This is a genomic window from Streptomyces sp. NPDC091279, assembly GCF_044757465.1.
Classification (GTDB): domain Bacteria; phylum Actinomycetota; class Actinomycetes; order Streptomycetales; family Streptomycetaceae; genus Streptomyces.
This window is the reverse complement of record NZ_JBIVVA010000006.1, coordinates 263,039-320,554: the sequence shown is the minus strand read 5'-3', so window position 1 is coordinate 320,554 and position 57,516 is coordinate 263,039. Positions and strand designations below refer to the sequence as shown.

Genomic DNA, 57,516 nt, shown 5'->3' with positions numbered 1-57,516 from the left:
CCCGGGCCACGGCCCGGTCGATGACCCGCTGGAACTCGTTCATCTCGGGTTCGATCATGTGCTCGCGGAACGCCCTGAGCAGATCCGGGTTGCCGTGGATCGCCATGGACAGACCCCGCATCAGCGCGGAGTTCTGCTCCATCTCGCAGTCGTCGGAGCGCATCGTGAGGGCGTGCAGGTCGCCCTGGAGCGAACCGGTGTCGACGTCGCCGGTGCGGCCGGGTTTGTTGTGCCGGACCGCCTTGACGACCAGCTCGGCCTTGCCGCCCCACTGGCGGTAGAGGGTGGCCTTGCTGGACCGGGTGCGGGTGGCGACGGCGTCCATGGTGAGGGCGTCGTAGCCGACCTCCCTCAGCAGGTGGAGCACGGCCTCGTACAGCTCGGCCTCGCGCTCGGGCGTGATCCGACTGCGACGCGCCGTTGCGACCTCAGTCATGGTGACTCACCCTTCTCTTTCCTGCTGTGGGGGTGCCCGCCGGGGTTCCGTGGGGGGTGCCACGGCGGGGTACTTCCAGTGTCCTGCCGGTGGGTGACCGGCAGTGCCGTACGCGACGAATGTAGCGCAGACTCGAAAGAAACGAAACCGTTTCGTACGTGTGGGGTGAGTCACTTCCGTCAGCGGAACATAAAGAGGTCGATAACGGAGGGGATACGGACAGGGGGCGAGAAGAGATGACAGGGCCGCATAAGTTGCTGGGCCCGGCGCGCGGGAAAAGCATGGGGAGGTGAGCTATCTGCGCCTTCCCCACCTCACCGGTGACCTGCTGTGCTTCGTGGCCGAGGACGACCTCTGGCTGGCCCCCCTCGACGGTCCGGGCCGCGCCTGGCGCCTCACCGTCGACCGCACGAAGACCGGCCACCCCCGCTTCTCCCCCGACGGCCGCCACATCGCCTACGCGAGCTGGCGCACCCTGGTGCCGGAGATCAACGTCGTCCCCGTCGACGGCGGACCAGGGCGCCAGCTCACCCACTGGGGCTCCCCCGACACCCAGGTACGCGGCTGGACCCCCGAGGGCTGCATCCTCGCCGTCGCCTCGCACGGCGAACCCTTCTCCTACTTCACCTGGGCCCACAAGGTCTCCCTCGACGGCGATCCCGGCGGCCGGCTCCCCTGGGGCCCCGTCGCCGACATCCAGGTCGCCGACCTCGACGGCGAACGCCGCACCCTGCTCCTCACCGGCACCCCGCCGCACGAACCGGCCGCCTGGAAGCGCTACCGGGGCGGCGCCATGGGCCGCCTCTGGCTGCACGGCGAACGTCTCCTGCCCGACCTCGCGGGCCACCTGCACTCCCCGATGTTCGTCGGCGACCGGATCGCCTTCCTCTCCGACCACGAGGGCATCGGCAACCTCTACTCCTGCGCCCACGACGGCTCCGGTCTGCGCCGCCACACCGACCACGACGCCTTCTACGCCCGGCACGCCGCGAGCGACGGCACCCGGGTGGTCTACCAGTGCGCCGGTGACCTGTGGCTGGTCGACGATCTCGCCGCCGGCTCCGCACCCCGCCGCCTCGACATCCGCCTCGGCGGCCCCAGCCCCGGCCGCCGGACCCACCAGGTACCGGCCGCCCAGCACGTGGACGGGCTCTCCGTCGACGAGACCGGGCGGGCCAGCGCCGTCGTCGTACGCGGCAGCCTCTACTGGCTCACCCACCGCGACGGCCCCGCCCGCACCCTCAGCGACACCCCCGGGGTCCGGGTCCGGCTCCCCGAGATGCTCGGCTCCGTCGGCCAGGTCGCCTATGTCACCGACGCGGACGGCGAGGACGCCGTCGAGATCGCCCACCTCCCGCGCGCCTCGGGCGACCGGCCCCCGAGACGGCTGGCCTCCGGCGCGCTGGGCCGGGTCCTGGAGATGGTCGCCGACCCGGAGGGCGAACGCCTCGCCATCGCCGCCCACGACGGACGGCTCCTGCTCCTCGACGTCACCGAGGAGGGCGACGGCGAGGTCACCGAGGTCGTCCGCTCGGTCAACGGCCCCGTCCGCGACCTCGCGTTCTCGCCGGACGGCTGCTGGCTGACCTGGTCGCACCCCGGCATCGGCCGCTCGCTGCGCCAGATCAAGATGGCCCGCATCTCGCTCGGCATGCGCGACCGGCTCATCGTCGACGTCACCAACGGCCGTTTCGAGGACGAGAATCCGGTCTTCACGCGGGACGGCCGCTACCTCGCCTTCCTGTCCTGGCGCGGCTTCGACCCCGTCTACGACGTCCACACCGGCGACCTCTCCTTCCCGCTCGGCTGCCGCCCCTACCTGGTCCCGCTGTCGTCGGCCACCCCCTCGCCGTTCGCGCACAGCGCCGAGGGCCGCCCGCCCGCCGGGGGCCTGGTCCTCGACGACGACGGCGCCGACGGCATGGTCACCGTCGAGGTGGAGGGCCTGGAGAACCGGGTCACGCCGTTCCCGGTCACCGCCTCCAAGTACTCGGCGCTGCACCCGGTCGCGGGCGGCGGCCTGGTCTGGCTGCGCTGGCCGATCTCCGGCGCGCTCGGCGAGACGTTCGCCAACCCCGCCGACACCAGCGGGCGCCCGACCCTGGAGCACTTCAGCATCGCCAAGGCCCGCAGGTCCGCGCTGGTCGATCACCTCGACTGGTTCGCGGTCAGCGGCGACGGCAGCCGCCTCGTCGTGTCCGACGACGACGAGCCCCGCGCCGTTCCCGCCACCGAACCCGGCGACAGCGACACCACCGTCTGGATCGACCTGCGCCGCATCCTGCACCGGGTCGACCCGCCCGCCGAGTGGCGCCAGTCCTACGACGAGGCCGGCCGGATCGTCCGCGCCTACTTCTGGGACCCGGGGATGTGCGGCATCGACTGGGACGCGGTCCTCGACCAGTACCGCCCGCTGCTCGAACGCGTCGCGTCCCCCGACGAGTTCGCCGACCTGCTGCGCGAGGTGCTCGGCGAACTCGGCACCTCGCACGCCTACGTCACCCCGGCCCGCCGCAACGAGGGCCCGCCGCACTACCAGCGCCGCCAGGGTCTGCTGGGCGCCAACTTCGTGCGCCGCGAGGAGGGTTGGGCCATCGCGCGGATTCTGCCCGGCGACTCCTCCGACTCCAAGGCGCGTTCCCCGCTGGCCGGTACCGGCATCCGGGAGGGCGCCGTGCTCACCCATGTCGACGGGCGCCCGGTCGACCCGGTCACCGGCCCCTACCCGCTGCTCGCCGGGGCGGGCGGCACCACCGTGGAGCTGACGTTCACCCCGGCGGAAGGGGAGTTCGGGCCGCCCCGCCGGGTCGCGGTCGTCCCGCTCATCGACGAACGGCCGCTGCGCTACCAGGACTGGGTGGCCAAACGCCGGTCCGTGGTACGGGACCTGAGCGGCGGCCAGTGCGGCTATCTGCACATCCCGGACATGGGCGGCTCCGGCTGGGCGCAGTTCAACCGGGATCTCAGGATGGAGGTGTCACGCCCCGCGCTCATCGTCGACGTGCGCGGCAACGCGGGCGGCCACATCAGCGAACTCGTCGTCGAGAAACTGACCCGGACCATCGTCGGCTGGGACCTCACCCGCAACGCCCAGCCCGTGTCGTACGCCTCCAACGCACCCCGGGGCCCGGTCGTCGCCCTCGCCGACGAGGCCACCTCCTCCGACGGCGACATGATCGCGGCCGCCTTCAAACTCCTCAAGCTGGGCCCGGTCGTGGGGTCGCGCACCTGGGGCGGGGTCGTCGGCATGACCGGACGGCACAAGCTCGGCGACGGAACGGTGATCACCGTTCCGATGAACGCGGCCTGGTTCGACACCTACGGGTGGGGCATCGAGAACCACGGCGTCGAACCCGACCTCGACGCCCTGCGCACCCCGCTGGACTGGGCGGAGGGCCGCTACGCCCAACTCGACGACGCCGTACGCCTCGCCCTCCACCTCCTCGAACTCTCGCCCCCGGCCACACCCCCGGACTACTCCCACACCCCGGACAACTCCCGCCCCGAGCTGCCCCCGAGGACCCCGAGGACCCCGAGAAGCACAGACTGACCAACGGGCTTGCGGGCAACGGCCGTTGAGGTGCGCGAGGGCATGAGAAAGGGGGGCATGAGAAAGGGAGGGCATGAGAAAGGGGCGCCCCTCGTCAGGGGCGCCCCTTCGACTCAGGACGAGGTCAGGTCCGGTCGTCCGGGCGGCCGCGCAGGTCGTCCATGCGCTGCTGCCCGCGCTCCTTGGCCTGCCGGCCGCGCTCCGCCTCGCGCTGCGCGCGGTCCTTCATCTGGTCCCGGCCCTGGCCCTGGTCCTTGCCCTGGCCCATCTTGTCCTTGGCCTGGTCCTTGAGCTGGTTGGCCTTGTCCTGGAACTGGTCCTTGATACCCATGTGGGTTCACTCCCGTGATGATGGGGGGTTGTGGCCCTCCGTGGGGCCTCGACCAGATTCACACGGCCACTCACCCCCCGCATCTCGATCACTCACCCTGCGTGACAGCCTCCGTCCGCGCCGCTCTCGCCCGGTCGTCGGCCGCGCCGCCCGCGCCGACCAGGCCGGAGCGGACGCCGGGCAGGCGGTCGGCGAACCTGCGCATCTCGCGCTGGACGGCGGCCGTGACGATCCCCGGCAGCGCGCCGCGCACCCCCTGCATCCCGCGCAGCCACCCCTGTCCGTAGACGTGACTGGACCGCCGTTCGATGCCGGTCACGAGGCGGTCCACCGACGGGCCCAGCGGATACGTCTTGTTCGACGGCCACGGCAGCCGCTGCCGCATCTCCCGCATCACGTCGTCCCGGTCGGCGCCGCGCACCATGTCGGTGTCGGTCCAGGACAGATACCCGACGCCGACCCGCACACCGAGGTGGGCGACCTCCGCGCGCAGACAGTGCGCGTACGCCTCGACGCCCGACTTGGACGCGCAGTACGCCGTCATCATCGGGGCCGGGGTGAGCGCGGCGAGGGACGCGATCTGGAGCAAGTAGCCCCGGCTGTCGATCAGTTGGGGCAGGAACGCGCGGCCGGTCACCGCCGAGCCGACGAGGTTGACCTCGATCACCCGCCGCCAGTCCTCGGGGTCGGAGTCGACGAAGGGACCGGCGTTGGCCACCCCCGCGTTGGCGACGACGATGTCGACCCGCCCGAACCGCTCCCCGACCTCGGCCGCCACCCGCGTCATCGCCTCGTGGTCGGTGACGTCGGCGTACCAGTGGCCGTGATCGCCGTGCAGCCGGGCGCCGACCCGCTTCAGGGCGTCCGCCTCCAGACCGACCAACGCCACCCTCGCGCCCCGCGCCGACAGTTTGCGGGCGAGCACCTCCCCCACCCCACGGGCGGCGCCGGTCACCACGGCGACCTGCCCGTCGAGACGGGCCGCCCGGCTCACGCGGTCACCTCACCGGCGTCGGCGGGGGCGGCCGGGGCGGTCACCCGCGCCGGAGCGGGCCGCAGCACCTCGTACTCGGCGAGGTCCACCCGGCGGGTCGCCCGCCGGAACTCGCCCGTGGTGCCCGGCCAGACGGTGGTGTTGCGGCCCTGCGCGTCGAGGTACCAGCTGGTGCAGCCGCCGGTGTTCCACACCGTGCGCCGCATCCGTTCCTGCACCCGGCGGTTCCAGGAACGCACCGCGTGCGGGCGGGCGTCGAGGGCCACCCGGCCGCCCAGGACGTCGAGTTGGCGGACGTAGTCGGCGAGGTAGTTCAGCTGCGACTCGATCATCAGGATCATCGAGGAGTTGCCGAGCGCGGTGTTGGGCCCGATCACGGACATCCAGTTGGGGAACCCGGCCGCCGACGTCCCGCGCAGCGCCGCCGCGCCCTCGCTCCACGCCTCGGCGAGGCTTCTGCCGTCGGCGCCGATCACCCGGCCCGCGATGGGCATGTCGGTGACGTGGAACCCGGTGCCGAAGACGATCGCGTCGACCTCGGCCTCGGTGCCGTCGGCGGCCACGACGGTCGACCCGCGCACCTCGGCGAGGCCGCTGGCGACGACGTCGACGTTGGGCCGGGCGAGCGCGGGATAGTAGGTGCTGGAGAGCAGGATGCGCTTGCAGCCGATGCGGTAGGCGGGCGTCAACTTGGCCTGTTCTGCCGGGTCGTTGATGGACTTGGCCATGTTGCGCAGCGCCAACTTCTCCACCATCCCCAGCTCGTTGGGGTGCTTGGTGAACGCCTGCACCTGCAACTCCCTGATGCCCCAGAGGAGTCCGCGCCGCACGGTGGCCGTGACCGGGAGCGTGCGGTGCAGGGTGCGTTCCGCGTCGCTGATCGCCCGGTCGACGCGGGGCAGCACCCAGGGCGGGGTGCGCTGGAAGAGGGTGAGCCGTGCGACCTCGGGCTGGATCTCCGGGACGATCTGGATCGCGGAGGCGCCGGTGCCGACCATCGCGACCCGCTTGCCCCGCAGGTCGTAGTCGTGGTCCCAGCGCGCCGTGTGGAAGACCTTGCCGGGGAACGTCTCAAGCCCCGGGATGTCCGGGACCTTGGGGTCGGAGAGCGGTCCGGCGGCGGAGACGACGAGGTCGGCGGTGAGGGAGCCGCCGCTGGTCTCGATCTCCCACCGCAGCTCGGCCGGGTCCCAACTCATCTTCGTCACCTCGGTGTTGAGGCGGATGTGCGGGCGCAGCCGGAAGGTGTCGGTGACGTGTTCCAGGTAGGCGCGGATGTGTTCCTGGCCGGAGAACGTGCGGGGCCACTCCGCGTTCGGCGCGAAGGAGAACGAGTACAGGTGCGACGGAACGTCACAGGCGCACCCCGGGTAACTGTTGTCGCGCCAGGTTCCGCCGACGCTGCCCGCGCGCTCCAGGACGACGAAGTCGGTGACGCCCTCGCGGCGCAGGCGGACGGCCGCGCCGAGGCCGCCGAAGCCGGAGCCGACGATGGCGACGCGTACGTGTTCGTCTCGACGCCCCTGACCGTCGCTGTCGCCGTCGCTGTCGCCGTCCTGACGTCCCTGTTCGTGCTGGGCCATGCCAAGCCTCCACGTCGCGACTCAGACTCCGCCAGTGTTCACTGGCACCATCGGAGGGTAGAGCAGGCGGTTACGCGGGGCTAGGGGCCACGCGAGGGAATGTCGACGACGGTACGACGTAGGGTTCCCGCGTGGCGGAAAACGACCGAGCACGGCGTGAGTACCGCGCCGAGGAGTTGGCCGGGCTGGCCGGGATCACCGTGCGTACGGTGCGGTTCTACCGTGAGCGCAGGTTGCTGCCGCCTCCTCGGCGGGACGGGCGGATCGCCTGGTACGACGATCACCATCTGGCACGGCTGCGCACGATCTCCGCGCTGCTGGAACGCGGGCACACCCTCACCGGCATCGCCGAGCTGGCCGACGCGCTCGATCAGGGGCGGGGGGTTGCCGACCTCCTCGGCGTCGACGCCCCCAGCGAGGAGGAGCCGGTGCGGCTGACGCCCGAGGAACTCGCCGCCCGCTTCGACGGGGAGGTCACCCCGGAGAACCTCGCCGCCGCGATGAGGCTGGGGTACCTGGGCACCGACGGCGAGGAGATCGTGCACGTGAGCCGACGGTTGCTGGACGTGTCCTCCGCCCTGGTGCGGGAGGGCATTCCGCTGGCCGAGGTGTTGGCGGCGGCGCTGGAGACCCGCCGCCACACAGAGGCCCTGGCCGAACTCTTCTCCACCCTGATCCTCCGGCACACCTCACCCCAGACCCTGACCCGCCTACGCCCCCTAGCCCAAACCACCCTGGAAGCAGAACTGTCCTTGGCCCTGGACAAAAAACTCCGCGAACGGGGGTAGGGGGGCGGGTTGGTGGGCGTTCGCGCCGGTCTTTTCAGGGGCGCGGGGAACTGCGCGACAAGCCACCACGGGCCGCAAGCCGACCGACGACCCATTAAGGGGCGCGGGGAACTGCGCGAACGCCCGCACCAGCGCGGGGCGCGAGGCAGCCGACGGTTCCGGCAGCGCCGGGTTTTTCAGGGGCGCGGGGAACTGCGCGAGCCGTTGGTCGGGGTTCAGGCGCCGGGGGCGTAGGTGACCGTTACGGGGGCGTGGTCGGACCAGCGGGCGGCGTGGGAGGAGGCCCGTTCCACCTCCGCCTTCACCGCCCGGGCGGCCAAGCCCGCCGTGGCCATGTGATAGTCGATCCGCCACCCCGCGTCGTTGTCGAAGGCCCGCCCGCGATAGGACCACCAGGTATAGGGCCCCTCCGCGCCAGGGTTCAGAGCACGGACCACGTCCACATACGCGGCGTCGGCGAGAACCTCGTCGAGCCACGCCCGTTCCTCCGGGAGAAAGCCGGAGTTCTTGGTGTTGCCGCGCCAGTTCTTGAGGTCGGCCTGCTGATGGGCGATGTTCCAGTCACCGCAGATGACGACCTCACGCCCCTCGGCGGCGGCCCGCTCCCGCAGCCCCTTCAGATAGGCATGGAACTCGCCCATGAACCGCAGCTTCTCGTCCTGCCGTTCCGTGCCCACCTCCCCGGAGGGCAGGTAGAGGGAGGCGACCGTCACACCGGGAAGGTCCGCCTCCACATAACGACCGCTCCGGTCGAACTCCTCCGAGCCGAACCCGATCTGCACCCGGTCCGGCTCCCGGCGCGTGTAGAGGGAGACGCCGGCTCGCCCCTTCGCCTCGGCGGGGGCATGCACGACATGCCAGCCCTCGGGCTCCCGGACCGCCTCCGGCAACTGCTGCGGCTCGGCCCGCACCTCCTGAAGACAGACCACATCCGCCGAGGTCCCGCCAAGCCACTCCACAAAGCCCTTCTTCGCAGCGGCCCGCAGCCCGTTCACATTCACCGAGGTCACAGTGATCAAAACACTCTCCTTACCTACGGCGGCCCAGGTTACGGGGGCCCGCCGCAGCTGCACACGTCAACCGTCTTCCACGCGACCATCGCGACGACGACCGGGTTTGCATCAACAGCCCGAATATTCCGCAATGCATTCCTTCGCATCAAACCGCAAAGGGATCGCCCATCACACCACAGAGCCTCACAAGACCGAGCGCTCCATCGTCACCGACCTTCACATAGACGGTATAAGACCATCCACGCGACTCCGCCTCACGTCGCGTCCAGGTCAGCACTTCATCGATATCAGCCTCTGAGACCTGATACTCGTGAGAGTGATTTTGGGCCGTGTCCCAGAAATACACGCGATAAACGGCGTGATCCTGCTCCCAGTTGATATCCCTGGGGTCTACCGGATGAATATGCATGACGTCATCCTAGAACCTCGACGTCGACGACACCCCACCCCGGAGAGCTACTTGATAGTGACCGTCTGGCTACGGCCCTCGTCGAGGTCCCCGGGCTGCGGCAAGGTGATCTGGCCACTGATGACGCCCGTGTAGGAGCCCGCCTTGCGCACCTGCGTTCCGCTTTCGAGCGGCGTGTAAAACGTCGCAGCCTTCCCGTTCTTGATCACCTGGCTCTGACTGGAAGTTGCCACTATCTGCCTCGGCCCCACATGGGGCCCCCGCTCCAGCCTGCCATTCAAGTGCACGGTGACCGACGGGTAAGTGCTCTGGCAGGTAACGCGAGTCTTGAACAGAATCCGACCATCGGGCAACCCTGACGACCGGTGGGGATTCTGGGGCGTCGCGGTACAGACCGCGCCACCCGCGAGGGCAGCGAGCCTTGCGCTCTGCGGTTGAAGAGTGTCCACAGCGAACGCGGGGTTCGACATCAGTACGGTCGCGGTCAGCCCAACTACTGCCAGAGCGGTGACTGTTCGGCGCTTCACAGGAATAAGTCCTTGCGGTGAGGGGGGTATTGCTCAGATATTGAGCTATCAACAACCCTCCCCCGGGGTGAATCTTGCCAAACACGTGATTTTCCAACTACCCGTCCGTTCCGATTACCCAATCGGCCAACTCGCCTTACATGCAAGGTAGTTCACCGAGTTCACCCGGGTACGGCTGAACCCCCCGCTGAGGGTGCCCTCGTCCTGTACGCCGCCGACGACACCAAGGCGTACACCCAGCCCGCGTTTCCGGTCGGCCTCGCCCCGAACAAAGCGGCGCCGTCCGGCTTGATGCTTCAGCGGGATTACGGGCCCAAGGCTCAGGCCGGCGTCGTCACGTTCGACAACGCGGACCGATGCCAACCGCCGCGCCATCCGGGCCCCGCGCCTGATCAGAGACCCGTCTGGCCTCATGTGCCTATGAGCATCCAGGCACAATACCGGCATGCACATACGTACGGTCGGGTTCGATCATCCCGATGCTGTCAAGCTGGACGCGGAAGTCCAGGCCGAGTATCACGTCCGGTACGGCGACGGGGGTGATGCCACGGTGCTGGCTGCCGCCGACTTCGTGCCTCCGAACGGCGTCTACCTCATCGCCTACGACGAGGCCGGTGTCCCCGTCGCCACCGGCGGCTGGCGGTCCCAGGACAGCAACGGCGAGGGCAACCTCGACGGCGACGCCGAGGTGAAGCGGATGTACGTCACCGCCGGGCTGCGCGGCCGGGGTCTCGCCCGGCGCATCCTGGCCGCCCTGGAGGACGACGCCCGTGCGGCCGGACGGCTCCGGATGGTCCTGGAGACCGGCGTCAAGCAGCCGGAGGCCATCGCCCTCTACACCTCAAGCGGCTACGAGCCCTGCGAGAAGTTCGGCTATTACCGGCACCATGAGGCCAGCCGGTGCTTCGCCAAGTCCCTTGTCAGAAAGGGGACTTGAGGCCCGTCCCACCCGTCCCACCCGTCCCCGTTTTCCGGTTCCGGTTGGCTTGAGACGGGCCCCCTCCGCCCCCTCAGCCTCCCCGGCTTCCCTCCGGTACCGGGCGGAATTCTCCGTTCACGAAGAGCAGCGGGTCCGCCGTTCCCGTCGTTGCGCACTCCTCCACCGCGCCCACGATGATCGTGTGGTCGCCTGCCTCGACGAGGTGGGCCGTGCGGCAGGTGAAGTGGCCGACGGTGCCCGCCAGGCGCATGCCGCCCGACGCGGGGGCGCCCGCGGTCTCGACGGCGGTGAAGCACTCCGTTCCGGTGGGGCGGTCCGGGTCGGCGAAGCGGCGGGCCAGGGCGTGCTGGTCGGCCCCGAGGACGTTGACGACGAAGCCGCCGGTGCTCTCGATGAGGGCGGTGATCCGGGTCCCGTGCCGGAGCGAGAAGTTGACCAGCGGGGGTGTGAGGGACAGCGTGGCGAACGAGTTCACGGTCATCCCGTGCATGTCGTCGCCGCGTCCGCTGGTCACCACGGTGACGCCGGTGGGCAGTCGGCGGGCGACCGTGCGCAGTTCCTCCGGTGTCACCGACCTCTCGGGGGTCGTCCGGGTGCTCAGGGTGATCCCTCCTTCGTCTCCGGCAAGGGGTGCGCTCCGAGGAGGACCGCGCCCAGGTGGGCGATGCCCGCGCCCAGCAGGACGTAGGTGTCCGGGTCCGGCCGCTCGTCCGGGGCGCCCTCCTTCTTGTCGTTCAGATGGTCCGCGAGGGTGATCAGCGGGTCGCTGCCCTGGCAGTGGGCGATGCGGCCCACCCCCTCCAGCGCGATCCGGTCGGCGCCGAACCCGGCCTCCGCCAGGTACAGGCGCATCACATGGCGGGCGAAGTTGCTGGGCAGCACCCGGCTGCTCGCCCGCGCGAAGGGGTGCCGGGCGGTGAGGCGGGCGAAGACCTCGCGGTAGGCGTTGACCCGGGAGGTGAGCTGTTGATGGGCGGTGCCGGCGCCGGACTCCTGTTCCGGGGCGGCGTGATGGGCCATGGCCAGCATCGGCAGCCCGGCCGCCTCGCCGGAGACCAGCGCGGAGGCGGCGCCGTCGCTGGCGATCGCCATGCCGCCCGCGACGACGCGTTCACCTCCGGTGGAGAGGTCGGCGAGGTCGCCGCTCACCACCAGGACGTGCCGGGCGGTGCCGTCCCTGACGAGGGAGGCGGCGGTGCCCAGGGCGGCCATGGCGGTGGCGCAGTCCATCAGGCCGACCGTGATCACCGTCGCCCCGGTCATCCCGGTGTCCGCGAGGAACTCCGCGACATCCCGGTGCGCCACCCGGCCCGCCGGGAGCGAGTCGGTGGCCAGCAGGACGACGTCGACCGCGCTGCCCGGCACCCCGCAGCGGGCCAGGGTGCGGTGCGTGGACGCGGTCATCAGCTCGACGACCGGGCCCTCGGACCAGTGGTAGGTGACGAACCCGGCCGACGGGGAGATGAGGTCGGCGGCGGCCCCCGGTCCCGCGGTCACCTCCAGGAGGTCAGCCACCGGCTCGGCGTACTCGCCCAGTTCGTAGGCGGGCCCGCACAGACGTGGAGTGATCACCGGCCGCCCTCCCGGGAGGCCTGTCCCGCGGCCACCGTGAACAGTTCGGCCAGCCGTTCGGCGGTGACCTCGTCGTACAGGTCGGTGTCGTACTCCAGCCAGCCCGTCACGCCCTCGGCACCGGGGTGGACGGCGAGGGTGAGGTCGTAGCGGGCGACGCCCTTGTCGACGTCGGTCGTGGAGACCTCGGCGCCCTGGAGGGTGTGCGCGGTCTCCTCCAGGGCGTCGAAGACGAACACGGCGTCGAGGAGCGGGTGCGTGCCGGGCACCCGGCGGGGAACGTCGATGAGTTCCCCGGGGTGGGCGGCGTGTCGCAGCCCGGCGCGGGAGGCGTCGCGGGCCGCCCGGACGCGGGCCGCCCAGGAACCGTCGCCCGCCTCCCGCAACCGCACCGGCAGCACGTTGAGCAGATAGCCGACGGCGCTCTCGGCGCCCGGCCGGTCGCGCCCGGCGGTGAACGTGCCGAGCAGGACATCCGGGTGGCCGCCGAACTCCGCGAGCGCCGCCCAGGCGACGGCGAGCCAGCCCGCGTAGGCGGACGCCGCCGCGCCCTTGGCCAGCGTGGCGATCCCCGCCCCGACCTCGGCCGGGAGCGCGAACTCCACCCGGGCCCCGGTCCGCGTCGTCGTTCCGGTGCGGGGCCGGTCCGTCGGCAGGGGTGGGGGCGCGTCGGCCAGCTCCGCCGCCCAGTACCCGGCGGCGGCCCGGCCCGCGTCCCCGGCCACCCAGGTCTCCTGGCCCCGGGCCCACCGGCTGAACGGCGTCACGGTCGGCGCCGTCGCCCCGGCGTCGCGGCCCAGCGCCTCCAGGAGCAGCTGGAAGGACCACGCGTCGAAGACGAGGTTGTGCACGACGACGAGCAGCCACGCCTCCTTCGCCGACGCCCCGGTGGCCAGCACCACCCGGAACAGGGGGCCGTTGGCCAGGTCGAACGGCTCGTGGGCCAGGTCGCGGGCGGCGGCGTGCGCCTCCTCGGCGGTCGCGCAGTGCGCGCGGGTCACCCGGGGCGGCAGGTCCGGACGCACGACCGGGCGGATCTCGCCGTCGGCCTCGGTGAACGTGGTGCGCAGCGCCTCGTGGTCCCGGACGAATCCGGCCAGGCGTGCGGCCAGTTCGTCGAGGTCGACCTCGGCGCCGGTGAGGGCGACCACCTGGCAGACGACGTCGGCTGGACGGCCGTCGATCGCGTGGTGGGTCTCCCACAGCCTGCGCTGGCCCGGGGTGAGCCGCTCCTGCGGTTTCGCCTCGGCCAACCGGGCCTGGAGCAGGGCGCGTTGACGCGGGGAGAGGGCGGCGAGGCGGGCGGTGAGGGCGGGGGACGGTGACGGTGACGTCATGCGTAGCGCCTCCGCAGTTCGTTGAGCTGGCCGAGGCTCTCGACGACCAGGTCCTCGTCGACCCCGAAGTCGATGAGGCAGGCGATCTCGGTGACGCCCATGCCCTTGAACCGTTCCACCACGGCCATGCAGGAGTCGGGGGTGCCGAGCAGGGCGCCCTTCTCGAAGTACTTGTCGAAGGCGAACTGGACCAGCTGGTCGGCGTCGCCCTCCGACATGTCGCGGACCCCGGCGCCGGGCGCGAGGCTCTTCTTCTGGGTGTCGATGACGGTGAGGAAGGACCGCAGATACTCGCTGAACGGCTGGCGGACCGTCTCGCGCACCTCGTCGAGGTCGGTGCCGATGAAGGTGTGCAGCATGAGGGTGACCGTCACGTCGTCCCGGTCGTGGCCGTACTCCTCCAGCGTCTTGAAGTAGAGGTCGAGCTTCTCCTCCAGCTCCTCGTTGGTCATGTCGATGAGGGCGGTCAGGATGTTGCAGCCGAGCCGCCCGGCCGTCTCGAAGGTCTCCGGGCTCTTGGCGCAGGTGAGCCAGACGGGCAGTTCGGGCTGGACCGGCTGCGGGTGCAACTCCACCTCGACGTGGTTGCCGAGCCCGTCCTGGACGGTGACCGGCTCGCCCTCCCACAGTTCGCGGATGGTGGTCACCGCGTCGAAGGTCCGCTGGCGCCGGTCGGGCCAGGCGGGCGGGTTGAGGGAGAAGTCGACCGGGCTGAACCCGGTGGCCAGCGCGATGCCGACGCGCCCCTGGGACAGGTTGTCGACGACCGCCCACTCCTCGGCGACCCGGATCGGGCTGTGCAACGGCAGGATGACGCTCCCGGCCCGGATCTGGAGCCGTTGGGTCGCGGTGGCGAGGGCGGCGCCGAGCACGGACGGGTTCGGGTAGAGGCCGCCGAAGCGGTGGAAGTGCCGTTCCGGCGTCCAGATGGCGGTGAAGCCGTTGTCGTCGGCGTAGCGGGCGGCGTCGAAGACGAAGCGGTACTTCTTCTTCTCGTCGCCGGAGAAGAAGATCAGGCTGAAGTCCACGGGTCAGTGCTCCTTGTGCTGAGCGTCGGCATCGGCGTCGGACAGCAGTTGTTCGGTCAACTCCGGTTCGAGGGCGGCCAGTTCGGCGGCCAGGGCCTCGATCTCGTCGGCGGAGGTCTCCGCGAGGTCGGCCGCCGTGCCGTCCTCGGCTGCCTCGCGGTCGTCCAGGCGCTGCTGGACGAGTCCGGCCAGGGCGGCCGGGGTCGGGTCGGCGAGGACGTCGGCGAGCGGGACCTCCACGGAGAAGAACTCCCGGATGTCGGAGAGGAGTTTGACGATGAGCAGGGAGTCGCCGCCGAACTCGAAGATGTCCCCGCCGGCCGGCATCTCCTCGTCGCCGACCGCGTCCCGCACCAGCCGGGCCACCTGTTCGGCGAGGTCTCCGGCCGACTCGTCGCCGGGGCGCGGACCCGGACCGGTGCCGGTCGCGGTCGGGGCCGCGATGCGTTCGTCGCGCACCCACTGGTCGAGGCGGTGCCCGATGTCCCAGGTGGAGACGGCCACATGGGAGACGTCCCGCAGGGTGAGCAGGCGGCGGATCGCCTCCAGGCCCTCGTCGGGCTGGATCGCCTTGTCGTCCATGCTGCGGCCGATGGCGGACAGGGCCCGCTTCTCGTCCTGGTGGTGCTGCCACACGTCCCAGGCGGCGCTGATCCAGACGGTGCGGTCCAGGCCGCGGTTGGCGCGTTCGGCGGCGGCGTCCATGAAGTGGTTGGCGGCGCCGTAGGCCAGCAGCCGCAGCCCGCCGAGGACCCCGGCCAGCGAGGACAGCATCAGGCAGAAGTCGACGGCACGGTCCGCGAGGACCTCCTCCAGGGCGATCTGGCCGTGCGCCTTGGGCACGAAGTGCCACTGGCACTGTTCGACGCTGGCCCCGGTGAGGGCGCGGTCCCACTGCTCGCTGGGCAGACCGGCGGCGTGCACGACGCCGTTCAGCTCCCCGAACCGCTTTTCGACGCTCTCCACGGCGGCCCGCAGCCCCGCCACGTCGGCGACGTCGGTGTGGACGAGGAGGGTCTCGGCGCCGGCCTCCTCCAGGCGGCGCAGCCGGTTGATGCGCAACGCGGTCTCGTCGTCGGCCTCGTGACCCTCCAGCCACGCGTCCCACTGGTCGCGCTCGGGCAGCGGGTCCCGGGTGAGCAGGGCGAGCCGGGCGCCGCACTCCTGGTGCAGCCACCCCGCGATGAGGGAGCCGATCTCGCCGAGGCCGCCGGTGATGAGGTAGACGCCGCCGTCGCGCAGCCGGGAGTGGGCCTCGGTGCTCCAGTCGGCGCGCACCGGAGCGAGGTCGGCGGTCCAGCGGGTGTCGCCGCGCAGGGTGACCGCGAGGTCGGGGCGGCGTCGCCCGGCGAGTTCGCGGGCGAGGGTGCGCAGGGACCGTTCGTCGACGGGGGCGGGCAGGTCGAAGTGGCGGGCGCCGATGTTGCCGTGCTCCTGGCCGATGACGCGGGCGGCGACCGCCAACGAGACCAGTTCGACGGCCGGTTCGGGCTCGGCCGGGGTGACGGCGTAGGCGCCCGCGCTGATCAGGTCGAGGTGCAGCGGGCTGGTGACGTCGTGCTTGCTGAGCGCCTTGACGAGCGCGATCAGGCTGTACAGACCGTGCCGTTGCGCCTGTTCGAACCGCTCGATGCCGCGGGCCTCGGGCAGCGGCGCCGTCGACCAGGCGTGCACGATCCGGCCGGGCAGCCGGTCCTCGGCGAGGAGTTCACCGACCAGCAGACGGTGGTCCTCCTCCGAGTCGGCCCGCACGGTGAACGCGTCCCCGTCCCGCCCGTACGCCTCCCCCGCCCTGACGGTGAGCACCGGCCCCGCGAAGGCCTGCGCGGCGAGCCGAACGGCGGTGCCCTCGGCGTCGGTGAACAGCAGCACCGGGTCCGTGAGCGGCCGGACGTCGGCGTCGAGGGTGCCCACCGAGGGCCGCCAGACCGGTGCCGAGAACCACTCGTCCAGGTCCAGCTTGCCCGGCGTGCGACCGGCGCCGCCCGTGCCGGTCAGGGTGCCGGAGCCGGGCTCGACCCAGTACCGGGTGGCCTCGAACGGGTAGGTCGGCAGGTCGGCCTTGCGGCGGCCCCGGCCCGCGTAGTAGCCCGCCCAGTCGGGGGTCAGGCCCATCGCCCACAGCCGGCCCAGCGAGGCGGTCAGCGCGGTGAGGTCGGCGGCCGGGTCCTTGCCGCGCGCGGTGGAGGTGATGACCCCGACGCCGGTCTGCCGGTCGGGGTGGCGGCGCACGAAGGTGGCGAGGGTGTGCCCGGGGCCGACCTCGACGAAGACCTGCTCGCCCTCGCCGAGCGCGGTCGCCACGCTGTCCGCGAAGCGGACCGTGTCGCGCAGGTGGGCGCCCCAGTAGGCGGGGTCGGTGGCCTCCTCGTCGAGAATCCAGGTGCCGGTGCGGTTGGAGAGGAACGGGATCTGCGGGCGGCGCAGCGCGACCCCGGCCAGCAGTTCGGTGAGGGGGCCGACGGCGGCGTCCATCATCGCGGAGTGGAAGGCGTGCGAGGTGGACACCTTGCGGTGGGTGATGCCGGCCGCGGTGAGCGCGGTGATCGTGGCGGCCATCGCGTCCTTGGGCCCGGCGATCGTGCAGACGCCGGGTTCGTTGACGGCGGCCAGGTCGACGCCGTCGGTGAGGTGGCGGGTGACCTCCTCGGGGGTGGCCATGACGGCCCGCATCACCCCGGCGGGCAGCGCGTCGACGAGACGGCCGCGGGCGGCGATCACCTTGAGGGCGTCGGGCAGGGTGAACACCCCGGCCAGGGTGGCCGCGACGTACTCACCGACGCTGTGGCCGATGAGGGCGGAGGGGGTGATGCCCCAGGACATCCACTGCCGGGCCAGCGCGTACTCGACGGCGAACAGGGCGGGCTGGGTGAGCGCGGTGCGGTCCAGGCTGAGCCGCTCGCCCTCGTAGCCGCGCGGCCCGGGGAAGAGGGCGTCCCGGAGGTCGAGGCCGAGGTCGGGTGCGAGCAGGTCGGCGCACTCGTCGAGGGCGGCGCGGAAGACCGGCAGGTGGGCGTACCAGTCCTGGCCCATCGCCGGGTACTGGGCGCCCTGCCCGGGCAGCAGGAAGGTGACCTTGCGGTCGGCGGGGTGGCCGGAGTCCTGGAACACGAAGCGGGGGTCGGCGGTGCGCAGCGCCTCGATCGCGCTCGCCCGGTCCGGCGCGGTGACGATGGCCCGGTAGTCGAAGGTGTGCCGGGTGGTGGCCTGCGTGTAGGCGGCGTCGTCGAGCCCGGTGTCACCGGGTCCCGCGAGGTCCCCGGCGTCCGGCGGGGCCGTCTTCGCCAGCCGGTCCGCGAGGGCGTGCCGGGCCTTCTCCAGCGCGGCAGGGGACTTCGCGGAGACCGGGATCAGCACCACGGGCGGCACGGTCGCGGGCTCGGCGTACTCGACCTGCGGGGCCTCCTCCAGGACGACGTGCGCGGTGGTGCCGCCCATGCCGGTGGAGGTGACGGCGCAGCGCAGCGGCCCCTCCGTCGCCCACGGCCGCACCTCGGTGCCGACGCGGAACCGGGTGCCGTCGACCGGGCACTCGGGGTTCCACTCGGTGAAGTGCGGGGTGGGCACCAGGGTGCGGTGGTGCAGCATGAGCACGCACTTGATGAGCCCGGCGACCCCGGCGGCGGTGCTGAGATGCCCGATGTTGGCCTTGACGGAGCCGAGGGTGAGCGGGGCGGCGCCGTCGACCTGGTAGGCCTGTCCCGCGGCGGTCAGCTCGATCGGGTCGCCCATCCGGGTCGCGGTGCCGTGCGCCTCCAGGTAGCTGACGGAGGCGGGGTCCACGTCGGCGACCGAGAGGGCCTCGCTGAGCACGGCGGCCTGGCCCGAGACGCCGGGTGCGGTGTAACCGGCGCGGTCGTTGCCGTCGTTGCCCACCGCGGAACCGCGCAGCACCGCCCAGATGGTGTCCCCGTCGGCGACCGCGTCCTCCAGGCGTTTGAGAACGACGACGCCGACGCCGTTGCCGAAGACGGTCCCGTCGGCGTCCGCGTCGAAGGGGCGGACCACGCCGGTGCGGGAGGTGATGCCGTCGGTCTCCTGGACGTACCCGGCGTGCTGCGGGAAGCGCAGCGCCACCCCGCCGGCCAGCGCCACGTCGCACTCCTGCGCCAGCAGGGACTGCGCGGCGACGTGCACCGCGACCAGCGAGGTCGAGCAGGCGCTCTGCACGGCGATGCTCGGGCCGGTGATCTTCAGGTGGTAGGAGGCGCGTGTGGTCAGGTAGTTGGGGTCGTTGCCCATCAGGGTGGCCATGTCCTGCTGCATCCGGGAGAGCGAGCCGTTGAAGCCGCGCTCGCCGGTGAGGACGTTGTTCAGCAGGTAGGTGCTGGCCAGCGATCCGGCGAAGACGCCGATGCGGCCGTCGTAGACCTCCGAGTCGTGGCCGCTGTGCTCCAGGGCCGCCCAGGCGGTCTGGAGGAAGAGCCGCAGCTGCGGGTCCATGCGTTCGGCTTCCCGGGAGCTGAGGAAGAAGAACGACGCGTCGAACGTGTCGGCGTCCTCCACCACGGCCGCCCGCCGCACATAACGCGGGTGCTGGAACGTCTCCTCGGGCACCCCGGCGGCGCGCAGGGTCTCCTCGTCGAGTTCCGTGACGTGGCTGGTGCCGGCGAGCAGGTTGCGCCAGAACTCGGCGTGGTCGCGGGCGCCCGGGAGCCGGCAGTCGAGGCCCACCACGGCGATGCGCCCGGACAGCGGGTCCTGGAGCGGCTGGTCAGTCACGTGTTGCCTCCTGAGACGGTGTCATGAGCGTCGCCGGGCAGCGGGCTCGGGTACGGGCCGCGCGCGCGGCCCGGCGTCCTGCGGGGTGCGCGGGCCGCCGCGCGGCGGAGTTCGCCGCGGCTGTGGCCACGGGCGGCGCCGTCGCCCGACGCGGTTCCGGTCGCGGCGCCGGACGCCGCGATCAGCCGGACCAGCGCGCGGACCGTGGGTGCCTGGTACAGGTCGGTCATCCGCAGGCCGGGGGCGACGGTGCGGGTGAGGCGCTCGTGCACGCCCGACATGCGCAACGACGTGCCGCCCAGGTCGAAGAAGTTGTCGTCGGGGCCCGGCCGTGGCACCCCGAGCACCTCGCGCCAGGCGGCGACGACGGCCTCCTCGACGGGGGTGCCGGGTGCCGTCGGCCGGTCGGGGCCGTGGTGCGGGCCGGGGGCGGTGAGGGGGTCGGGAAGGGCGGCCCGGTCGATCTTGTGGTTCGCCGTCAACGGCAGCTCGTCCAGGACGAGATACGTCATCGGCACGGCATGGTCGGGCAGCACCCGGCGCAGCGTCGCGCGCAGGGCGGGCCCCTCCGGAACGGGGCCGTCGGCGGCCACCAGGTAGGCGGCGAGCTGCCGTTCGCCGAGCCGGTCGGTGAACGGCGCGACCACCGCCTCCCGGATCTGCGGGAGTTGCTTCAGCGCGCTCTCCACCTCGCCGGTCTCCACCCGGATGCCGGAGATCTTCACCTGGAAGTCCCGCCGCCCGACCAGCAGCAACGTCCCGTCGTCCAGGCGCCGTGCGAGGTCCCCGGTGCGATAGGTCCGCCCGTCCGGCGCCGCCCCGGGCGCGAGATGCTCGCCGACGACGACGATCTCGCCCTCGCCGGGACCCTCGACGGTGCCGCCCTCCTCGTCGACGAGGAGCACCTCGGTCTCCGTCACCGGGAAGCCCAGCGGGAACACCCCGGTCGGCGGCCGGTAGTCGAGGTCGGCGACGCGCAGCAGGGCGCACGAGCACTCGGTGGAGCCGTACGCCCCGGCGACCTGGGCCGACCCCTCGAAGTGCCGTCGGCACGCCTCCAGGTCGGCCAGGTGCAGGGTGTCCCCGCCGAGGGCCAGCATCCGCATCGCGGGCAGCCGCGTCCCCCGGCTCTCCATGGCCCGCACCAACGCCCGGAAGACGGGCAACGTCGAGTGGTAGACGGTGAGTCGCTCGGCCGCCATCCACGCAAGGAGGCCCGCGACGCCCGACGCCTTGAGGTCGACGGGGTACAGGGCGGCGCCGGTCAGCAGCGCCGAGAAGGTGTCCTGGACAGCCGAGTCCCAGCTGTAGGCGGACTGGAGCGAGAGCCGGTCGGCCGGGCCGATCCGCAGCCCGTCGGCCCAGGCCCGGGTGTGGTGCAGCACGTTGCGGTGCGGCTGCGACACGGGCTTGGGCCGGCCGGTGGACCCGGAGGTGTACAGCACGTAGGCCTCGGCGCCCGGGGCGGCGCGATCGACGTCGACGTCACCGCCGTGCGGATGCCGGGCCAGCTCGTCGTAGGGGAGCAGGGGCAGCCCCGACTCCGAGGCGAGCAGCGCCCCCAGTTCGGCGTGCTGGGCACCGGCGACCAGCGCCCGCACACCGGCGTCCCCCGCCATGAAGGCGAGCCGCTCCACGGGATACGCGGCGTCCAACGGCACATAGGCCACCCCGGCGCGCAACGCCCCGAGCAGCGCGGCCACCATCTCGGCCCCGTGCGAGAAGAGGAGCCCCACCCGGTCCCCTGGCCGCAGCCCGGCCGCCCGCACCCCGTGGGCGATCCGGGCGGACACCTCCCGCGCCTCGGCGTAGGTCCACCGGACGTCGGGGGTGACGACGGCCTCGCGCCCCGGATGCTCCCCGGCGACGGCGAGAAACCGCCCGGACAGGGTCCGTGCCACATCAGGAGGAGGGAAGGGCGAATGCCCGGCGGCGGAATCGGCAACGGCGGCGACCTCACGGGCGCTCATACGGCTCACCTCTGCCCGTAGTCGAAGATCACGGCGGGGTACGCGGGGCGCCGGCGGAGTTCGGCGTAGGCCTCGGCGGCGCGTTCCAGCGGGAGCCGGGGCAGCGCCAGCAGGTCGGGGCGGATGGCGCCGGTGGCGATGAGGTCGAGGGCGCGCCCCAGGTTCTCGGTGACGGTGCCCTCGCCCTCGGGCGCGGTGACCTCGCTGAGCCCCCGGGCGTAGGAGGGGTCCCGGTATCCGGCGCCGCAGCGGGCCGCGTACCGGATGTCCAGGTTGCCCAGCTCGACGCTGAAATCGACCCGCGCGGCGAACCGGCCCACCCCGACCAGCCGGGCTCTGCCGGGCGCGTGGTCCGCCCAACGGGCCGCGGCGGCCACGGTGTCGCCCGCCTCGCCGGTGACGCACAGGAACACGCAGCGCCCGCCCGTCGCCGGTGCCTCCGGGTCGGCGGGGAAGTCCCGCCCGATGTGGGTGTCAAGGCCGAGGGCGGCCGCCGTGCGGGTGCGGTCAGGACGCAGGTCGAGAACGGTGGTCCGGTGGCCCCGGGCGGCGGTGATCTGCGCGACCAGCAGGCCGACCATCCCGGCCCCGACGACCGCGCACTCGTCGCCGGGTCCCAGCCCGGCCCGGTCCACGGCGTGCACGGCGGTGGCCGCGAGGTTGGCCACCACGGCGTCCGCCAGCTCCATCCCGTCCGGCACCGGCCGACACAGCCGGTACGGAACGACGACGACGTCACCGTGGGTGGCCTCGCCCCAGCCCATCGCGGTCACCCGGTCCCCGACCGCGAACCCGGGTGCGTCGGGGCCGACCGCCTCGACCACCCCGGCCGAGCAGTACCCGAGCGGAAAGTCCTGTGCCGTATCGGCGAAACGGTCCAGGTAGTGCAGTTCGGTACCGGGACTGACCAGGCTGTGGGCGGCGCGAATCCGCAACTCCCCGACGCCGGGCGGCCCGGCCCGCCACTCCTCGACCCGGGGCAACGGCAGCCCCCCGGCGAGCAGCCGCCGCGACGGCAGATGAACGGCGTTGACCACCGACGTCACCGCCCCTCCCCACGCGAGCCGGAACCGGAGTCACCGGCGGACCCGGCGGTGCCGGTCGCGGGGTCGGCCGGGGCGGCGGGCGCACCCGAGGTACCCGAGGCACCCGAGGTGCCCGAGGTGCCCGAGGTGTCCCCGCTCCCCGGTGGCTCCGCCTTCCCCGAGGCGTCCGGTGCGGCGATCCAGCGCTCGTCCGGGATGATGTCCAGCTCCTCGCGGTGGCCCGGGATGGGGCCGAGGGGGATGACCTTGTCGGCGCGTTCGTAGGAGGCGCGGCGGTTGCGTTTGCGTTCCAGGCCGAGGTTGAGGCCGCGCAGTTCGACGGGTTGCACGGACAGCAGCTCGTGCTCCAGGGCCGCGGAGACCGCCTCGGTACCGGCCCGGGTGCGGACGAACACCCGCCCGTGCTTGCTGTGTTCGGTGCGGTCGACGCTCGCGGCGAAGATGTTCGGGTCGCCGTCGCTGACGCTCACGTCGGCGAGCCCGGACATCCAGTCGCCGCAGGACAGGCAGCGGTGCGTCTTGTTGCCCGCGAAGTCCCGCACCGCCTGCCAGAAGGGGACGACGTGCCGCTGACCGTCGTCGGTGCTGACGGCGATGTCACCGGGGTACTCGCCCTCCCGGTAGCGCAGCCGCACCACCGAGTCGGCGGGGACCAGCGCCCGTTTCTCGATCATCGAGCGGGTGCCCTCGGGCAGGGTGCTGGAGGAGCACGCCGGTTCCATCATGAGGACGACGTGGTCCCGGGCCCAGCGGCCCGCGTCGGTGTCCATGCCCTGGAGCTTGCGCATGGCCTGCATGTGACAGGCGACGCCGGTGAGGGCCACCTTGGCGTCGGGTTCCTCGTCCATCACCTGCCGCAACGCACAGAGGTACGGGGCGAGTTGGTAGGTCGACTGGGCGGTCTCGGTCAGTGCGGCCGGGTCCCGCACCAGCGCCGGCGCGGCCCGCCACGGCTCGTCGGGGTCACGTCCCATCGACAGGACGACGTCGACGTCGAGGGCGACCAGGGCGGTGTGCAGCAACGTCGTGAGGCTGCCGCCGCTGGCGGAGGCCTCGTAGACCGCGGGGATCAGCGAGTGCCCGGCGAGCACCTCGGAGAAGACGCCGGTCCAGCGTTCCTCGGGGGTGCGGGTGCGGCCGAAGAGGCGGTCCTCGGAGACGGGCGTCTGCGGGTCGGCGCCGGGGCAGACGTCCAGGCAGTCGGTGCAGGACCCGCAGTCGGACTCCGTCCAGGACGGTTCCGTCAGCACCGGGGCGAGCCCGTCGAAGCCGATGACATGCGGCGGGCAGGCCAACTGGCAGGCCCCGCACACCGTGCACAGGTCATTGTCCAGAACGTCCTTGGTCAACTGCTCGAAGCTCATCGCCGCCCCTCCCCGGCACCGTCGGCCGGCTGACGGTCCGCCGCCCCGAACGCCTCGGTGAGGCCGGTGACCAGGACGTGGTACTCGCTCTCGGTCAGCAGCGCGGGCGGCACGATCTTCAGGGTGGCGCCCTCGGGCCCCCCGCCGAACAGCAGCAGCCGTCCGCGCAGGGCGGCCTCCCGCACCGCGCCGGCCAGCGCCGGATCGGGCCGCCCGGCGCGGACACAGTCGACGGCGGCCAGCGCCCCGGCCGTGCGCACCCGGCTCAGCCAGGGATACGTCTTCGCCAGCCGCGCCAGATCCTCCGCGAGCCGCGCGCCCAACACCCGTGCCCGAGCGGGCAGTTCCTCCGCGACGACGGTCTCCAGAACGGCGACGGCGGCCGCGCAGCTCACCGGGCTCCCGGAGAACGTGGACGTCTGCACCCCCGCGGGCAGCGCGTCCAGCACCGCCCGCTCCCCGACGACCGCGCCGATCGGGAAGCCGTTGCCGAGCGTCTTGCCCACGAGGGTCAGATCGGGGGTCTCGGTCATCAGCTCGGCGGTGAACAGCCGTCCCGCGCGCCCGAGTCCGGTGTAGATCTCGTCCAGGACGAGCAGGGCGCCCCGGGCGTGCGCGGCCCGCGCGATGGCGTCGAGCAGGGTGGGCGGCACGATGAGGAGACCCTCGGTCACCTGGATCGGCTCCAGGACGACGGCGGCCGTTCCGCCCAGGGCGTCGGCCCGGTCCAGGGCTGCTTCGAGGCCGGCCAGGAACGCGGCGCGCTCCTCGGGGCCGACGGCGTCGCGGAGTTCGGGCAGGTCGGCGGTGACGACGGCGTCCGGGTCGAGGGCGCTGTACGCCTTGAACTCCGCCCGCCAGGTCAGGCCCAGAGCACCGGCGGTCTTGCCGTGGTAGCCGTGGGTGAAGCCGACCACCGCGCGCTTCCCGGTGGCCGCGCGGGCGATCTTCAGCGCGCTCTCGACCGCTTCCGCGCCGGTCACCGTGGGCAGCACGGCGGGCGTCCGGTAGGGGGACAACTCCCCTAACCTGCGCACCAGTTCGGCCCGCGCGTCGGAGCCGAGCTTGCAGCCGGTGTGCACGAGCTTGCCGAGCTGTACGGTGGCCGCCGCGACCACGGCGGGGTGCTGGTGGCCGAGGGTCGCCGCGCCGCTGCCCGACGTGCCGTCGAACCACGCGGTGCCGTCGGCGGTCCGTAACCAGGGCCCCTGCCCGGTGTGGAACTCGGGCCCCAGGGTCGTCCCGGTGGACCGCGCCTCCGCCACGGCCCGCTCCCGCACCGCCTTCTCGTCCGGAGCGGTCTGCTCGTCCGCTGTCTTCGCGTGGGTGCTGTTCATCGCTGTATGACCTCGGTGATCGTCGCGCCGACGGCACGCTGTACCGCGGCGAAGTCGGGGAAGGACGTGCGGTGGCAGGCACCGCCGCAGACAGTGGTGCGGCCGGGCAGGCTGGTCGCCAGGGTGGCGGCGGCCATGGCGATGCGGTGGTCCTCGTAGCTGGGCACCCGGCCGGCCGTCAGCGGGGCGCCGCCGGTGACCAGGAGCCCGTCGTCGGCGGTCTCGATCCGGGCCCCGAAGGCGGTGGCCATGCCCGCCGTGGTGGCCAGCCGGTCGGTCTCCTTGAAGCGCAGCTCCTCGGCGCAGCCGATCCAGGAACGGCCGGGCAGCGTGGCGGCGACGACCGCGAGCAGCGGCACCTCGTCGATCAGCGCGTGCAGGGTGGCGGGGTCGTCGACGCGCACTTCCTTGACGCCCCCGGTGCCGCCCCGGACGACGATCGTGCCGACGGGCTCCCCGCTGGAGCCGGTGCGCCGGTCGCGGTAGCGGATGTCGGCGCCTGCCCGGCGCAGCACGTCGAAGAAGCCGAGCCGGGTGGGGTTCAGACAGACGTCGGGCACGGTGAGTTCGCCGTCGCCCGCGAGCAGCTGCGCGGCGGCCGGGAACGCGGCGAGGGAGGGGTCGGCGGGCACGTCGATGACCGGCGGGACGGTGACGGGGCCGCCGCCGTAACGGACTTCACCGGCCGCCTCGGTCAGGTCCGCGCCGAACGCGGCGAGCATCCGCTCGGTGTGGTCGCGGGAGCGCACCGGGTGGCGCAGGGTGGCCGGGAGTCCGGCGGCGACGGCGGCGAGCAGCACGCCGGATCTCGCCTGGGCGCTGCCGACGGTGAGTTCGACGGTGCCGGGCCGGTGCACCGGGCCGCGCACCAGCACCGGGAGCAGTCCCGGCTCCCCCAAGTGGACGATGTCGGCGCCGAGTTGGGCCAACGGCTCGATGAGCCAGGACATCGGCCGGTGCCGCAGCACCTCGTCGCCGTCGACCACGGCCGGGAGCCCGAGCCCCGCGAGCACGCCGATGAGGAGCCGGGCGGCGGCGCTGGAACCGCCGGTCTCCAGGTAGGGCACGTCGTCCGGCCAGTGCGTGATGTCCGGGTGGGGGCGCCGTTCCTGGGGGACGACGGGGCCGCCCCGTTCGACCACGAGGGAGTCCGGGCCGGCGGTGATGCGGTACCCGAGGGCGCACAGGGCGGGGAGCAGCGCGCGGACCGCGCCGCCGAGGTTGGCGTTGCGGACGGTGAGGCGGGACGGGGCGCCGGGGAGCAGGGCCGCGAGCAGGGCGCGGTGGCTCACCGACTTGTCGCCGGGCACGGTGACGGAGCGGGCGGCGGCCGGGTGGGGTGACCGGCCGCCGTCCACCACGAGGTCGGCCGATTCGGTCTTCGGCCTGTCGAAAGGTGACGTCTGTGACACGCACATGCTCCGTAACGTGATCCGCTGCCTGCGGGAGAGCGGCGCGGCGGGAACGGCAGGGCCATGAGGAACGCGGGGGACGAGAAGAGACGCGGGGACGACGGGAAACGGGGCCTACGAGGAAGAGGGGGAAGAGGGGGCCTACGAGGAAGCGGGGGACGCGGACACGGCGGCGTCCGGGCACGACGAGCGACCCGCCCCGAAATGCCGGGGGCGGCTCCACCGAACGTGAACAGAAAGTGAACGATTACTGAGGTGCGGTTGCCCGGCGTTTTATCCGGTCGACGGAACCGGGGCCGGCCGTTCGATCCGTGGATCACCTCGCCGTGAGGCACTCATCGATTTCCACCTAGCGGAAAAGGTGGAGGCCTTGTCCCGGGCTGCACAGTGACGCTGATTGGTCGCAGAATTTTTCTCTCACGGGTCATGACTCCTGTCAACAGCCGACCGATGAAATGGGGTGTGCAAGCCGTTCGGCCGTCACCGTAGCGTGCGGCGTTTGCGGAGCGGAAGATCGCATTACCGGGGCATCGGAAATGACCCGGTGATCCCGTCCAGAATTCACCGGCGGAGATCGAGTCATGGTGGCTGAAAACCCCACCCGGGCGACCCGTCGACCCTGGGAGGCCCCCGACAAACGCCGAGATTTTGCCGGAATGTCCGATCGGGGCGGCCCCCTGGGCCCCCTTTTCGATCATGAAGAATCACGGCTCATTTCCGCCGATCATGGCCTCATGGATCTCATAGGTTTCTGCTATAGGGGTTATAGGGGTTCGTTGCCACCGTTGACACTGCAATCTCCACGGTGTGACAGTGGAGCTTGGTTTCCTGCCGGGGCTATGAGGAGACACGTGTCGAATCCATCGGTCGGAGATATTCTCACCCACGCCAAAGGAACGCCGGACACCCGGGCGTCGCCGTGGAGAAACCTCACCGTCATACGCGCGGCTCTGCGGGAACTCGGTCGGCCGATCTTCGGCCGGATCTTTTTATCGCCGGTCCGCAGAAAGAAACCGGTCACCGAAAGAAACCCGCCCGCGGAGAAACCCGTCCACGGAAAGGAACCGACCGGCCCCGCTCCACCGGCCGTGCTGTCCCTCGGTCGGCGACGGGGAGGCACGGCCGGAGCGGGTGCCGTGGAATCGGCCGGGTCAGTCGAAGAGGTCCTGCTCGTCCCGGAGGATCTGGTCGCGCAGGGGCTGGAAGTTGACCCAGCCGAAATCGTCGGTGCCGATGTCACGACGGGTCGCCGCCGCCGTCTCGTGGTCGATGTGCACCACCTTGCCGGCCGCCTTGGCCAGCAACTGCGCCTGGCAGGACCGCTCCAGGGTGACGAACCACCAGGCCGCCGCCTCCACCGACCGCCCCACGGTGAGCAGCCCGTGATTGCGCAGGATCACCGCCTTGTGGTCGCCCAGCGCACGGGCGATCCGGCGCCCCTCCGCCACCTCGTCGACCAGGCCGTTGTACTCCTCGTACAGACCGTGGTCCTCGTAGAACGCGCACGCGTCCTGCGTGATCGGCTCCAGTCTCTCGCCCAGCGCGGCCAGCGCCTTGCCGTACAGGGAGTGGCTGTGCGCCGCCGCGACCACCTCGGGGCGCGCGGCGTGGATCTGCGAGTGGATCGCGAACGCGGCCTCGTTGATGTCGTACCGGCCGTGCACCACCTCGCCCGCGGAGTTCACGAGCACCAGATCGCTGATCCGGATGTGCTTGAACGACATCCCGTACGGGTTCACCCAGAAGTGATCGGTGTGTTCGGGATCGCGCGCGGTGATATGGCCCGCGATTCCCTCCTCGAACCCGAACCTGCCGAAGAGGCGGAATGCGATGACCAGCCCCTCCTGTCGATGTCGCCGTTCTTCCGCGAGATCCTCGTACACCCGAGGTGTGCGCAGGGCCAGCTGCTCCCTCGGTATCGGTTTCAAATCGGCGAGACTCACTCGATCCTCCTACCGGAAGGTGATTCGGCGAAATCATCATGCCGTATACGTCCGCCGCCTGCCAGAGGGCCTCTGAAAATGATTGGCGCCGGTCAGGGCCCTGAAGGCGATCAACTGGCGTGAAATACGGTGTCGGCCCGAAATGATTCGGGATACGCTTCCGGCGCATTTTCGGGAAGGCGGCGCGCGTTTTCCACACCGCCGTTCCACGCCTGCCTATGGCCTGCCCATAGCTCTGCCCATAGACGTGCCCATAGGTCTTGTCCATAGGTCTGCCCGTACGCCTGTCCCTACGCGCCTGTCCATGCGTCTGAAATATGGGTAACGAAAAAACGAACAAGGGAGAACGCAGTGTCGCAATCGCCGCCCGCCCCGCATCTGATCCTGGTGGACGCGCCTCCCGGACCTGGAATGCCGGACATCCTCGGAGCCCTGAAAGGCGTGGCCCGCTGGAGCGTCGTCACCCTGCGCTGGGGCACGCCCGAGGACCAGGACCGGCGCGTGGAGCAGCTGGCGGCGCTCGGTCCCGTCCAGGTCATCGACCGTCCGGATCAGGCCATCGACGAGGTGCTCGCCCTCGCCGCCGGGAGCGACCCGGTGGACGGCGTGCTGGCCCTGAGCGAGCTGGTGAGCTACCACGCCGCCGTGGCCGCGGCCGCCCTCGGACTGCCGGCCAACCCGCCCGCCGCCAGCGCCCGGCTGCGCCGCAAGGACCTGCAACGCGAGGCGCTGCGCGCGGCCGGGGCGCCCTGTCCCCCGTTCGCCGTCGTCACCGACGAGGCCGAACTGCACGCCGCCGCGGAGCAGTTGACGTTCCCCGTGGTGCTGAAACCGGCCGTCGGCGTCGGCAGCCTCTGTGTGACCCGGGTGGCCGACCTGCCCGCGCTCATCGCCGCGTTCCGGCGGGCCGTCGGGATGCACGCGAGTGACCCGCGCGTCATCGGCGCACCCCGGGTGTTCGTCGTCGAGGAGGTCATCGAGGGCGCCAACTGGCACGGCGACGACCGCATGGGCACCCGGGTCAGCGTCGAGTCCCTGATCGACGACGGCACCGTGCACCACCTCGCCGTCACCGACAAGCTCCCGCTGGCGCCGCCGTTCCGCGAGGTCGGGGACGTGATGCCGTCCGGGCTGCCGCAGCCCCGGGTCGAGGAGATCCGGCGGGCCACCACCGACGCGCTGCGCGCCCTGGGCGTCACCCGGGGCGCCACCCACACCGAGCTGATGCTCACCGCCGCCGGCCCGGTCGTCATCGAGGTCAACGGCCGGATCGGCGGCGGCGTCTGCGAGTTGCTGCGCGCGGCGGCCGGCTACGACGTCGTCGCCCAGCTGGTCCGGCTCGCGCTCGGACAGTCGCCCGCCGCCCTGCCGGAGTTCCGGGGCCACGCCTTCTACTACACGCCGCAGCCGCCGCAGGGCGAGTACGAGGTCGTCGAGATCAGCGGCGAGGAGGAGATCGCCCGGCTCCCGGGGGTGCTGGAGGTGGTCCGCGCCAAGCGGCCCGGTGACCGGCTGGTCGCCGACGAGGGGACGATCGCGCATCCGTTCCGGGTGCTCGCCACCAGCGCGGACTTCAGCGACTTCTTCACCCGTCTGAAGGCGGTCGAGGACGCCATGACCCTGGAACTGGCCCCGCTGCCGGGGCCGTCCGGCGCGCGATGAGACAGTACGCGCGCCTCTTCGACCGACCGGGCCTCATGCGGGCCGAGTTCTTCTCGGTCCTGGGCCGGTTCGGCTATGTCGCGTGCGGGCTCGGCGCCCTCTTCCTGGGCACCGCCCGGCTCGGCATCGGCGTCGGCGGCCTGGGCGCGGGCGCGCTCGCGCTGGGGGTCGCGGTCGGCAGCCCGGTCGCGGGGCGGCTCAGTTCCCGTTACGGCACCTCGGCGGTCTACGCCACGATGGCCTGCGTCAGCGTGCTCGGCACCCTGCTGGCGCAGACCGGTGCGGGCGGCCGTTCCGTGCCGTCGTTCGTCGTCGGGTGCGGGGTCGTCGGCCTGACGACTCCGCCGATCGGCGCGGCCATGCGCGCCCTGTGGACCCGCTCGGGCACCCCGGACCAGCTGGGGGCGACGGCGAACTCGCTGGAGTCCGTGATCACGGAACTCCTCTTCGTCGTCGCGCCCCCGGTCACCGGCGTGCTGGCCGCCGTCCACCCCGGGCTCGCCCTGGCCGTCGCCGACGGCTGTGTGGTCGTCGGCGGGGTCGGCTTCGCGGGCACCCGGATCGTCCGCACCTGCCTGGGCCCCGACGCCGCTCCCCGGCGCCGCCGCACCGCCCGGGGGACGACGCTGCCGGTGCTGTGGCTGGTGGCCATCGGCGGGGTGACGGCGGCGGTGACCGGGGCGATGGACGTGACCGTGGTGGCGGTCCTCACCGACGCGGGCGACGCGCGGGCGGCGGGGTTCGTGCTGCTGGCGCCCGCGCTGGCGAGCGTGCTGAGCGGCATCGCCTACGGGCTGCTGCCCGCCGAAGGGGCGGCAGGGCGCCGCTTCGGCCGGCTGCTGCTCGTCTGGACCCCCCTCTTCGCGCTCGTCGCCCTCCCGTCAGATCCCTGGCTCCTCGCGGGCGCCCTCTTCCTCGCCGGTGTTCCGCTGGCCGCGATCGGGATCGAGGAGTTCCAGCTGCTCAGCCGGGTCGCCGGGTCCAGGGCCCGGTTGCAGGAGGTGTTCACCTGGGCGGGTTCCAGTGCGAACATCGGCGTCGCCTGCGGCAGCGCGCTGGGCGGCGCGGTCGCCGAACACGCGGGCAGTGCCGTCGGCGGCTGGATTCCGGCGGCCGCCGTGGCGACGGCCTGCGCCCTGTATTTCGCGGGTGCCCGTCACTTCCGCCGGGACCTGGCCCCCGCGACCGAAAGCCCGGCGAAATCAACTGTCGACACTCCTGGTCAGAGGTAGGAAATGGCCCATCCCCACATCCTGGTGCTCGCCGGGAACGCCCGCATTCTGGAGAAAGCGGCGAAGCTCGGCCTGCGCGTCACCAACTTCGAGAAACCCGGCACCTTCGACCCCCGAACCGTCCCCTCCTGCTCCCAGCTGCACCTCTTCGACTTCCAGAACATCCGGCTCGTCACCGAGCTGGCCCGCACCCTCCACGCCGCCGACCCGTTCACCCGGATCGTCACGCACAGCGAGATCGGCCAGGTCATCTCCGGCCACCTCACCACCACCCTGGGCCTGCCCGGCAACGGCCTCGACGTCACCCGCACCCTGCACAACAAACTCGCGCTGCGGGAACTCCTCAACGACAAGGGCCTCGGCCCCGTCCCCGTCGCCCGCCGCACGACCCGCGAGGACCTGGCCGCGTTCGTCGCCGCGCACGGCGGGGCGGTCGTCAAACCCCTGATGGGCTCGGGCAGCCTGGGCGTGCGCACGGTCCCCTCGGTCAACGAGGTCCCCGAGGTCTGGGAGTGGATCGACGCGCACGGCGTCGGCGAGTTCATGATCGAGGCCCTGCTCAACGGCGTCGAGCTGAGCGTCGAGACCTACTCCGACGCCGGCCGCCACACCGTCGTCGCGGTCACCGGCAAGGACACCAAGGACGGCGTGATCGAACAGGGCCACGTCGTCCCGGCGCCGCTGACCCCCCAGGACACCGCGACCGTAGGGGCGTTCACCTGCGCGGTCCTCGACGCGGTGGGCCTCGTGGACGGGGTCGCCCACACCGAGATCATGTTGACGGCAGGCGGCCCACGGGTCATCGAGTCCCACAGCAGGGCGGGCGGCGACCGCATCAGCAGGCTCGTCGAACTGGCCACCGGCATCGATCTGGAGGCCCTGCCCCTGCAACGGGCCGCCGACCCGGACTTCACCGTGCCGGTCCCGGTGCTGCGGTCGGCGGCCGCCGTCCAGTTCCTCGATGTGCCCCCGGGCCTGATCACCCAGGTCACGGGCGTCGAGGAGGCCGAAACGGCGGACGGGGTACGGGAGTTGAGTGTGCGGGCGGAGATCGGTGACGTCGTGCGGCCGGTGCAGTGGTCCGACGACCGACGCGGCCATGTCGTCGTCCAGGCGCCCACCGGCTCCGAGGCCGTGCGGCTGGCCCGGGAGGTCGCCGGGTCGATCACCGTGCGGACCACGCCGGTCGCGGAGGTGCCCGCGCCGACCATGCGGGAGGTCCTCGCCGGTGCCCATGAAGAGCTGGACCCGTTCTCATGACCGAGGCCTCCGTCACCACGGTCGAGGAACAACGCGCCCTGATCGCGGGCATGGACGCCACCATCGCCGCCCTGCTGCGTCAACGCGCGGCGGCGGCGCGCCGGTTGGGTGAGCTGCGGACCGTCATGGGGCACCCGCGCACCGAGTTGGCCTGGGAGAATGAGGCCCTGCGGCGCTACGGCGCCGAGTTGGGGCCGTTGGGTGTCCGACTGGGGCTGCTGCTCCTGGAGATGACGCGTGACACCCCGGACGGACCACCGAACGAAAGGAGCCGGAAGTGAGCACCGCACTCGAACTGCGCCAGGCGCACGTCACCGACCACCGCGCGATCGTCGAGAACGTCCAGCAGTGGTGGGGCGACTCCCGCACCCCCGAACAGGCCCGCGAACTGTCCCTCCTCCTGCCGAAGTTGTTCCTCCAGTTCTTCTCCGGCACCAGCCTGGTCCTGGAGGACGACACCGGCATCAGGGCGTTCCTCGTCGGCTTCCACTCCGCCGACAACGACACGGACGCCTACATCCACTTCGTCGGCGTCGACCCGGCCCTGCGCGGCCGGGGCCTGGCCCGCACCCTCTACACGGCCTTCTTCGAACACGCCGCCGAGTCCGGCCGCCGCGAGGTCCGCGCCATCACCTCCCCGGCCAACTCCGGCTCCATCGCCTTCCACCAGGCCATGGGCTTCACCCTCGAACCAGGCGACAAGGAGCTCAACGGCCTCCCGGTCCACCTCGACTACGACGGCCCCGGCCAGGACCGCATCTGCTTCCACCAAAAACTCCTCCCGAGGTAACCCCAAGCAGGAAGCCCCCCGGCGAGGACCCGGTGTACCTCCGGTTGGTTCCGCTCCACGTGATGGCGCTCAACACGCTGTGAGGGAAGAGCAGTTGGGCGGTTACGCCCCTCAGCCCGACACCAGCCGCAGCACCGCGCGATGGTCGGCGTCCCATCCGGCGAACTGCATGCTGAGCGCGCCCGGCCGGGACGTGGGCGGTGGCGGCGTGCCGCCGGCCTTGCAGGTGCCGGTGTTCACGCCGCTGAGGCCACCTTGGAAGAACAGAGTGGCGCCGCAGTTGCCTTTCATGACGCCGGAGGCCTGACCGCCGTCGGCGAGCGTCAGCTTGAAGTCGACGCTGTCGTCGGGCTTCACCTTGGTCAGGGAGAGGGTGCCGCCGTCCACGGCGATGTCGACGGGCCGGGAGACGGCGACCTCGCACGTGCCGTCCGCGCAGGCCGCGTACCGCGTGCCGTCGGCGGCGGTCAGCGGCGGCGCCGAAGTGACCGGCGCGCTGCGGGACATGCTGGGGCTCACGGATGCGCCGCTCCTGCTCGCGGAGGCGACGGCAGCGGACTCACCGGCGCCGGACGCGCCACGGTCGGCTGCGGAACCGCACCCGGCGACCAGCGACGTCACCAGCACAACTCCCGCCGCCAGCAGGCGAGTTCGCATGGACACCGGGAAGGAGGTGAGGGCATTCATGACAGGTCCGTCACGGGTGAGTCGGCCGGGCGGACCGAGAAGGGGCCCGCGTCCGGGTGGTCCGGACCGCGACGGCGCAGCACGAGGCGGCGGGCCACGACGAGCAGGGCGCCGAGCACGCCCGCGCCGATGACCCACGGCCGCCAGTCCGTGGCGGTGTGCCCGGAGACGGCGACGATCCTCCCCTCGCCCGGCACGGAGGTGATGCGGAGCGGCGTGAGGATGACGTCGTCCGCACTGAGCAGGTCGTTGTGGCGACGGAAGTCGTCCAGACCGCCCGTGTAGGACCGGCCGTGGGAGTCGATCAGCGCGGTGGCCTTGTCGGACCGGCGGGCCACGTACAGGGTGATCAACTCCAGCGACCCGTTGTCGTGCTTGACCAGGATGGACCGTGCGAAGAGCGTTCCGCCCTTCCCCGCGAAGTCCCGCACCGCGTGGTCGACTTTCCCGCTCGGGGAGCAGTCGGCGTCGGTGTCGCACCGGTAGGCGGAGAGCAGCGCGGTCTGCACCTGGTCGGGGGAGCCCCGGGAGGCGAAATTGGCGACCCGGTCCGCACTCGTCGCGCTGCCGCTGGCGAACATGTCGTTCTTGACGTCGGTCGATCTCGTGTACTCCTGGAACAGTTCCGAGGCCGACGTCTTCGGCGCCGACGCACCACACCCCGACGCCATCACCACCGTCACGGCGACGACCGCCGCGCACATTCCAGATCGGGCACGCATCGAACAGTTCCTCCGCAGATCTACTGAGAATGGGCACGGCTGCACGAAGTCGTCCGCTGGAACCGAGGGTGGCAGGTCGGCTCGGGAGGGGTCCCGGAGTCGCCAGGCAAGGTAGCCGTCAGGGTGGGAATCGCCATGAACTCCCTTTTGCCGCGCACGCCTTGGTAATGTGAAACGGCTCGCGTCCGCACGTTCCGGCAAGAATTCCCCCTCGCCCCGATAACAACGTGACCTGGGTGAGGGAAAGCCGTGGAACCGTCGCACCCCGGCGACCCGAGCCAGGTGGACCCCTATCGCATCCTGGCCCGGCTGGACGCAGGCGGAATGGGCGTGGTCCACCTCGGGAACACGGCCCCTCCCGCCGCCCGCCGTCCAGGTCGTGACCGGCGATGGCCCCCGGACATCGATTTCGGGATCGCCAGACCGGCGGACGCCACGACGATCACTCAGGTCGGCGCCGCCATGTCACTCTCCAAGCGCGGCAGCGCCCCCAAGCTGCCACATCTCATAGTTCCCACATTCGGCCGTGATCTCGGCCGTCGACCGAGCCGCGGTGACGAAGTCATCCACTACCGGCGAGGTGTGCGATACCGCCACCGCAAGGCACACCTGATCGGGCGCCAGATCCGGGACGGGCACATAGACGACGTCCGGATGCGAGGAGAACACGGACGCCGAACGCGCCAGGAAAGAAATGCCCCGTCCGGCCGCGACATGCTCAAGCGTCTCGTCCACCCCGCGCACCGGGTACCCGGCATTGGGGAGCGGGCGCCTGGTGGGCTGCGTGCTCGGGTCACCGTGCCAGAGCAGCAGTTCGCCGGCCAGGTCGGCCTCGGTGACCTCCTCCTTACCGGCCAACCGGTGCCCGGCGGGCAGTACCGCCACCCGCGGCTCGGTGTACAGCGGGGTGACGCGCAGCCCCGCCCCGTCGATGGGCAGCCGCACAAAGCCGACGTCGATCCGGCCGTCGAGCAGCATCGCGGCCTGCTCGTCCCCTTCGATCCGCTGCACGTCCACGACCACGTCCGGGTGCCGCTCCTCGAACGCACGGGCCGCCGGGGTGACGGCAACACCGGCCCGGAACCCGACCATCAGCCGCCGCTTGCCACCGGCGGCGGCGGACACCCGGCGGCGGAGCGCATGCGTCGAGGCGAGCAACGGACCGGCGTCGGCCAGCAGTTGCCGACCCGCGTCCGTCAGCTCCACTCCGTGGCGATCCCTGGTGAACAGCGAGGCGCCGAGATCCCGCTCAAGCGCGCGGATCTGCCGACTGAGCACCGGCTGCGCGATGTGCAGCTCATCGGCGGCCCGCCCGAAATGCAGCCGTTCGGCCACGGCGACGAAATAACGCAGTTTGCGCAGATCCAGATCCACATCCATAAAGACCCCCAGCCTGGTAATACCTCCAGGGTATCACCACAGCTCACATAGGTATTGGACGTCACTCGGACCCGATGGCAGCATAAAAACCAGGCACTCAAGGAAGCCGAAGTGAATTCGCCACAAGAATTCGACCTAGCCTCTCGTGCCGCATGACGCCATTGCATTATTACGCCGCTGCGTTATTACGCCGTTGCATTTACGGCACGAAAAGACCCTCCCCCTACCCTCACCAGGACCATCAGATGCGTGTATTCGTCACCGGCGGGACCGGCCATTCCGGTTCGTACATCATTCCCGAGCTGATCGCCGCCGGGCACGAGGTCACCGGCCTGGCCCGGTCGGACGCTGCCGCGACGGCCCTGTCCGCGCTCGGCGCGACCGTACGTCGCGGCGACCTCCAGGATCTCGACGGGCTCAAGGAGGCGGCCTCGGACTCCGACGGCGTCATCCACGTCGCCCACCGGCAGGATCTGCTGCACTCCGGCGGGCTGGACGCCGTGGCCGCCGCAGAGGTCCCGATCATGCTCGCGTACGGCGAGGCACTCGCGGGAACCGGAAAGCCGCTGGTCGCAGCGGGAAGCCGGCTCACCCGGGCAGCATCCGGGCCGGCCGGCCACCGAGGACGACCCGGCCCTCCCCGTAGGCGAGGAGCACAGGGGCACCCTGCGGGTCCGCAACGTCGTGGAAAGGACCGTTGTCGACCTCGCCGAGCAGGGGGTGCGGTCGTCGGTCGTGCGGATCGCCAACATCGCGCACAGCACGACCGATCGGGCGGGCTTCCTCCCCACGCTGATCGCGCTCGCGAAGGAAAAGGGGTTCGTCGGCTACCACGGCGACGGCGCGAACCTCTGGAACGCCGTGCACATCCGCGATGCCGCCACCTTGTTCCGCCTGGCGCTGGAGAAGGGACCGGCGGGCAGGTACTGGCACGCGGTCGGGGACGGCGGCATCCCGTTCCGCGAGATCGCCGAGGCCCTGGCAGCCCGCCTGGGCCTGCCCGCCGCGAGCGTTCCCGACGACGCCCTGATGACGCCGGGGTACTTCGGGTTCCTCACGCATATCGCCACGCAGAGCTACCCGGCGTCCCACCTCATCACCCGCCGGACCCTCGGCTGGGACCCCACCCGCCCCGGCCTGCTCGCCGACCTGGACAACGGCCACTACTTCCCCGCCCGCTGACGGCGGGAACCGGGACTTGACGAGCCCGGCAACCATCAACTTCGGCTCTTCTGAAGGACGTTGAGATCATGACGACTGTGGGATTCATCGGAAGCGGAAGCATCGGCAGGGCCCTCGCGCGACTCGCTGTCGAGTCCGGCCACCACGTGGTGCTCAGCAACTCGCGCGGTCCTGAGACGCTCGCGGACACGGCCGCGGAACTGGGGCCGCTGGCGTCCGCGGCGACGAGCGAAGAGGCCGCGAGGGCCGGTGACCTCGTCGTGGTCGCGGTGCCGGTCAGCGCCTTCCCTCACGTGCCCGCCGCGCCGCTGGCCGGGAAGACCGTCATCGACACCTGCAACTACGGCCCCGAGCGTGACGGGCACATCCCCGAACTCGACAGCACGGCCCTCACCTCCAGCGAGCTGCTTCTGCGGTACGCCCCGGACGCCCTGGTCGTGAAGGCGTTCAACACCATCTTCTTCAAGCACCTGCTGTCACTCGCCCGCCCGGCCGGGGCAACCGACCGCTCCTGCCTGCCGATCGCCGGAGACTCCGCATCGGCGAAGGCGACGGTGACGGAATTCATCGACTCCATCGGCTACGGCGTGGTGGACGCGGGAACGCTGGCCGACAGTTGGCGGCAGGCGACGGGCACGCCGGTGTGGGGAACACCGTACGGACCGTACTCGGACGAGAAGGGCCACCCGGCCGACGAGGACGCCATCCGCACAGCACTGGCCACCGCGACGCGGTAACCGTCTGAACGACGAACTGCCCTCCGCACAAGTCGAGTCGGCTCACGGGCAGCCCAGAAACGACGAAATCCCGTCCGATCGAACCGATCGGACGGGATTTCATGAACCGCTCACGAGCTAACTCGGGAACGACCATTGCGGTGGACCTGTGGGGATTTGAACCCCAGACCCCCTCGATGCGAACGAGGTGCGCTACCAGACTGCGCCACAGGCCCTTGCAACGAGTGAAACTCTAGCACCCCGATCGGCGTACCCGGAAATCCGTTCCGGGCCCTGCGGTCCAGGTGGGACGGGCCCGGCTACTCGTTGGCCGCGCGCGGCCGCTCGCCGTCCTCGTACTGGTCGAAGAGCGGTGTCCGGCCACGCTCCCGGGCCCGCCGCGCGGACGCCGCCCGGCGCGCGTCGCTGCGCCCGTCGTCGTCGGCCTTCTCCTCGTCAACGACGCCGGAGGCCCCGCCAGGCTCCTCGTCCTCGCCGGCGCACTCCTCCGGCGCGACGGCACTGGAACGAGCCGAACTCCACGCGTCCGGCGCCCCCAGATCCACGTCCTGCGTGGCACGGGGCGCCACCGGCGCGGTCACGTACGTCGGCAGGGGCACCGGCACCGGGTCCCAACTGTCGCCGTGCCCGGGCCTGCGCTGCCGTTCCCGCTGCTGATCGACCCACTCGGCGTGGTCGGTCTGCTCCACCAGCGCCCGCCGGTCCGCCGCCAGCGCGGAGAGCGAGGGGTCGGTCTCCGCCTCCGGCGCGTTCTCCGGCTCGTCGATGTCCGCCTCGACCACCGCGCGCCGACGCGGCTGCCGCTGCCGTTCCCGCAGCCGCTGCGCCGCGGCCTCGGCCTGCCGCCGGTCCATCTGGTAGGCGAACCGGCGCCGCTCCTGCGACCGCAGATGCGCGATGTAGGTACTGAGCAGAACGGCGGGCACCCCGGGCGCCCACAGGAACGCGAGGCCTCCGACGGCGGCGACGATCGCGCCGAGGGTGAAGGCGAGGAACAGCACCACGGTGGTGCGGCGACGGCGCGCGAGCACCTTCGTGCGCCGGGCGCGCGCGGCGGCGGCCTCTGCGGCGGGCGAACGCCGGGCGGGAGGAACGGGGTGCGGGGCGGCCTTGCCCCGGGGGTTGGTCGCGGGTCCGGCACCTTGGGCGGTCGCGGGGGCCGGGGCGGGCGCGTGGCTCGGAACGGGCGGGTGGCCCGGCGTGGGCTCCGGCGCGGGCGCCTGCTCGCGCGCCGGTTGTGCGCGTCCCTGCGCCGGTGCCCGTCCGTCGCCGCGCGCCTCGGCGCGCACATCGGCGCGGGCGCGCGCTCCGGCCGGGGGCATGGCGAAGGCCCGGACGTCCACCGCGTCGGTGGCGGTGCCCGGTTCGTCGGCGCCGGGCTCCCCCTCCTCGGCGGAGCGCGCCCGCAGGTCCTTGGCGTAACGGCGCTCCATGCCAGCCCGTCCGGACAGCAACCGGATGGCTGTGCTGAAGCGTTCCGTCGGACGGGCCTCGTTCAGCTCGTCCTGCCTACGGAGCCACATCGGCACCAAGTAGGCGGCCCAGGCCCCGACGATGACTGCGTAGATGAGGCCGCTGCTGCTCACGCCTCACACCGTAGAGGGGTTTGGCTGAAGCCATCCGCCAATTGAGTCGGTGTGTCGCACGATCTGGCTGATATTTCGAACTTTTTTTGTGATCGATCCGATCAGCTGCCTGCCGGGGTGGCGAAATTTAAGGACTTAAGCCGGTGCCTGGCCGACAAATTTCGAACACTTATTCAATTTATCGGTCTACGCGGGATTGCCCGGCGTGTTCCTGGACGGATTCGGGTCCGGGTAGGGGCTCGGCCCGTTGTGCTGCGCCGTGTCGCGGGCGGCGGTCCGCTGCGCACGGGACCGGTGCCAGCGGCTGAGCAGCCCCTCGGGGACCTCCTCCGCGGTGAGCGCGTAGACGAGGTGGTCGCGCCAGGCGCCGTCGATGTGGAGATAGCGGGGCCGCAGCCCCTCCTCCCGGAATCCGAGTTTCTCCACCACCCGGCGGCTGGGCCGGTTCTCGGGGCGAATGCAGACCTCGATGCGGTGCAGGCCGACGGTGCGGAAACAGTGGTCGACGACGAGCGCCACGGACGTCGGCATCACCCCGCGTCCGGCGACCGACTCGTCGACCCAGTAGCCGATGTGCCCCGAGCACATGGAGCCCCAGGTGATCCCGGCGACCGTCAACTGCCCGGCCAGGCGCCCCTGGTGCTCGATGACGAACGGCAGCATCCGGCCCGCGTGGGCCTCGGCGCGCAGGTGCCGGACCATCTGCCGGTAGGTCGGCCGGTGGGCGATCGGGCCGCTGGGGGTGGGCGGCGGGATGGTCGCCTCCCAGGGGCGCAGCCAGTCACGGTTGCGCCGGTTGACCTCGCGCCAGGGGCGCTGGTCACGGAGCTTTATCGGCCGCAGGACGAGGTCGCCGTCGGCGAGGACGACCGGCCAGGACGGGGTGTTCAGCTCGCACCCCCCTGGGCGGCACCGGGTCTCGGGTGGTCGGCGCCGCGCAGCTGGTCGACGGCGTGCGGCAACAGGGGCTCCAGGACGGTGAGTCCGTCCCGCACCCCGCCGGTGGACCCTGGCAGGTTGACGACGAGCGTGGCGCCCGCGACACCGGCCAGGCCCCGGGAGAGGGCGGCGGTGGGCGCCTTCTCGCGGCCGAACGCCCGGATGGCCTCGGCGATGCCGGGGACCTCGTAGTCGAGGACGCGGCGGGTCGCCTGCGGGGTGCGGTCGGTGGGCGAGACGCCGGTGCCGCCGGTGGTGACGACGACGTCGTACCCGGCCTCGACGGCGGCGCGCAGCGCGGTCTCGACGGGGTCGCCGTCGGGGACGACCCGGGGTCCGTCGACGGCGAACCCGAGCGCTTCGAGGCTCGCGGCGATCAGCGGGCCGCCCCGGTCCTCGTAGACGCCTGCGGCGGCGCGGTTGGAGGCGGTGACGACCAGCGCGCGGGGCGGCGACGCGGTCATGTCCGGCTCCAGTGGCCGGACCTGCCGCCCGTCTTCTCCTCCACGCGCACGTCCGTGATGACCGCTCCCTTGTCGACCGCCTTGACCATGTCGATCACGGTGAGCGCGGCGACGGAGACGGCGGTGAGGGCCTCCATCTCGACGCCCGTGCGATCCGTGGTCCGTACGGTGGCGAGGATCTCCACGGCGTCGTCCGCGACCGACAGATCCAGTGTCACACCGGCCACTGACAACGGGTGGCAGAGCGGGATCAGGTCCGGGGTGCGTTTGGCGCCCATGATGCCCGCGATGCGCGCGGTGGCGAGCGCGTCGCCCTTGGGGAGCCCTTCGCCGCGCAGCAGTTCGATCACCCGGGGGGAGACGAGCACCCGGCCGCTGGCACGGGCGGTGCGCGCGGTCACGTCCTTCCCGGATACGTCGACCATGCGGGCGGCGCCCGCCTCGTCGAGGTGGGTCAGTCGGTCCTGCGTGCTCATGGCGTGTGGCGCTCCCGGTCCGGGCGTGTTGTGCGCGACACGGTACCGCCAACTCGGCGCGGGCACCGGATCAGGACCGGCCGACGCTCACCCCGCGCGCGTGGCCTCAGCCGAGCAGGACGACCTCGACGTCGGTGCCGGGGTCCACGGACTCGACGTCCTCGGGAACGACGATCAGCGCGTCGGCCTGCGCGAGGGCGGCGACCAGGTGCGATCCGGCGCCGCCGACCGGGCGTACGCGGCCGTCGGCGTAGCTGCCGCGCAGGAACTGGCGGCGCCCCTTCGGGGAGGTCAGCGCCTTCTCGGCGTCGAGGGTGGCGCGGACGGTCGGGCGGTGGACGTCGTCGAGGCCCATCAGGGTGCGGATCGCGGGGCGGACGAACAGCTCGAAGGAGACGTAGGAGGAGACGGGGTTGCCGGGCAGGGCGAGCAGCGGGGTGTGGTCGGGGCCGATGGAGCCGAAGCCCTGGGGCTTGCCGGGCTGCATGGCCAGGCGCCGGAAGTCGATGCCGCTGCCCGCCTCGTCCGCGTCGCCGACGTAGGCGAGCGCTTCCTTGACGACGTCGTAGGCGCCGACGCTGACGCCGCCGGTGGTCACCATGAGGTCGGCGCGGACGAGTTGGTCCTCGATGGTGGAGCGGAGCGTCTCGGCGTCGTCGGGGACGGCGCCGACCCGGTAGGCGATGGCGCCGGCGTCGCGGGCGCACGCGGTGAGGGCGAAGCTGTTGGAGTCGTAGATCTGTCCGTCGCCGAGTCGCTCGTCGGGCGGGACGAGTTCGCTGCCGGTGGACAGGACGACCACGCGCGGGCGGGGACGCACGCGTACCGTGCCGCGCCCGATCGCGGCGAGCAGGGCGATCTGCGGCGGGCCCAGGACCGTTCCGGCGTCGAGGGCGCGGTCGCCGGAACGGGTGTCGCTGCCCTTCGCGCGGATGTGCGCGCGTGCCTCGGCCGCCCGGTAGACGTGCACCGTCTCGTCGTCGCCCAGGGGGCTCTGGCCGTGTGCGCGCATCCCGTCGACGGGGCCTTCGCCGAGCCCGCCGTCGGTCCATTCGACGGGGACGACGGTCTCGGCGCCGGGCGGCAGCGGGGCGCCGGTCATGATGCGGGCGGCCTGTCCGGCGCCGACCCGCACCAGGGCGGCCTGTCCTGCGGCGATGTCGGCGACGACGTCCAGGACGGCCGGGAACTCCTCGCTCGCGCCCGCGATGTCCGCGACCCGTACCGCGTAGCCGTCCATGGAACTGTTGTCGAACGGCGGCAGCGAGACCGGCACCGTGACGTCCTCGACGAGGACGCAGCCCTGGGCGTCGAGGAGGTTCAGCTCGATGGGTTCGAGGGGGCGCACGGTGGCGAGGATGTCCGCCAGGTGCTCCTCGACCGACCACAGGTGGTCAGGGCCCGCGATGCGGGGCGCGGCGCTGGTCAAGGTCGTTCCATCTCCTCGGCGACGTAGTGGCGGAGCCAGGTCCGGAAGTCCGGGCCCAGGTCCTCACGTTCGCATGCGAGTCTGACAATGGCCCGCAGATAGTCGCCTCGGTCGCCGGTGTCATAGCGGCGGCCCTGGAAGACGACGCCGTGCACGGGGCCGCCGATCTTCTCGTCCTGGGCGAGCTGCTGGAGGGCGTCGGTGAGCTGGATCTCGCCGCCTCGGCCGGGCTCGGTGGTGCGCAGTATGTCGAAGATGTGCGGGTCGAGGACGTAGCGTCCGATGACCGCGTAGTGGGAGGGGGCGTCGGCCGGTTCGGGCTTCTCGACCAGGCCGGTGACCTTGACGACGTCGCCGTCGCCGGTGGTCTCGACGGCGGCGCAGCCGTAGAGGTGGATCTGTTCCGGCGCGACCTCCATGAGGGCGATCACGCTGCCGCCGTGCTGTTCCTGGACCTCGACCATGCGGGCGAGCAGCGGGTCGCGGGGGTCGATGAGGTCGTCGCCGAGCAGGACGGCGAAGGGCTCGTCGCCGACGTGCGGGGCGGCGCACAGCACGGCGTGGCCGAGGCCGCGCGGGTCGCCCTGGCGGACGTAGTGCATGGTGGCGAGGTCGCTGGACTCCTGGACCTTGGCGAGCCGCGCGCGGTCGCCCTTCTTCTGAAGGGCGGACTCCAGTTCGTAGTTGCGGTCGAAGTGGTCCTCAAGAGGGCGCTTGTTGCGCCCTGTGATCATGAGAACGTCGTCGAGACCGGCGGAGACGGCCTCCTCGACCACGTACTGGATCGCCGGCTTGTCGACGACCGGCAGCATCTCCTTGGGAGTGGCTTTGGTGGCCGGCAGGAACCGGGTGCCGAGGCCGGCCGCGGGAATGACAGCCTTGCTGATCCTGGGGTGCGACTGAGTCATGTCCGCAACCCTATCCGGTGCCTTGTTACGGAATCTGAGGGTCCGGTTACTTTGCTCGCATATGCGTGCATAAGGAAGGAAGCGGTGAGAGCGGTGCCCCAGAACGTTCCTGCGGACGAGCCTGACAAGCGTGTGTTGCGGCGAGGACTCCTCACGGTGAGAAGCGGGTTGACGGCCGATGACGTGCGGGCGGCGGCGGGCGAGCTGGCCCGGCGGGCGCTGGCGCTGCCCGAGCTGGAGCGGGCGCGCACGGTCGCCGCGTACGTCTCGGTCGGCACCGAACCGGGCACCCTCCCCCTCCTCGACGCCCTGCGCGCGCGGGGCGTCGCGGTGCTGCTGCCCGCGCTGCTGGCCGACAACGACCTGGACTGGGGCCGGTACACGGGCGAGGGCTCCCTCGCGCGCGTGCGGCACGGCGGGCGGATGTCCCTCTTCGAGCCCTCCGGCGACCGCCTGGGCCCGGACGCCGTGACGGCCGCCGACGTCGTCCTGCTGCCCGGTCTCGCGGTCGACGGGCGCGGGATGCGCCTGGGGCGCGGCGGCGGCTCCTACGACCGCGTCCTGGCCCGTCTGGAGGCGGCGGGAGCGCATCCCGCGCTCGTGGTCCTGCTGTACGGCTCCGAGGTCGTCGGGCACGTCCCGGCCGAGCCGCACGACCGTCCGGTGCAGGCGGCGGTGACCCCGGAGGGCGTGCACCGCTTCCCGGCACCCCCGGAGAGCTGAAAATGCCCTCCACGCACGCGTGGAGGGCTTTTTCACGAACCGGAGGTCACCGCGGTCAGGGCTTGAGGACCAGGGTGTCGCTCGTGCTCTTGTCGACGGCCTTGTCGGAGAAGGACCACGGCAGCAGTTCGCCGTCGGCCCACTTGTCGGTCTGGTCCGTGTAGTGGGCGCTGAAGGCGTGCCCGGAGGCACCGGTGAGGCTGATCCACTTCGACTTGTCGAGGTCGCCGAGGTTGACGACCATGCGCATCGACGGCACCCAGACCACTCCGTAGCCGCCGGCCGCGTTCCAGCCGGTGGCGTTGACGGTGCCCTCGCCGCCGCCGAGCTTCCAGGGGCCGCGGTTGAGGACGTACTTGAGGATGCTCGGGCCGTCGGTGCCGAGGGTCTGGTTCTTCAGGAACAGGCGGTGCAGCCGGCCCCAGCTCCAGGTGTCGATGTCCTTGCCGAGCTTGGCCGTCAGCTCCCAGCGGGCGTCGATCATGGCGCGCACGAACAGCTGGTCGCGGTTGTCGGCCTTGGGTCGGTTGCCGTTGGCCGGGGTCTTCCACCAGTCGCTGTTCTCGTCGTCCATGAGGTTGCGCACGACCTCGAACCAGCGGTCGCCGCCGTCCGGCTGGGCCTGGTCGGCGTCGCGCTGACCGCACTCCCTGACCTTCTCGGGGGCGTCGACGGGCCCGGTCGTGTTGACCGGGTCGACCCACAGGCACTGCCCCTTGACCCGCAGCTCCTTGGGCAGCTTGTTACCGAAGGCGAGCTTGACGATGTTGCGCCAGACGGCGTTGAAGTAGGCGGCCGCCGCCGAGTCGGCGTCCTGGGTGTAGTCCCAGCCCTCCAGGAGGTCCTGCGCCTGGCGGACGTCCTTGTCCTTGACGTCGAGCTTCAGCAGCTTGGGCACGAGCAGCTTGGCGATCTCGCTGCTGTTGTCGAGCTGCATCTGGCGCATGTCGTCGGTGGAGATCTTGCCGCCGCCCTTGATCTTCGACTCGATCAGGTCGGTGATGCGCTGGCTGCGGGTGCCGTAACCCCAGTCCGTGGTGAGCGTGTACGGGTACTTGTCCGGGTCGACGACGGCCTGGTTGGCGGTGACGATGTAGCCGCGCGCGGGGTCGTACTCGTAGGGCAGTGCGTCCTGGGCGATGTAGCCGGTCCAGCGGTACTTGGGGTCCCAGCCGGGCGCCGGGATCGAGCCGTCGTCGCCCGCCGCGCGCGTGGGGATCTTTCCGGGCAGCGTGTAGCCGATGTGGTTCTTGTCGTCGGCGTAGACGAGGTTCTGCGACGGCACGTCGAACTTGGCGGCGGCGGCCCGGAAGCTGGTCCAGTCCGACGCCTTGTCGAGGGCGAAGACGGCGTCCATGGTGGTGCCCGGCTGGAGCGCGGTCCAGCGCAGCGCGATGCCGTAGCCGTCGCCGCGGTCGGGCGCGGAGGTGCCGACGGTGGCCTTCTTGCCGACCTTGACGAGTTCGTCGTCGCGGTCGGACAGCAGGGGGCCGTTGTTGGTCTCGCGGACGACGATCTTCTTGGAGTCGCCGCCGGCGACCTTGATGGTCTCCTCGCGCGTGGTGAACGGCACGACCTTGTCGTCGTAGAGGTAGCCGTCGCCGCTGAACTTCTCCAGGTACAGGTCGCTGACGTCGACGCCCGAGTTGGTCATGCCCCAGGCGATGTTCTGGTTGTGTCCGATGACCACACCGGGCATCCCGGCGAACGTGTAACCGGTGACGTCGTACTGGCACTTGCTGGACACCGCGCGGCAGTGCAGGCCCATCTGGTACCAGACGGACGGCAACGAGGCCTGGAGGTGCGGGTCGTTGGCGAGCAGCGGCTTGCCGGTGATGGTGTGTTTGCCGGAGACGACCCAGGAGTTGGAGCCGATGCCCTGGCCGTTCACGCCGACGGCCGTCGGAAGGTCGTCCAGGGCGCTGTAGAGGCCCGTGAGCTGGCTCTGGAGCGCCGTCCCCGTCGAGGAGGCGGAAGAAGCCGTGGAGGCCGTTCCCGTGCCCGTGGAGGTGCCTGTGGACGTGCCTGTGGAGGTGCCCGTGCCGGACGTCCCGGTCCCGGAGGTGCCCGTGCTCGTGCCGGTGCCCGTGCTCGTGCTCGTGCCGGTGGAGGTGCCGCTCTGCTGGAACGTCCCGGTCAGTTCGTCGTACTGGCCCTCCTGGACGATCGCCTTGTTGCGGCTGTAGGGGTAGTCCGGGTAGAGGTCCTTGATCTGCTTCGGGCCGAGGCGACTGGTCATCAGGGCGCGGTCGATCTCGTCCTGCATGTTGCCGCGCAGGTCCCACGCCATCGCCTTGAGCCACGAGACCGAGTCGACGGGGGTCCACTTCTCGGGCTTGTAGTCGTTGGTGAGGCCCAGGGCGGCGTACTCCAGGGAGAGGTCCTTGCCGTCCTTGCCCGCGAGGTAGGCGTTGACGCCCTTGGCGTACGCCTGGAGGTACGACTTGGTGGCGGCCGACAGCTTGGTGTCGTACTCCTTCTTCGCCACCCGGTCCCAGCCCATGGTGCGCAGGAACTCGTCGTTCTTGACCTGGCCCTTGCCGAACATCTCCGACAGGCGCCCGGACGTCATGTGCCGGCGTACGTCCATCTCGTAGAAGCGGTCCTGCGCCTGGACGTACCCCTGCGCCATGAACAGGTCGGCGTCGGAGGACGCGTAGATCTGCGGGATGCCGTAGCCGTCCCGCTTCACGTCGACGGGGCCTGACAGACCGTCGAGCGTGATCGAGCCCTTGGTCTGCGGCAGGGACGCGCGAACGGTGCTGACGGACCAGTACCCGCCGTACGCGACGCCTCCGACGAGGGCCAGCACGAGCACGAGGACGAACAGTCGACCCTTGCGCCCCTTCTTCCTGCCGGACTTGCCGGGCTGTGGGCCCGTTGAGGCGGTGGTGTTCGGGGGCATCGCTGTCCTTGCTGTCCTAACGCGAGCGGCAGACGGGCTGAACTCATGGCGGAGCGCTGGAGCAACCATAGGCGCAGCCCCTCACGCGCCTTGACGCGGAGTGGGCAACCAGAGCGGACGGATGTTCGATCTCACTTCTGTGAGCGTCAAGGAATCGTCAAGAGTTAGGTAAGGTAACGAAGTACTTGGGTGCGGGGTTCCTCGACTTCGTGTCCTCTTGTACGGGAGCTCCCGCGCGGGATGCGTGTGAGCCAGGGAAGGGAACGGCCGCTGACTGTCCACCACCTCAACCAGCTTCTGCTCGTCTGCTCGCTGGTCCTGCTCGTCGCCGTGGCGGCCGTCCGGATCTCCTCGCGCAGCGGGCTCCCCAGCCTGCTCGTGTACCTGGGCATCGGCATCGCCATGGGCCAGGACGGCGTCGGCGTCCACTTCAGCAACGCCGAACTGACCCAGGTCATCGGATACGCGGCCCTGGTCGTGATCCTGACCGAGGGCGGCCTCGGCACGAAGTGGAAGGAGATCAAGCCGGTCCTGCCGGCCGCCTCCGCACTGGCGCTGGTGGGGGTCGCGGCGAGCGTCGGGATCACCGCGGCGGCCGCGCACTTCCTGGTCGGCCTGGAGTGGCGCCAGGCCCTCATCATCGGGGCGGTCGTCTCCTCCACGGACGCGGCGGCGGTCTTCTCCGTGCTGCGCCGTATTCCGCTGCCCGCGCGCGTGACGGGCACGCTGGAGGCCGAGTCGGGCTTCAACGACGCCCCGGTCGTCATCCTGGTGGTCGCCTTCTCCACGGCGGGCCCGGTGGAGCACTGGTACCTGCTGCTCGCCGAGATAGCGATGGAGCTGGCCATCGGCGCGGCCATCGGACTGGCCGTGGGCTGGCTCGGCGCCTGGGGCCTGAGGCACGTGGCGCTGCCGGCCTCGGGCCTCTATCCGATCGCCGTCATGGCCATCGCCGTCACCGCGTACGCGGCGGGCGCCCTGGCGCACGGCAGCGGCTTCCTCGGCGTCTACCTCGCCTCCATGGTGATGGGCAACGCCAAGCTGCCGCACTGGCCGGCCACCCGCGGGTTCGCGGAGGGGCTCGGCTGGATCGCCCAGATCGGCATGTTCGTCCTGCTCGGCCTGCTGGTCACCCCGCACGAACTCGGCGACGACGTCTGGCCCGCCCTCCTCATCGGCCTGGTGCTGACGATGGTCGCGCGGCCGGTCAGCGTCCTGCTCTGCCTGACGCCGTTCCGGGTGCCCTGGCAGGAACAGACCCTGATGTCCTGGGCCGGGCTGCGCGGCGCCGTGCCGATCATCCTGGCGACCATCCCCATGGTGAGCGGCGTCGACGGCAGCCGTCGCGTCTTCAACATCGTCTTCGTCCTGGTCGTCGTCTACACCCTCGTGCAGGGTCCGACGCTGCCCTGGCTGGCCCGCAAGCTGCGCCTGGGCGACGGCGCCGAGGCCGCCGACCTGGGCGTCGAATCGGCCCCTCTGGAGCGGCTGCGCGGACATCTGCTGTCGGTCACCATCCCCGACGGCTCGAAGATGCACGGCGTCGAGGTCGCCGAGGTGCGGCTGCCCGCCGGGTCCGCCGTCACCCTGGTCGTACGGGACGGAAAATCGTTCGTCCCACTGCCCACGACAGTGCTGCGGCAGGGCGACGAACTCCTCGTCGTCGCCACCGACCCGGTCCGGGACGCGGCGGAACAGCGGCTGCGCGCGGTCGGCCACGGCGGCAAGCTGGCCGGCTGGCTCGGCGCGGACGGCACCAACGGCGTGGACGCGGGACGCTGAGACGGCACCAAGAAGGCGCGCTGCCCGTGACGGGTGCCGTCGAAGTCCTTCAAGGGCGGCGCCCATGCCCTCGAAGGATGTCGTTAAGGGAATGTTTCGTACCGTTCACACCGGAACCAATCGCAGGTGAACGCGGTCACCGATCCCCCGTTCCACAGGTGCGTGGCTGACAGCCCCTGTACGCTGAAGGCGCACTCCTGATCGGACCAACTCTGCCTGACGCAGAGCTGGCGCGACCGTATGGCGGCCGGGACGACCCCTGTGGTGGGCGCCGGCATCTACCGCAGTTCCGCGCAAGAGGACAGCTCTCGGCGCCCCCGCACGGGCGCGCTACCAGGCGGCAGAAAGGCACGGGCCGTGGCATCCACGGTCAGCACCGAGCCGTCGAAGAACCCCTCGGCTCCCGCCCGTCCCGGTTACGGGCAGCTGCTGCGTACGCGCGGCGCCTGGACGTTCCTGCTGCCCGGCTTCGCGGCCCGGCAGCCGTTCGCGATGCTCACGATCTCGATCGTGCTGCTCGTCCAGCACACCACCGGCTCCTACGGGGTGGCGGGCGCCGCCGCGGCCGTCACCGGCGTCTCCATGGCGCTGTTCGCGCCCTACAGCGGCCGTCTCGCGGACCGGCACGGGCAGCGTGCCGTTCTCGTGCCCGGCGTCCTGGTGCACGCGGCTGCGGGGCTGACGCTGACGGCGCTCGCGCTGTCCCACGCGCCGCTGTGGGCGCTGTTCGCGGCGGCCGTGCCGACGGGGGCGTCGGTGCCGCAGATCGGGCCCATGGTGCGGGCCCGCTGGGGCGTGAAGCTCCAGGACTCGCCCCTGATGCCGACGGCGGCGGCCTTCGAGTCCGTCACCGACGAGCTGACGTTCGTTCTCGGCCCGCTGCTGGCCACCGCCCTGTGCACGGCCGTCGACCCGGCGGCGGGGCTCGTCACGGAGGCCTCGCTGACGCTGGTCGGCGGTCTGCTGTTCGCGGCGAGCCGGAGCACACAGCCCTCGGTGACCGCCGCCGGGCACGCACGCGTGGAGCACGTTTCCGCGCTGCGCGTCCCCGGGGTGCGGGTGCTGATCGTGACGTTCCTGGGCATCGGCTGCGTCTTCGGGGGCATGCAGGTCTCGCTGGCCGCGTTCACGCAGTCGATCGGCGAACCCGGCCTGAACGGCGTCCTTTACGGCACGTTCGCCGCGGGAAACATGCTGTCCGGGCTTGTCTGCGGCGCGCTCGCCTGGAAGAGCCCCCCGCGCCGCCGGCTGCTGATCGGGTACGGCGCGCTGGCGCTGACCGCCTCCGGGCTGTGGGCCGCGCACTCGGTGCCCCTCCTGGCCGGGCTCGGCCTGCTCGTCGGCGCGTGCGTCGCGCCCACACTGATCACCGGCTACACCCTCGTCGACGCCCTGGTCCCGGCCGGCGCCCGCACCGAGGCGTTCACCTGGCTGACCGGCGCGGTGGCGCTCGGCCAGGCGGCGGCGGTCACGGTCGCCGGACAACTGGAGGACCGCTTCTGGGACGGCGCCGGATTCCTGGTGCCGATGGGCGGCACGGTGCTCGCGTTCGTGGTGCTCGTGGCCCTGCGTTCCCGCCTGGTCGGACGGGGTCGCGGGACGACCGTCGCACGTGGCGTCGGTCACCGCGAGCCGGTGGCGGTGGACTGATCCCCTGGAATACGTCACTATGGACCGTCGTTAGCACTCACTGAGTGAGAGTGCCAGGAGGAAGACAGTGCCGACCTACCAGTACCAGTGCACCGAGTGCGGCGAGGGCCTTGAGGCGGTGCAGAAGTTCACCGATGACGCCCTCACCGAGTGCCCCGCATGCCAGGGACGCCTGAAGAAGGTGTTCTCAGCGGTCGGCATCGTGTTCAAGGGCTCCGGCTTCTATCGCAACGACAGCCGCGGCTCGTCGTCGAGCAGCGCGCCGGCCACGTCCAAGTCGACGACGTCGGCCTCCTCGGACGCGAAGTCCTCGTCGACGTCGACCACTTCGTCGTCGTCCTCGGACGCGAAGTCGAAGTCCTCGGGCAGCGGCTCCTCCTCCAGCAGCACTTCGGCCGCGTAACACGGCTTCACGAGACCCTGTCGTCACCGCACGGCAGGGTCTTCGTCATGCCGTGTCCGCCTTCCCTCTGAGGGGCTGTGGGAGGGGGGTCCCGCGGCGTCGGCGGCCCGGATACTGTGCTGGCCATGGCGAACGCAGAGATCGGCGTAATCGGCGGCTCGGGCTTCTACTCGTTCCTCGACGATGTGACCGAGGTCCAGGTCGACACCCCGTACGGACCCCCCAGCGACTCCCTCTTCCTCGGCGAGATCGCCGGCCGGCGGGTCGCCTTCCTCCCCCGGCACGGTCGCGGCCACCATCTGCCCCCGCATCGGATCAACTACCGCGCCAACCTGTGGGCACTGCGCTCGGTCGGCGTGCGCCAGGTCCTCGGCCCGTGCGCGGTGGGCGGTCTGCGCCCCGAGTACGGGCCGGGCACGCTGCTGGTGCCTGACCAGTTGGTCGACCGCACCAAGTCCCGGACGGGCACGTACTTCGACGGGCTTCCGCTGCCGGACGGCACGGTTCCGAACGTCGTGCACGTGTCCCTGGCCGACCCGTACTGCCCCAGTGGGCGGGCCAGTTCGCTCAAGGCGGCGCAGGGCCGGGACTGGGCCGCGGTGGACGGCGGCACCCTGGTCGTGATCGAGGGACCGCGTTTCTCGACGCGGGCGGAGTCGCTGTGGCACCAGGCGCAGGGCTGGTCGGTGGTGGGCATGACCGGGCATCCCGAGGCCGCGCTCGCCCGTGAACTGGAGCTGTGCTACTCGTCGTTGGCCCTGGTCACCGACCTGGACGCGGGCGCGGAGACCGGCGAGGGCGTCTCGCACGACGAGGTGCTCCAGGTGTTCGCGGCGAACGTGGACCGGATGCGGGGCGTCCTGTTCGACGCGGTGGCCGCGCTCCCCGCGACCCAGGACCGCGACTGCCTGTGCGTGAACGCCCTGGGCGGCATGAACCCGGGCTTCGACCTGCCGTAACGGGGGCGGCGGAGAGGGCGCGGGGCGGCGAGGGTTTCGCCGGGGCCGGGCGGAACGTCACGTTCGGGTGGGCGAGTTGTCCACAACCCGGCGCTTGTCCACGGGCTCCAGCGGGAATCGGCGGGAGGGCTCATCGTGGGCGGACCAGCCGATTCCTCCCGCAGGTGGTGACCAGCCGTGTCCTTCACTCCGCCCCCCTCCTCCCCGTCCTCCTCCCCGACCCCCTCCTCCTCGTCCTCCTCCCCCTCCTCCGCCGAGAGCCCGCCCGGTACCGACGCCCTCGCCACCTGTGAGGTGCCGCAGTTCGCGCCGGTGCGGGTGCGCGGCGGGTGGTACGGGACGGGCAGGTGCGTACGGCATCGGCGGCGCGCCCTCGCGGCCGGCCTCGCCGTCACCGCGGCCGCGCTGGTCGTGGCGGGGCCACGGGACGCCGGTGGTGCGCGCGGGCATCCGACGGCCGAGTCCGCACCCGGGCCCAGGTCGGTCACGTGGGTGGCCGCGCCGGTGCGGATCGCCGACGGCGCCACGGTCCGGCTGCTGCGCCCCGGGGACCGGGTCGACGTCATCGCCGCCCGGGAGACGCCGTCCGGCGCGGACGCCCGTGTGGTGGCACGCGGGGTGCGGGTGACCGAGGTGCCGAAGCCGCCGGAGGGCGGGGCCGACGCCGCCGACGGTGGGGCGCTGGTCGTCGTCTCGGTGTCGCGGGCGACGGCGACGAGGCTCGCCGGGGCGGGCGCGACGGCACGGTTGGCGGTGACCCGATGCGGAAGCTGATCGTCCGCATGCTGGATCGCCTGGTGTCAAGTCGCTCGTTCGAGGTATCCAATTGGACAGAACGGCGGCACGCTGACGTAGGTTGCGGAGCTGTTTGTTCCCCAACCTGTGCGTGCGAGGAGAGGCTCCGAGGTGAGCGAGAAGAAGGAACCAGGCGTCCTGCAAGGGTTCAAGACGTTCCTGATGCGTGGGAACGTCGTGGACCTGGCGGTGGCGGTGGTCATCGGCGCCGCGTTCACCAACATCGTCAACGCGGTTGTCAAGGGCATCATCAACCCGGTGGTCGGGACGATCGGCACGCAGAACCTCGACAACTACAGCTCGTGCCTCAGATCCAGCTGCAAGAACGGCGACGGCATCCAGCTCATGTGGGGTTCGGTGCTCGGCGCCACCCTGAGCTTCGTGATCACCGCGGCCGTCGTCTACTTCCTGATGGTCCTGCCCATGTCGAAGTACCTGGCCCGGCAGGCCGCCCGCAAGAAGGCGCAGGAGGACACCCAGGAGGCCATGGAGATGACCGAGCTGGAGGTTCTCAAGGAGATCCGCGACGCGCTGGTTGCCCAGCGCGGGTCGGGGCACGACGAGCGCTAGCCGCGACGCTCGACGGGGCCCGGTGGGCGTGGACCCGGTGGGCCCGAGAGATCCGGCAGTCCCGGCGGGCCGGTCCGACCCGGCGAACTCAGCGGCCCTTGGTGGGCCCGAGGGACCGAGGGTCGCGGGGCCGGGCGCGCTGGGGCTGGTGGCGTCAGATGTGGTGGGGCGGCTTCTCGTCGAGGAAGCGCTTCAGGTCGGCCGCGCTGTCCCGCTCGGCGCCGGGCCGCTCGCCCCAACCCCGGTCCGTGTCGTCCGCGGACTGCTGGTCCAACGGGTCGTCGAAGACCAACGAGGCCTTCGGCTCGCGCGGCTCGGGGGCGGGATCGGGACCGGTACTCATGGGTCCAGGGTACGCGGCGGACGGGGACCGGAACGCGGGCCGAGGGCCGGGCCGAGAACTGGGGCGACGCCCGCCCGCCGGCCCGGAGAACAGGGCCGACCCGGGTTTCCCGCCGCCTCTCGCACTCCGCTGGTACTCCCGGCGACCGTCCCCGGCGATTCCGTCGGATATCTGGTGTGCTGGGGATCATGACGACCAGTTCGACCGGTGGAGCGACACCGGACCCGCTCCCCTCCCCCGACGTGCCCACGGGCCGTGGTCCGCTGCGCGGGCTCACCGCGCGGGGCCGCCACGAGGCACACCGCGTGGCCTCCCCGCTGGAACTCTTCTTCGACCTGTGCTTCGTGGTCGCCGTCTCGCAGGCGGGCGGGCAGTTGGTGCACGCGGTCGCCGAGGGGCACCCGGGCGAGGGCGTCCTCAACTACGCGATGATCTTCTTCGCGGTGTGGTGGGCGTGGATGAACTTCAGTTGGTTCGCGTCGGCGTACGACAACGACGACACCCTCTACCGGGTCGTCACGCTGGTGCAGATCGCCGGGGTGCTGGTGCTGGCCGCCGGGGTGTCCCACGCGTTCCAGGACCACGACTTCCTGGTCGTGGTCCTGGGTTACCTGATCATGCGGCTGGCCATGACGGCCCAGTGGCTGCGGGCGGCCCTGTCGACCGGGGGTGCGGAGCGGACGATGGCGCTGCGGTACGCCGGTGGCGTGCTGGTCTGCCAGGTCGGCTGGCTCGGGCTGCTCGTCCTGCCGGAGGGCGCGCGGGGGTGGGTGTACCTGGTGATGGTGGTGCTGGAGATGTCGGTGCCGCCGTTCGCGGAGCGGGCTCATCCGACCTCCTGGCATCCGCATCACATCTCCGAGCGGTACGGCCTGTTCACGATCATCGTGCTCGGCGAGAGCATCGCGGCGGCGACCGTCGCCGTGAAGTCGGGGATCGACGAACACGATGCCCTGGGCGAGTTGCTGCCGATCGCCGCGGGCGGGCTGCTGATCGTCTTCGCCGCCTGGTGGATCTACTTCGTGGTGCCGATCCACGGTCACCTCCGTTCCAACCGGCAGGCCTTCCGGTGGGGGTACGGCCACTATCTGATCTTCGCCTCGGCGGCGGCGATCGGCGCGGGCCTGGAGGTCGCGGTGGAACAGGCCGTCGGCAAGGCCCACTTGTCCACGCCGGCGGCGTCCGCGGCGGTGACCGTGCCGACGGCGCTGTATCTGCTCACGGTGTGGGCGCTGCACTCCCGCTACTACAAGGTGGGCGTCGCGCAGCAACTGGTCCTGCCGACCACGGCGTTGCTGGTGCTTGCCTGCACCTTCCTGGGCGAACGGGCGGTGCTCGCGGCGGGCGTCGTGGCCGCGGTTGCGGTGGCGGTCGGGACGGGGCTGACGGCGCGTGGGGTGGGCCGAGGGCGTGGCGCCTATCGCCGCTGAGGGGCGGGAGTTCAGGGGCGCGCTGCGGCCGTGGTGACGAGGAGGTGCCCGAGCAGCGCGTAGGCGGTGACGGTGGCGCCGAACAGGATCAAGCTCGGGCCTGCTGGGCCTGCTGGGCCTGCTGGGCCTGCTGGGCCTGCTGGGCGCTGGAGGATGGGGAGACGGCCATGGTGCGATCAGTCCGGCCGGTACTCCGCGTGCGGGACGGCTCGTTCCCATGCCGCTTCGTACGCCGTGACGTACTGCGCGGCCAACTCCGGATCGTGCACGACCTCCATGCGCGGGCCGGTCCACTGCCCCTCACCGCTGAAGTGGTGCAGGATCACGGTCTCCTCATCCATGACCCAACCGTCCAGCGCCGGAAGCAAGAGACCACGCGCCCGCGAACGGGGCAGCCACCGCACGTCCTCACCCGCTGCGACGTTCGTGAACGTGCCGTCGTACTCGTAGCGCACGTAGTCACTCAGCGGCTCGGAGACGACGCGCAACCGCCGCATCGCCACTCCCCGAGCAGTGGTCTCGGCCACCACGTCCAGCCACGACCGCCACCACGACTCGCGGTCGGCCGGGTCGTACCGGTGCCCTTCCTGCCATCGGACGAACTCCGGGTCGTCGCGCATGTAGCTGTCCCTGAGTTCCAGGTGCCTCGCTGATCGCTGCGCCTTGGCAAGGCATTCACGTACCGCTGTTGCCACCGTTGCCCTCACTGTCCGAACGGGGGATGAACTGAACCATGTTCGCGGGCAATCGGACCACGCTCTCGTGAGCCGGGACATCGGTGGTGTGGCCCGGCACCGAGCCGACTTCCTGTGCTTGGCGAACGGTAGCCTCGTCCGCCGTCCATGACTGGATGATCAGGTCGCCGGTCGTATCGTCCAACCAGATCAAGGCGGGCGTCGTGGTCGCGCTGACGGTGTGCGGGGCGGGCCGGGTGGGGAGCGCGGGGCTGCGCCGGGTGTGTGACCGGGGCGTTGGGTGGGGCGGGGTGAGACTGGGGGCATGACAGTTGACGCGTTGACGGATGTTCTGGGGGTGCGGGTGGGGCACGCGACCCTCACCGGTGCGGGGCGGCTCACCGGGACCACGGTCGTGCTCGCCCCGGAGGGAGGTGCCGTCGCCGCCGTGGACGTGCGCGGCGGCGGACCCGGCACCAAGGAGACCGACGCCCTCGATCCGCGCAACGTCGTCCAGAAGGTCGAGGCGATCGTGCTCACCGGCGGCAGCGCCTACGGGCTCGACGCGGCGTCCGGGGTGATGGCGTGGCTGGAGGAACGGGGGCGCGGGGTGCGGGTCGGGCCAGGACCCACCCATGTCGTGCCGGTGGTCCCCGCCGCCTGCGTCTTCGACCTGGGACGCGGGGGCGACTTCTCCGCCCGGCCCGACGCCGGTACCGGGCGAGCCGCGGTCGAGGACGCGGCGGCGAGTGCGGTGGGGGCTCCGGTGCGGGAGGGGGGCGTCGGTGCCGGGACCGGGGCGGTCGTCGGGGAGTTGAAGGGCGGGGTGGGCAGCGCGAGCACCCTTCTCGGCTCGGGGATCACCGTGGCCGCGCTGGTGGTGGCCAACGGGGCCGGGTCGGCGGTCGATCCCGAAACGGGCGTGCTGTACGGGGAGTTGTTCCAGGGGCGGGTGGAGTACCCGGAGACCCACGTCCACCGGGCCGCCCGCCTGCGCCTCGCACAGATCGCGGCGAGCAATCCGCGCCCGCTGCTGAACACCACGCTCGCCGTGGTCGCCACCGACGCCGACCTGTCGAAGGCGCAGGCCCAGAAACTCGCCGGCACGGCGCACGACGGCATCGCGCGCGCCGTCCGTCCGGTGCACCTGCTCAACGACGGCGACACCGTCTTCGCGCTGGCCACCGGGGCCCGCCCGCTCGACGCCGAGGCGCCTCTCGCCCTCAACGAGATCCTCGCGGCGGGCGCGGACATGGTGACCCGGGCGATCGTACGGGCCGTACGCGCGGCCGAGTCGGTGACCACGGACGGCGGGACCTGGCCGGGGTGGGGGGAGCTGTACGGGTAGGGGCGGGGGGAGGGGGAGGGGGTGGGGGTGGGGCGGGGGGGAGGGGGGAGGCCCCCCCCCCCCACCCCCCCCCCCCCCCCCCCCCCCCGCCCCCGGGCCCCCCCCCCCCCCCGGGGGGGCCCCCCCCCCCCCGGGGGGGGGCCCCAATGGGTTGGGGGAGGCGCCCGTGGGGGGCCCC

48 protein-coding genes, 1 tRNA gene and 2 pseudogenes (1 of these 51 running past the window's edge) are annotated in these 57,516 nt (G+C 71.7%); 19 read left to right on the top strand and 32 right to left on the bottom strand.

The genetic code is table 11. The features are described from left to right. Positions 1-436, bottom strand: partial view of a TetR/AcrR family transcriptional regulator gene (locus tag ACIQOU_RS17680; RefSeq protein WP_401537628.1) — the 5' portion only. It extends 164 nt beyond the left edge of the window; 436 of the gene's 600 nt are visible here — the first part of the coding sequence; the start codon lies at positions 434-436; its stop codon lies off the left edge, out of view. Between the two features lie 289 nt (positions 437-725). On the opposite strand from ACIQOU_RS17680, the gene ACIQOU_RS17675 reads away from it, so the two are divergent. Further along, the gene (locus tag ACIQOU_RS17675) at positions 726-3,986 is read left to right on the top strand and encodes a S41 family peptidase (protein ID WP_401537627.1); all 3,261 of its coding nucleotides are present in this window, start codon (positions 726-728) and stop codon (positions 3,984-3,986) included. 124 nt (positions 3,987-4,110) lie between these two features. Here ACIQOU_RS17675 and ACIQOU_RS17670 read toward each other — a convergent pair whose 3' ends face one another. The 3 genes from ACIQOU_RS17670 to ACIQOU_RS17660 form a co-directional block, all read right to left on the bottom strand. Beyond that, positions 4,111-4,317 (bottom strand): hypothetical protein, encoded by a 207-nt coding sequence (locus tag ACIQOU_RS17670; RefSeq protein ID WP_401537626.1) that lies wholly within the window; start codon positions 4,315-4,317, stop codon positions 4,111-4,113. A gap of 88 nt (positions 4,318-4,405) precedes the next feature. Beyond that, a complete protein-coding gene (locus tag ACIQOU_RS17665) occupies positions 4,406-5,311 on the bottom strand; it encodes an SDR family oxidoreductase (protein ID WP_401537625.1) in 906 nt (301 codons plus the stop codon). Next, the gene (locus tag ACIQOU_RS17660; protein WP_401537624.1) at positions 5,308-6,894 is read right to left on the bottom strand and encodes a flavin-containing monooxygenase; all 1,587 of its coding nucleotides are present in this window, start codon (positions 6,892-6,894) and stop codon (positions 5,308-5,310) included. Before ACIQOU_RS17660 ends, ACIQOU_RS17665 begins: the two co-directional genes overlap by 4 nt. A gap of 131 nt (positions 6,895-7,025) precedes the next feature. Between ACIQOU_RS17660 and ACIQOU_RS17655 the strand changes: the two genes are divergently transcribed. After that, positions 7,026-7,682, top strand: a complete 657-nt coding sequence (locus tag ACIQOU_RS17655; protein ID WP_401537623.1) for a MerR family transcriptional regulator — start codon at positions 7,026-7,028, stop codon at positions 7,680-7,682. A gap of 215 nt (positions 7,683-7,897) precedes the next feature. On the opposite strand, the gene ACIQOU_RS17650 is transcribed toward ACIQOU_RS17655, so the two are convergent. From ACIQOU_RS17650 to ACIQOU_RS17640, 3 genes are all read right to left on the bottom strand, one after another. After that, a complete protein-coding gene (locus tag ACIQOU_RS17650; RefSeq protein WP_401537796.1) occupies positions 7,898-8,692 on the bottom strand; it encodes an exodeoxyribonuclease III in 795 nt (264 codons plus the stop codon). 148 nt (positions 8,693-8,840) lie between these two features. Continuing rightward, entirely contained in the window at positions 8,841-9,104 is a 264-nt protein-coding gene (locus ACIQOU_RS17645; protein WP_401537622.1) for a hypothetical protein, read from the bottom strand. A 47-nt stretch (positions 9,105-9,151) separates the two neighbouring features. Next, positions 9,152-9,313, bottom strand: a complete 162-nt coding sequence (locus ACIQOU_RS17640) for a hypothetical protein (RefSeq protein ID WP_401537621.1) — start codon at positions 9,311-9,313, stop codon at positions 9,152-9,154. Positions 9,314-10,076: 763 nt separating this feature from the next. On the opposite strand from ACIQOU_RS17640, the gene ACIQOU_RS17635 reads away from it, so the two are divergent. Next, on the top strand, positions 10,077-10,568 hold the full coding sequence (locus tag ACIQOU_RS17635; RefSeq protein WP_401537620.1) for a GNAT family N-acetyltransferase: 492 nt from the start codon (positions 10,077-10,079) through the stop codon (positions 10,566-10,568). A gap of 73 nt (positions 10,569-10,641) precedes the next feature. On the opposite strand, the gene ACIQOU_RS17630 is transcribed toward ACIQOU_RS17635, so the two are convergent. From ACIQOU_RS17630 to ACIQOU_RS17580, 11 genes are all read right to left on the bottom strand, one after another. Then, positions 10,642-11,142 carry a flavin reductase family protein gene (locus ACIQOU_RS17630; RefSeq protein WP_401537619.1) on the bottom strand — a complete coding sequence of 167 codons (501 nt, stop codon included), beginning with the start codon at positions 11,140-11,142 and terminating at the stop codon, positions 10,642-10,644. A 26-nt stretch (positions 11,143-11,168) separates the two neighbouring features. Further along, positions 11,169-12,143 carry an acyl carrier protein gene (locus ACIQOU_RS17625; protein ID WP_401537618.1) on the bottom strand — a complete coding sequence of 325 codons (975 nt, stop codon included), beginning with the start codon at positions 12,141-12,143 and terminating at the stop codon, positions 11,169-11,171. Further along, positions 12,140-13,480 carry a condensation domain-containing protein gene (locus tag ACIQOU_RS17620; RefSeq protein WP_401537617.1) on the bottom strand — a complete coding sequence of 447 codons (1,341 nt, stop codon included), beginning with the start codon at positions 13,478-13,480 and terminating at the stop codon, positions 12,140-12,142. The genes ACIQOU_RS17625 and ACIQOU_RS17620 overlap by 4 nt, the downstream gene beginning before the upstream one ends. Next, the gene (locus tag ACIQOU_RS17615; protein WP_401537616.1) at positions 13,477-14,508 is read right to left on the bottom strand and encodes a MupA/Atu3671 family FMN-dependent luciferase-like monooxygenase; all 1,032 of its coding nucleotides are present in this window, start codon (positions 14,506-14,508) and stop codon (positions 13,477-13,479) included. The genes ACIQOU_RS17620 and ACIQOU_RS17615 overlap by 4 nt, the downstream gene beginning before the upstream one ends. A gap of 3 nt (positions 14,509-14,511) precedes the next feature. Further along, entirely contained in the window at positions 14,512-19,230 is a 4,719-nt protein-coding gene (locus ACIQOU_RS17610) for a beta-ketoacyl synthase N-terminal-like domain-containing protein (RefSeq protein WP_401537615.1), read from the bottom strand. After that, a complete protein-coding gene (locus ACIQOU_RS17605) occupies positions 19,227-21,200 on the bottom strand; it encodes a non-ribosomal peptide synthetase (protein WP_401537614.1) in 1,974 nt (657 codons plus the stop codon). Before ACIQOU_RS17605 ends, ACIQOU_RS17610 begins: the two co-directional genes overlap by 4 nt. A 5-nt stretch (positions 21,201-21,205) precedes the next feature. Next, positions 21,206-22,246 carry a hypothetical protein gene (locus ACIQOU_RS17600; RefSeq protein WP_401537613.1) on the bottom strand — a complete coding sequence of 347 codons (1,041 nt, stop codon included), beginning with the start codon at positions 22,244-22,246 and terminating at the stop codon, positions 21,206-21,208. Beyond that, on the bottom strand, positions 22,243-23,610 hold the full coding sequence (locus ACIQOU_RS17595; RefSeq protein WP_401537612.1) for a Coenzyme F420 hydrogenase/dehydrogenase, beta subunit C-terminal domain: 1,368 nt from the start codon (positions 23,608-23,610) through the stop codon (positions 22,243-22,245). The genes ACIQOU_RS17600 and ACIQOU_RS17595 overlap by 4 nt, the downstream gene beginning before the upstream one ends. Then, positions 23,607-24,947, bottom strand: a complete 1,341-nt coding sequence (locus tag ACIQOU_RS17590) for an aspartate aminotransferase family protein (protein ID WP_401537611.1) — start codon at positions 24,945-24,947, stop codon at positions 23,607-23,609. The genes ACIQOU_RS17595 and ACIQOU_RS17590 overlap by 4 nt, the downstream gene beginning before the upstream one ends. Further along, positions 24,944-26,365, bottom strand: a complete 1,422-nt coding sequence (locus tag ACIQOU_RS17585) for a 3-phosphoshikimate 1-carboxyvinyltransferase (RefSeq protein WP_401537610.1) — start codon at positions 26,363-26,365, stop codon at positions 24,944-24,946. The genes ACIQOU_RS17590 and ACIQOU_RS17585 overlap by 4 nt, the downstream gene beginning before the upstream one ends. Before the next feature lie 1,145 nt (positions 26,366-27,510). Then, positions 27,511-28,302: a class II aldolase/adducin family protein gene (locus ACIQOU_RS17580; protein ID WP_401537609.1), complete on the bottom strand. Its 792-nt coding sequence runs from the start codon at positions 28,300-28,302 to the stop codon at positions 27,511-27,513. A gap of 351 nt (positions 28,303-28,653) precedes the next feature. On the opposite strand from ACIQOU_RS17580, the gene ACIQOU_RS17575 reads away from it, so the two are divergent. From ACIQOU_RS17575 to ACIQOU_RS17555, 5 genes are read left to right on the top strand one after another with little or no spacing between them, the layout of a single operon-like run. After that, the gene (locus tag ACIQOU_RS17575; protein ID WP_401537608.1) at positions 28,654-29,964 is read left to right on the top strand and encodes an acetyl-CoA carboxylase biotin carboxylase subunit family protein; all 1,311 of its coding nucleotides are present in this window, start codon (positions 28,654-28,656) and stop codon (positions 29,962-29,964) included. Further along, complete coding sequence (locus ACIQOU_RS17570; protein WP_401537607.1) at positions 29,961-31,196, top strand: hypothetical protein; 1,236 nt, start codon at positions 29,961-29,963, stop codon at positions 31,194-31,196. The genes ACIQOU_RS17575 and ACIQOU_RS17570 overlap by 4 nt, the downstream gene beginning before the upstream one ends. Positions 31,197-31,199: 3 nt before the next feature. After that, positions 31,200-32,456, top strand: coding sequence for an ATP-grasp domain-containing protein (locus ACIQOU_RS17565; RefSeq protein ID WP_401537606.1), 1,257 nt, complete (start codon positions 31,200-31,202; stop codon positions 32,454-32,456). After that, entirely contained in the window at positions 32,453-32,737 is a 285-nt protein-coding gene (locus ACIQOU_RS17560; RefSeq protein ID WP_401537605.1) for a hypothetical protein, read from the top strand. The genes ACIQOU_RS17565 and ACIQOU_RS17560 overlap by 4 nt, the downstream gene beginning before the upstream one ends. Then, positions 32,734-33,246, top strand: coding sequence for a GNAT family N-acetyltransferase (locus ACIQOU_RS17555; RefSeq protein WP_401537604.1), 513 nt, complete (start codon positions 32,734-32,736; stop codon positions 33,244-33,246). Before ACIQOU_RS17560 ends, ACIQOU_RS17555 begins: the two co-directional genes overlap by 4 nt. A gap of 111 nt (positions 33,247-33,357) precedes the next feature. Here the strand turns inward: ACIQOU_RS17555 and ACIQOU_RS17550 are convergent, their stop codons facing one another. The 3 genes from ACIQOU_RS17550 to ACIQOU_RS17540 form a co-directional block, all read right to left on the bottom strand. Then, positions 33,358-33,933 carry a hypothetical protein gene (locus ACIQOU_RS17550; protein ID WP_401537603.1) on the bottom strand — a complete coding sequence of 192 codons (576 nt, stop codon included), beginning with the start codon at positions 33,931-33,933 and terminating at the stop codon, positions 33,358-33,360. Further along, the gene (locus tag ACIQOU_RS17545) at positions 33,930-34,655 is read right to left on the bottom strand and encodes a hypothetical protein (protein WP_401537602.1); all 726 of its coding nucleotides are present in this window, start codon (positions 34,653-34,655) and stop codon (positions 33,930-33,932) included. The genes ACIQOU_RS17550 and ACIQOU_RS17545 overlap by 4 nt, the downstream gene beginning before the upstream one ends. Before the next feature lie 465 nt (positions 34,656-35,120). Further along, a complete protein-coding gene (locus tag ACIQOU_RS17540; protein ID WP_401537795.1) occupies positions 35,121-36,029 on the bottom strand; it encodes a LysR family transcriptional regulator in 909 nt (302 codons plus the stop codon). 251 nt (positions 36,030-36,280) lie between these two features. On the opposite strand from ACIQOU_RS17540, the pseudogene ACIQOU_RS17535 reads away from it, so the two are divergent. Together ACIQOU_RS17535 and ACIQOU_RS17530 are read left to right on the top strand one after the other, a co-directional pair. Next, positions 36,281-37,217: pseudogene (locus ACIQOU_RS17535) on the top strand (SDR family oxidoreductase). Between the two features lie 41 nt (positions 37,218-37,258). Further along, positions 37,259-37,954 (top strand): annotated as a pseudogene (locus tag ACIQOU_RS17530) (NADPH-dependent F420 reductase); the annotation flags it as partial. A gap of 141 nt (positions 37,955-38,095) precedes the next feature. On the opposite strand, the gene ACIQOU_RS17525 reads toward ACIQOU_RS17530, so the two are convergent. From ACIQOU_RS17525 to galU, 7 genes are all read right to left on the bottom strand, one after another. Further along, positions 38,096-38,169, bottom strand: a tRNA-Ala gene (locus ACIQOU_RS17525). 84 nt (positions 38,170-38,253) lie between these two features. Beyond that, a complete protein-coding gene (gene glpR / locus ACIQOU_RS17520; protein ID WP_401537601.1) occupies positions 38,254-39,540 on the bottom strand; it encodes a gephyrin-like molybdotransferase receptor GlpR in 1,287 nt (428 codons plus the stop codon). A 186-nt stretch (positions 39,541-39,726) separates the two neighbouring features. Further along, positions 39,727-40,431 (bottom strand): GNAT family N-acetyltransferase, encoded by a 705-nt coding sequence (locus ACIQOU_RS17515; RefSeq protein ID WP_401537794.1) that lies wholly within the window; start codon positions 40,429-40,431, stop codon positions 39,727-39,729. Further along, positions 40,428-40,943, bottom strand: a complete 516-nt coding sequence (locus ACIQOU_RS17510) for a molybdenum cofactor biosynthesis protein B (protein ID WP_401537600.1) — start codon at positions 40,941-40,943, stop codon at positions 40,428-40,430. The genes ACIQOU_RS17515 and ACIQOU_RS17510 overlap by 4 nt, the downstream gene beginning before the upstream one ends. After that, positions 40,940-41,419, bottom strand: coding sequence for a cyclic pyranopterin monophosphate synthase MoaC (gene moaC / locus ACIQOU_RS17505; protein WP_401537599.1), 480 nt, complete (start codon positions 41,417-41,419; stop codon positions 40,940-40,942). The genes ACIQOU_RS17510 and moaC overlap by 4 nt, the downstream gene beginning before the upstream one ends. A 106-nt stretch (positions 41,420-41,525) precedes the next feature. Continuing rightward, complete coding sequence (gene glp, locus ACIQOU_RS17500; protein ID WP_401537598.1) at positions 41,526-42,848, bottom strand: gephyrin-like molybdotransferase Glp; 1,323 nt, start codon at positions 42,846-42,848, stop codon at positions 41,526-41,528. Beyond that, the gene (galU, locus tag ACIQOU_RS17495; RefSeq protein ID WP_401537597.1) at positions 42,845-43,756 is read right to left on the bottom strand and encodes a UTP--glucose-1-phosphate uridylyltransferase GalU; all 912 of its coding nucleotides are present in this window, start codon (positions 43,754-43,756) and stop codon (positions 42,845-42,847) included. The genes glp and galU overlap by 4 nt, the downstream gene beginning before the upstream one ends. Before the next feature lie 93 nt (positions 43,757-43,849). Here galU and ACIQOU_RS17490 point away from each other — a divergent pair, with 93 nt between their 5' ends. Further along, complete coding sequence (locus ACIQOU_RS17490; RefSeq protein ID WP_401537793.1) at positions 43,850-44,479, top strand: 5-formyltetrahydrofolate cyclo-ligase; 630 nt, start codon at positions 43,850-43,852, stop codon at positions 44,477-44,479. A gap of 55 nt (positions 44,480-44,534) precedes the next feature. On the opposite strand, the gene ACIQOU_RS17485 is transcribed toward ACIQOU_RS17490, so the two are convergent. Further along, the gene (locus ACIQOU_RS17485) at positions 44,535-47,384 is read right to left on the bottom strand and encodes a penicillin acylase family protein (protein ID WP_401537596.1); all 2,850 of its coding nucleotides are present in this window, start codon (positions 47,382-47,384) and stop codon (positions 44,535-44,537) included. 240 nt (positions 47,385-47,624) lie between these two features. On the opposite strand from ACIQOU_RS17485, the gene ACIQOU_RS17480 reads away from it, so the two are divergent. The 6 genes from ACIQOU_RS17480 (at position 47,625) to mscL (ending at position 53,543) form a co-directional block, all read left to right on the top strand. Continuing rightward, positions 47,625-49,166: a potassium/proton antiporter gene (locus tag ACIQOU_RS17480; RefSeq protein WP_401537595.1), complete on the top strand. Its 1,542-nt coding sequence runs from the start codon at positions 47,625-47,627 to the stop codon at positions 49,164-49,166. 357 nt (positions 49,167-49,523) lie between these two features. Beyond that, positions 49,524-50,816: an MFS transporter gene (locus ACIQOU_RS17475; protein ID WP_401537594.1), complete on the top strand. Its 1,293-nt coding sequence runs from the start codon at positions 49,524-49,526 to the stop codon at positions 50,814-50,816. A 67-nt stretch (positions 50,817-50,883) separates the two neighbouring features. After that, a complete protein-coding gene (locus ACIQOU_RS17470) occupies positions 50,884-51,219 on the top strand; it encodes an FmdB family zinc ribbon protein (RefSeq protein WP_401537593.1) in 336 nt (111 codons plus the stop codon). A 125-nt stretch (positions 51,220-51,344) separates the two neighbouring features. Then, positions 51,345-52,178: an S-methyl-5'-thioadenosine phosphorylase gene (locus ACIQOU_RS17465; RefSeq protein ID WP_401537592.1), complete on the top strand. Its 834-nt coding sequence runs from the start codon at positions 51,345-51,347 to the stop codon at positions 52,176-52,178. Positions 52,179-52,355: 177 nt separating this feature from the next. Further along, a complete protein-coding gene (locus tag ACIQOU_RS17460) occupies positions 52,356-52,952 on the top strand; it encodes an RcpC/CpaB family pilus assembly protein (protein ID WP_401537591.1) in 597 nt (198 codons plus the stop codon). A gap of 132 nt (positions 52,953-53,084) precedes the next feature. Then, on the top strand, positions 53,085-53,543 hold the full coding sequence (mscL, locus tag ACIQOU_RS17455; RefSeq protein ID WP_401537590.1) for a large conductance mechanosensitive channel protein MscL: 459 nt from the start codon (positions 53,085-53,087) through the stop codon (positions 53,541-53,543). Between the two features lie 154 nt (positions 53,544-53,697). Here mscL and ACIQOU_RS17450 read toward each other — a convergent pair whose 3' ends face one another. After that, positions 53,698-53,886: a hypothetical protein gene (locus ACIQOU_RS17450; protein ID WP_401537589.1), complete on the bottom strand. Its 189-nt coding sequence runs from the start codon at positions 53,884-53,886 to the stop codon at positions 53,698-53,700. A 188-nt stretch (positions 53,887-54,074) separates the two neighbouring features. Between ACIQOU_RS17450 and ACIQOU_RS17445 the strand changes: the two genes are divergently transcribed. After that, complete coding sequence (locus ACIQOU_RS17445) at positions 54,075-55,316, top strand: low temperature requirement protein A (RefSeq protein ID WP_401537588.1); 1,242 nt, start codon at positions 54,075-54,077, stop codon at positions 55,314-55,316. 176 nt (positions 55,317-55,492) lie between these two features. Here the strand turns inward: ACIQOU_RS17445 and ACIQOU_RS17440 are convergent, their stop codons facing one another. Both ACIQOU_RS17440 and ACIQOU_RS17435 read right to left on the bottom strand, forming a co-directional pair. Next, complete coding sequence (locus ACIQOU_RS17440; protein ID WP_401537587.1) at positions 55,493-56,011, bottom strand: DUF6879 family protein; 519 nt, start codon at positions 56,009-56,011, stop codon at positions 55,493-55,495. Continuing rightward, positions 55,992-56,204, bottom strand: a complete 213-nt coding sequence (locus ACIQOU_RS17435) for a hypothetical protein (RefSeq protein WP_401537586.1) — start codon at positions 56,202-56,204, stop codon at positions 55,992-55,994. Before ACIQOU_RS17435 ends, ACIQOU_RS17440 begins: the two co-directional genes overlap by 20 nt. Before the next feature lie 111 nt (positions 56,205-56,315). Here ACIQOU_RS17435 and ACIQOU_RS17430 point away from each other — a divergent pair, with 111 nt between their 5' ends. Beyond that, on the top strand, positions 56,316-57,338 hold the full coding sequence (locus tag ACIQOU_RS17430) for a P1 family peptidase (protein ID WP_401537585.1): 1,023 nt from the start codon (positions 56,316-56,318) through the stop codon (positions 57,336-57,338). Positions 57,339-57,516 lie beyond the last annotated feature (178 nt).

Bases quoted from the DNA above. Each gene is read 5' to 3' on its own strand.
- ACIQOU_RS17670 (WP_401537626.1), bottom strand. From the start codon at position 4,317: ATGGGTATCAAGGACCAGTTCCAGGACAAGGCCAACCAGCTCAAGGAC.
- ACIQOU_RS17660 (WP_401537624.1), bottom strand. From the start codon at position 6,894: ATGGCCCAGCACGAACAGGGACGTCAGGACGGCGACAGCGACGGCGAC.
- ACIQOU_RS17645 (WP_401537622.1), bottom strand. From the start codon at position 9,104: ATGCATATTCATCCGGTAGACCCCAGGGATATCAACTGGGAGCAGGAT.
- ACIQOU_RS17635 (WP_401537620.1), top strand. From the start codon at position 10,077: ATGCACATACGTACGGTCGGGTTCGATCATCCCGATGCTGTCAAGCTG.
- ACIQOU_RS17620 (WP_401537617.1), bottom strand. From the start codon at position 13,480: ATGACGTCACCGTCACCGTCCCCCGCCCTCACCGCCCGCCTCGCCGCC.
- ACIQOU_RS17605 (WP_401537614.1), bottom strand. From the start codon at position 21,200: ATGAGCGCCCGTGAGGTCGCCGCCGTTGCCGATTCCGCCGCCGGGCAT.
- ACIQOU_RS17595 (WP_401537612.1), bottom strand. From the start codon at position 23,610: ATGAGCTTCGAGCAGTTGACCAAGGACGTTCTGGACAATGACCTGTGC.
- ACIQOU_RS17590 (WP_401537611.1), bottom strand. From the start codon at position 24,947: ATGAACAGCACCCACGCGAAGACAGCGGACGAGCAGACCGCTCCGGAC.
- ACIQOU_RS17585 (WP_401537610.1), bottom strand. From the start codon at position 26,365: ATGTGCGTGTCACAGACGTCACCTTTCGACAGGCCGAAGACCGAATCG.
- ACIQOU_RS17570 (WP_401537607.1), top strand. From the start codon at position 29,961: ATGAGACAGTACGCGCGCCTCTTCGACCGACCGGGCCTCATGCGGGCC.
- ACIQOU_RS17565 (WP_401537606.1), top strand. From the start codon at position 31,200: ATGGCCCATCCCCACATCCTGGTGCTCGCCGGGAACGCCCGCATTCTG.
- ACIQOU_RS17560 (WP_401537605.1), top strand. From the start codon at position 32,453: ATGACCGAGGCCTCCGTCACCACGGTCGAGGAACAACGCGCCCTGATC.
- ACIQOU_RS17550 (WP_401537603.1), bottom strand. From the start codon at position 33,933: ATGAATGCCCTCACCTCCTTCCCGGTGTCCATGCGAACTCGCCTGCTG.
- ACIQOU_RS17545 (WP_401537602.1), bottom strand. From the start codon at position 34,655: ATGCGTGCCCGATCTGGAATGTGCGCGGCGGTCGTCGCCGTGACGGTG.
- ACIQOU_RS17510 (WP_401537600.1), bottom strand. From the start codon at position 40,943: ATGACCGCGTCGCCGCCCCGCGCGCTGGTCGTCACCGCCTCCAACCGC.
- moaC (WP_401537599.1), bottom strand. From the start codon at position 41,419: ATGAGCACGCAGGACCGACTGACCCACCTCGACGAGGCGGGCGCCGCC.
- galU (WP_401537597.1), bottom strand. From the start codon at position 43,756: ATGACTCAGTCGCACCCCAGGATCAGCAAGGCTGTCATTCCCGCGGCC.
- ACIQOU_RS17485 (WP_401537596.1), bottom strand. From the start codon at position 47,384: ATGCCCCCGAACACCACCGCCTCAACGGGCCCACAGCCCGGCAAGTCC.
- ACIQOU_RS17480 (WP_401537595.1), top strand. From the start codon at position 47,625: ATGCGTGTGAGCCAGGGAAGGGAACGGCCGCTGACTGTCCACCACCTC.
- ACIQOU_RS17465 (WP_401537592.1), top strand. From the start codon at position 51,345: ATGGCGAACGCAGAGATCGGCGTAATCGGCGGCTCGGGCTTCTACTCG.
- ACIQOU_RS17450 (WP_401537589.1), bottom strand. From the start codon at position 53,886: ATGAGTACCGGTCCCGATCCCGCCCCCGAGCCGCGCGAGCCGAAGGCC.
- ACIQOU_RS17445 (WP_401537588.1), top strand. From the start codon at position 54,075: ATGACGACCAGTTCGACCGGTGGAGCGACACCGGACCCGCTCCCCTCC.
- ACIQOU_RS17430 (WP_401537585.1), top strand. From the start codon at position 56,316: ATGACAGTTGACGCGTTGACGGATGTTCTGGGGGTGCGGGTGGGGCAC.